Annotated in this window: 49 protein-coding genes and 1 pseudogene (1 of these 50 running past the window's edge); 23 read left to right on the top strand and 27 right to left on the bottom strand. The window is 65.8% G+C overall.

The annotated features are described in order from the left end of the window. The 3 genes from dxs to TVC13_RS00240 all read right to left on the bottom strand — a co-directional run. Nucleotides 1-470, bottom strand: partial view of a 1-deoxy-D-xylulose-5-phosphate synthase gene (dxs, locus tag TVC13_RS00250; protein WP_422399245.1) — the 5' end (the start) only. 1,504 nt of this gene lie to the left of the window's left edge; only the first 470 of its 1,974 coding nucleotides appear in the window; it begins with the start codon at nucleotides 468-470; the stop codon falls past the left edge of the window. 160 nt (nucleotides 471-630) lie between these two features. Further along, nucleotides 631-3,456 carry an aconitate hydratase gene (locus TVC13_RS00245; protein ID WP_422399244.1) on the bottom strand — a complete coding sequence of 942 codons (2,826 nt, stop codon included), beginning with the start codon at nucleotides 3,454-3,456 and terminating at the stop codon, nucleotides 631-633. A gap of 288 nt (nucleotides 3,457-3,744) precedes the next feature. Beyond that, nucleotides 3,745-5,097 (bottom strand): class I SAM-dependent RNA methyltransferase, encoded by a 1,353-nt coding sequence (locus tag TVC13_RS00240; RefSeq protein ID WP_422399243.1) that lies wholly within the window; start codon nucleotides 5,095-5,097, stop codon nucleotides 3,745-3,747. Nucleotides 5,098-5,238: 141 nt separating this feature from the next. Between TVC13_RS00240 and TVC13_RS00235 the strand changes: the two genes are divergently transcribed. Next, the gene (locus TVC13_RS00235) at nucleotides 5,239-5,913 is read left to right on the top strand and encodes a potassium channel family protein (RefSeq protein WP_422399242.1); all 675 of its coding nucleotides are present in this window, start codon (nucleotides 5,239-5,241) and stop codon (nucleotides 5,911-5,913) included. Further along, on the top strand, nucleotides 5,910-6,572 hold the full coding sequence (locus TVC13_RS00230) for a potassium channel family protein (RefSeq protein WP_422399241.1): 663 nt from the start codon (nucleotides 5,910-5,912) through the stop codon (nucleotides 6,570-6,572). Before TVC13_RS00235 ends, TVC13_RS00230 begins: the two co-directional genes overlap by 4 nt. On the opposite strand, the gene TVC13_RS00225 is transcribed toward TVC13_RS00230, so the two are convergent. The 4 genes from TVC13_RS00225 to dut are packed head-to-tail and all read right to left on the bottom strand — an operon-like array spanning nucleotide 6,569 to nucleotide 8,868. After that, on the bottom strand, nucleotides 6,569-7,273 hold the full coding sequence (locus TVC13_RS00225) for a DUF3159 domain-containing protein (RefSeq protein WP_422399240.1): 705 nt from the start codon (nucleotides 7,271-7,273) through the stop codon (nucleotides 6,569-6,571). The two genes, TVC13_RS00230 and TVC13_RS00225, sit on opposite strands and share 4 nt — an antisense overlap. Beyond that, on the bottom strand, nucleotides 7,270-7,626 hold the full coding sequence (locus tag TVC13_RS00220) for a hypothetical protein (protein WP_422399239.1): 357 nt from the start codon (nucleotides 7,624-7,626) through the stop codon (nucleotides 7,270-7,272). The genes TVC13_RS00225 and TVC13_RS00220 overlap by 4 nt, the downstream gene beginning before the upstream one ends. After that, nucleotides 7,619-8,326: a DUF3710 domain-containing protein gene (locus TVC13_RS00215; RefSeq protein WP_422399238.1), complete on the bottom strand. Its 708-nt coding sequence runs from the start codon at nucleotides 8,324-8,326 to the stop codon at nucleotides 7,619-7,621. Before TVC13_RS00215 ends, TVC13_RS00220 begins: the two co-directional genes overlap by 8 nt. Nucleotides 8,327-8,382: 56 nt before the next feature. Beyond that, a complete protein-coding gene (gene dut, locus TVC13_RS00210; protein WP_422399385.1) occupies nucleotides 8,383-8,868 on the bottom strand; it encodes a dUTP diphosphatase in 486 nt (161 codons plus the stop codon). A gap of 166 nt (nucleotides 8,869-9,034) precedes the next feature. Between dut and TVC13_RS00205 the strand changes: the two genes are divergently transcribed. Next, nucleotides 9,035-9,508 (top strand): DUF3093 domain-containing protein, encoded by a 474-nt coding sequence (locus TVC13_RS00205; RefSeq protein ID WP_422399237.1) that lies wholly within the window; start codon nucleotides 9,035-9,037, stop codon nucleotides 9,506-9,508. Between the two features lie 25 nt (nucleotides 9,509-9,533). Here the strand turns inward: TVC13_RS00205 and TVC13_RS00200 are convergent, their stop codons facing one another. Next, on the bottom strand, nucleotides 9,534-9,833 hold the full coding sequence (locus TVC13_RS00200) for a DUF4193 domain-containing protein (RefSeq protein WP_325789892.1): 300 nt from the start codon (nucleotides 9,831-9,833) through the stop codon (nucleotides 9,534-9,536). Nucleotides 9,834-10,155: 322 nt separating this feature from the next. On the opposite strand from TVC13_RS00200, the gene sepH reads away from it, so the two are divergent. Further along, nucleotides 10,156-11,370, top strand: coding sequence for a septation protein SepH (sepH, locus tag TVC13_RS00195; protein WP_422399236.1), 1,215 nt, complete (start codon nucleotides 10,156-10,158; stop codon nucleotides 11,368-11,370). A 51-nt stretch (nucleotides 11,371-11,421) separates the two neighbouring features. On the opposite strand, the gene TVC13_RS00190 is transcribed toward sepH, so the two are convergent. The 4 genes from TVC13_RS00190 to TVC13_RS00175 all read right to left on the bottom strand — a co-directional run bounded on the left by TVC13_RS00190 (nucleotide 11,422) and on the right by TVC13_RS00175 (nucleotide 16,813). Beyond that, nucleotides 11,422-12,138, bottom strand: a complete 717-nt coding sequence (locus tag TVC13_RS00190; RefSeq protein WP_422399235.1) for a thymidine kinase — start codon at nucleotides 12,136-12,138, stop codon at nucleotides 11,422-11,424. A 3-nt stretch (nucleotides 12,139-12,141) separates the two neighbouring features. Further along, entirely contained in the window at nucleotides 12,142-13,320 is a 1,179-nt protein-coding gene (locus TVC13_RS00185) for an alkaline phosphatase family protein (RefSeq protein ID WP_422399234.1), read from the bottom strand. Nucleotides 13,321-13,325: 5 nt separating this feature from the next. Beyond that, the gene (locus TVC13_RS00180; protein ID WP_422399233.1) at nucleotides 13,326-13,997 is read right to left on the bottom strand and encodes a DUF5998 family protein; all 672 of its coding nucleotides are present in this window, start codon (nucleotides 13,995-13,997) and stop codon (nucleotides 13,326-13,328) included. Nucleotides 13,998-14,083: 86 nt separating this feature from the next. Then, the gene (locus TVC13_RS00175; RefSeq protein WP_422399232.1) at nucleotides 14,084-16,813 is read right to left on the bottom strand and encodes a GNAT family N-acetyltransferase; all 2,730 of its coding nucleotides are present in this window, start codon (nucleotides 16,811-16,813) and stop codon (nucleotides 14,084-14,086) included. Between the two features lie 97 nt (nucleotides 16,814-16,910). On the opposite strand from TVC13_RS00175, the gene TVC13_RS00170 reads away from it, so the two are divergent. Continuing rightward, nucleotides 16,911-19,403 carry a DNA gyrase/topoisomerase IV subunit A gene (locus TVC13_RS00170; RefSeq protein ID WP_422399231.1) on the top strand — a complete coding sequence of 831 codons (2,493 nt, stop codon included), beginning with the start codon at nucleotides 16,911-16,913 and terminating at the stop codon, nucleotides 19,401-19,403. A 100-nt stretch (nucleotides 19,404-19,503) separates the two neighbouring features. Here TVC13_RS00170 and TVC13_RS00165 read toward each other — a convergent pair whose 3' ends face one another. Genes TVC13_RS00165 through TVC13_RS00155 form a run of 3 tightly spaced genes read right to left on the bottom strand, consistent with a single transcriptional unit; the run spans nucleotide 19,504 to nucleotide 22,355 of the window. Further along, entirely contained in the window at nucleotides 19,504-21,741 is a 2,238-nt protein-coding gene (locus TVC13_RS00165; RefSeq protein WP_422399230.1) for a heavy metal translocating P-type ATPase, read from the bottom strand. A 10-nt stretch (nucleotides 21,742-21,751) separates the two neighbouring features. After that, nucleotides 21,752-21,964, bottom strand: a complete 213-nt coding sequence (locus TVC13_RS00160) for a heavy-metal-associated domain-containing protein (protein WP_422399229.1) — start codon at nucleotides 21,962-21,964, stop codon at nucleotides 21,752-21,754. A 58-nt stretch (nucleotides 21,965-22,022) separates the two neighbouring features. After that, nucleotides 22,023-22,355, bottom strand: coding sequence for a metal-sensitive transcriptional regulator (locus TVC13_RS00155; protein WP_422399228.1), 333 nt, complete (start codon nucleotides 22,353-22,355; stop codon nucleotides 22,023-22,025). A 133-nt stretch (nucleotides 22,356-22,488) separates the two neighbouring features. Here TVC13_RS00155 and TVC13_RS00150 point away from each other — a divergent pair, with 133 nt between their 5' ends. Further along, complete coding sequence (locus TVC13_RS00150) at nucleotides 22,489-23,157, top strand: metal-dependent transcriptional regulator (protein ID WP_422399227.1); 669 nt, start codon at nucleotides 22,489-22,491, stop codon at nucleotides 23,155-23,157. Here TVC13_RS00150 and TVC13_RS00145 read toward each other — a convergent pair. From TVC13_RS00145 to TVC13_RS00130, 4 genes are read right to left on the bottom strand one after another with little or no spacing between them, the layout of a single operon-like run. Continuing rightward, complete coding sequence (locus TVC13_RS00145) at nucleotides 23,154-24,158, bottom strand: GNAT family N-acetyltransferase (protein WP_422399226.1); 1,005 nt, start codon at nucleotides 24,156-24,158, stop codon at nucleotides 23,154-23,156. The two genes, TVC13_RS00150 and TVC13_RS00145, sit on opposite strands and share 4 nt — an antisense overlap. A 5-nt stretch (nucleotides 24,159-24,163) precedes the next feature. Beyond that, nucleotides 24,164-27,517 carry a thiol reductant ABC exporter subunit CydD gene (gene cydD / locus TVC13_RS00140; protein ID WP_422399225.1) on the bottom strand — a complete coding sequence of 1,118 codons (3,354 nt, stop codon included), beginning with the start codon at nucleotides 27,515-27,517 and terminating at the stop codon, nucleotides 24,164-24,166. Further along, nucleotides 27,514-28,530, bottom strand: coding sequence for a cytochrome d ubiquinol oxidase subunit II (gene cydB / locus TVC13_RS00135; RefSeq protein WP_422399224.1), 1,017 nt, complete (start codon nucleotides 28,528-28,530; stop codon nucleotides 27,514-27,516). Before cydB ends, cydD begins: the two co-directional genes overlap by 4 nt. A gap of 15 nt (nucleotides 28,531-28,545) precedes the next feature. Next, complete coding sequence (locus tag TVC13_RS00130; RefSeq protein WP_422399223.1) at nucleotides 28,546-30,177, bottom strand: cytochrome ubiquinol oxidase subunit I; 1,632 nt, start codon at nucleotides 30,175-30,177, stop codon at nucleotides 28,546-28,548. 222 nt (nucleotides 30,178-30,399) lie between these two features. On the opposite strand from TVC13_RS00130, the gene TVC13_RS00125 reads away from it, so the two are divergent. Further along, the gene (locus TVC13_RS00125) at nucleotides 30,400-30,771 is read left to right on the top strand and encodes a BlaI/MecI/CopY family transcriptional regulator (protein ID WP_422399222.1); all 372 of its coding nucleotides are present in this window, start codon (nucleotides 30,400-30,402) and stop codon (nucleotides 30,769-30,771) included. Between the two features lie 20 nt (nucleotides 30,772-30,791). Next, nucleotides 30,792-31,772, top strand: coding sequence for a M56 family metallopeptidase (locus TVC13_RS00120; protein WP_422399221.1), 981 nt, complete (start codon nucleotides 30,792-30,794; stop codon nucleotides 31,770-31,772). Nucleotides 31,773-31,816: 44 nt separating this feature from the next. Here TVC13_RS00120 and TVC13_RS00115 read toward each other — a convergent pair whose 3' ends face one another. Next, on the bottom strand, nucleotides 31,817-33,943 hold the full coding sequence (locus TVC13_RS00115; protein WP_422399220.1) for a DNA gyrase/topoisomerase IV subunit B: 2,127 nt from the start codon (nucleotides 33,941-33,943) through the stop codon (nucleotides 31,817-31,819). A gap of 302 nt (nucleotides 33,944-34,245) precedes the next feature. On the opposite strand from TVC13_RS00115, the gene TVC13_RS00110 reads away from it, so the two are divergent. Further along, nucleotides 34,246-34,467: a DUF7455 domain-containing protein gene (locus TVC13_RS00110; protein ID WP_422399219.1), complete on the top strand. Its 222-nt coding sequence runs from the start codon at nucleotides 34,246-34,248 to the stop codon at nucleotides 34,465-34,467. Between the two features lie 164 nt (nucleotides 34,468-34,631). Here the strand turns inward: TVC13_RS00110 and TVC13_RS00105 are convergent, their stop codons facing one another. From TVC13_RS00105 to TVC13_RS00090, 4 genes are all read right to left on the bottom strand, one after another. After that, entirely contained in the window at nucleotides 34,632-35,888 is a 1,257-nt protein-coding gene (locus tag TVC13_RS00105) for an RNA polymerase sigma factor (protein WP_422399218.1), read from the bottom strand. Nucleotides 35,889-36,170: 282 nt separating this feature from the next. Continuing rightward, on the bottom strand, nucleotides 36,171-37,604 hold the full coding sequence (locus tag TVC13_RS00100) for a DUF4192 domain-containing protein (protein WP_422399217.1): 1,434 nt from the start codon (nucleotides 37,602-37,604) through the stop codon (nucleotides 36,171-36,173). 117 nt (nucleotides 37,605-37,721) lie between these two features. Next, nucleotides 37,722-39,059: an MFS transporter gene (locus tag TVC13_RS00095; RefSeq protein WP_422399216.1), complete on the bottom strand. Its 1,338-nt coding sequence runs from the start codon at nucleotides 39,057-39,059 to the stop codon at nucleotides 37,722-37,724. A gap of 42 nt (nucleotides 39,060-39,101) precedes the next feature. Continuing rightward, the gene (locus TVC13_RS00090) at nucleotides 39,102-40,172 is read right to left on the bottom strand and encodes a proteasome assembly chaperone family protein (RefSeq protein WP_422399215.1); all 1,071 of its coding nucleotides are present in this window, start codon (nucleotides 40,170-40,172) and stop codon (nucleotides 39,102-39,104) included. A 210-nt stretch (nucleotides 40,173-40,382) separates the two neighbouring features. On the opposite strand from TVC13_RS00090, the gene TVC13_RS00085 reads away from it, so the two are divergent. The 14 genes and pseudogenes from TVC13_RS00085 to TVC13_RS00020 all read left to right on the top strand — a co-directional run bounded on the left by TVC13_RS00085 (nucleotide 40,383) and on the right by TVC13_RS00020 (nucleotide 54,700). Then, nucleotides 40,383-41,909: a leucyl aminopeptidase gene (locus TVC13_RS00085; protein WP_422399214.1), complete on the top strand. Its 1,527-nt coding sequence runs from the start codon at nucleotides 40,383-40,385 to the stop codon at nucleotides 41,907-41,909. Nucleotides 41,910-42,103: 194 nt separating this feature from the next. Continuing rightward, entirely contained in the window at nucleotides 42,104-43,486 is a 1,383-nt protein-coding gene (gene lpdA, locus TVC13_RS00080) for a dihydrolipoyl dehydrogenase (protein WP_422399213.1), read from the top strand. A gap of 118 nt (nucleotides 43,487-43,604) precedes the next feature. Continuing rightward, nucleotides 43,605-45,347, top strand: coding sequence for a 2-oxoglutarate dehydrogenase, E2 component, dihydrolipoamide succinyltransferase (sucB, locus tag TVC13_RS00075; RefSeq protein ID WP_422399212.1), 1,743 nt, complete (start codon nucleotides 43,605-43,607; stop codon nucleotides 45,345-45,347). 152 nt (nucleotides 45,348-45,499) lie between these two features. Beyond that, on the top strand, nucleotides 45,500-45,847 hold the full coding sequence (locus tag TVC13_RS00070; RefSeq protein WP_422399211.1) for a hypothetical protein: 348 nt from the start codon (nucleotides 45,500-45,502) through the stop codon (nucleotides 45,845-45,847). Nucleotides 45,848-46,058: 211 nt separating this feature from the next. Further along, entirely contained in the window at nucleotides 46,059-46,487 is a 429-nt protein-coding gene (locus TVC13_RS00065; RefSeq protein WP_422399210.1) for an OsmC family protein, read from the top strand. A 172-nt stretch (nucleotides 46,488-46,659) separates the two neighbouring features. After that, entirely contained in the window at nucleotides 46,660-46,965 is a 306-nt protein-coding gene (locus TVC13_RS00060) for an urease subunit gamma (RefSeq protein WP_227897094.1), read from the top strand. 94 nt (nucleotides 46,966-47,059) lie between these two features. Continuing rightward, nucleotides 47,060-47,872, top strand: coding sequence for a hypothetical protein (locus tag TVC13_RS00055; RefSeq protein WP_422399209.1), 813 nt, complete (start codon nucleotides 47,060-47,062; stop codon nucleotides 47,870-47,872). A gap of 56 nt (nucleotides 47,873-47,928) precedes the next feature. Further along, nucleotides 47,929-48,237, top strand: a pseudogene (locus TVC13_RS00050) (urease subunit beta); the annotation flags it as partial. A 137-nt stretch (nucleotides 48,238-48,374) separates the two neighbouring features. Next, nucleotides 48,375-50,099, top strand: coding sequence for an urease subunit alpha (gene ureC / locus TVC13_RS00045; RefSeq protein WP_422399208.1), 1,725 nt, complete (start codon nucleotides 48,375-48,377; stop codon nucleotides 50,097-50,099). A gap of 9 nt (nucleotides 50,100-50,108) precedes the next feature. After that, a complete protein-coding gene (locus TVC13_RS00040; RefSeq protein WP_422399207.1) occupies nucleotides 50,109-50,798 on the top strand; it encodes an urease accessory protein UreF in 690 nt (229 codons plus the stop codon). An 83-nt stretch (nucleotides 50,799-50,881) separates the two neighbouring features. Continuing rightward, a complete protein-coding gene (ureG, locus tag TVC13_RS00035; RefSeq protein WP_422399206.1) occupies nucleotides 50,882-51,517 on the top strand; it encodes an urease accessory protein UreG in 636 nt (211 codons plus the stop codon). A 41-nt stretch (nucleotides 51,518-51,558) separates the two neighbouring features. Then, complete coding sequence (locus TVC13_RS00030; protein WP_422399205.1) at nucleotides 51,559-52,575, top strand: urease accessory protein UreD; 1,017 nt, start codon at nucleotides 51,559-51,561, stop codon at nucleotides 52,573-52,575. Between the two features lie 14 nt (nucleotides 52,576-52,589). After that, nucleotides 52,590-53,774: a HoxN/HupN/NixA family nickel/cobalt transporter gene (locus TVC13_RS00025; protein ID WP_422399204.1), complete on the top strand. Its 1,185-nt coding sequence runs from the start codon at nucleotides 52,590-52,592 to the stop codon at nucleotides 53,772-53,774. After that, nucleotides 53,771-54,700 (top strand): urea transporter, encoded by a 930-nt coding sequence (locus TVC13_RS00020; protein ID WP_422399203.1) that lies wholly within the window; start codon nucleotides 53,771-53,773, stop codon nucleotides 54,698-54,700. The genes TVC13_RS00025 and TVC13_RS00020 overlap by 4 nt, the downstream gene beginning before the upstream one ends. Before the next feature lie 10 nt (nucleotides 54,701-54,710). On the opposite strand, the gene crcB is transcribed toward TVC13_RS00020, so the two are convergent. From crcB to TVC13_RS00005, 3 genes are all read right to left on the bottom strand, one after another. Beyond that, nucleotides 54,711-55,088, bottom strand: a complete 378-nt coding sequence (gene crcB / locus TVC13_RS00015) for a fluoride efflux transporter CrcB (protein ID WP_422399202.1) — start codon at nucleotides 55,086-55,088, stop codon at nucleotides 54,711-54,713. Continuing rightward, nucleotides 55,085-55,540: a fluoride efflux transporter FluC gene (locus TVC13_RS00010; protein ID WP_422399201.1), complete on the bottom strand. Its 456-nt coding sequence runs from the start codon at nucleotides 55,538-55,540 to the stop codon at nucleotides 55,085-55,087. The genes crcB and TVC13_RS00010 overlap by 4 nt, the downstream gene beginning before the upstream one ends. A 182-nt stretch (nucleotides 55,541-55,722) precedes the next feature. Further along, complete coding sequence (locus tag TVC13_RS00005; protein WP_422399200.1) at nucleotides 55,723-57,639, bottom strand: S41 family peptidase; 1,917 nt, start codon at nucleotides 57,637-57,639, stop codon at nucleotides 55,723-55,725. Nucleotides 57,640-57,671: the final 32 nt, after the last annotated feature.

The raw sequence follows: 57,671 nt of genomic DNA, 5'->3' as shown, positions 1-57,671 counted from the left end.
AGGGCTTCCCAGGCCATCCCGCCGGTGAGGGCGCCGTCGCCCACCATCACAACCGTGTAGCGGTCGCCTTCGCCGTTGAGCTGCCGGGCACGGGAGATACCGTCGGCCCAGGACAGGGAGGAGGAAGCGTGCGAACTTTCAACGATGTCGTGGACGGATTCGGCCCGTGCCGGGTATCCGGAGAGCCCGCCCTGCTGGCGGAGGGTGGAGAAATCCTGGCGGCCGGTAAGGATTTTGTGCACGTAGGACTGGTGGCCCGTATCGAAGACGATGCTGTCCCGTGGGGAGTCGAAGACCCGGTGGATGCCCATAGTGAGTTCAACGACGCCCAGGTTTGGTCCCAGATGCCCGCCGGTCTGGGCCACATTCGTGATGAGGAAGGAACGGATTTCCTCGGCCAGGGCTGAGAGCTGGGAGCTGCTCAGCTTGCTGAGGTCCCGCGGATCACGGATGGTTTCCAGAAGTCCCAAGAGGGCGCCTCCCTTGCGTTATAGGCAACGGGCAAACGCACCGTCACAGCTTTTAACTCTAACGCCTGCCCCGTGCCCCGGGTTTCCCCAGAAGCGCAAAAAGCCCCGTTTACTTCCATACGGAAGGAAACCGGGCGCTGTGCTTAGGGGCTGTGCAGGCCTACTTTGCCGAAATCTGGCGAAGCACGTACTGCAGGATGCCGCCGTTGCGGTAGTAATCAGCCTCACCCGGGGTATCGATGCGCAGGACCGCATCGAAGGTGATGGCTTCACCGTTCTCCGGCACCGCGGTGACCTTGACGGTCTTCGGGGTGTTGCCGTTGTTCAGTTCAGTGACGCCTTCAACCGAGAAGGTCTCCGTGCCGGTCAGGCCCAGGGACTCGGCGTTGACGCCGGCCGGGTACTGCAGCGGAAGCACGCCCATGCCAATGAGGTTGGAGCGGTGGATGCGCTCGTAGCTCTCGGCGATGACGGCCTTGACGCCCAGCAGTGCCGTTCCCTTGGCTGCCCAGTCACGCGAAGATCCGGAGCCGTATTCCTTGCCGGCCAGGACGACCAGCGGGGTGCCGGCAGCCTGGTAGTTCACCGATGCGTCGTACACGGTGTTCTGCGGGCCTTCGGGCTGCGTGAAGTCGCGGGTGAAACCGCCTTCAACGCCGTCCAGCAGCTGGTTCTTGATGCGGATGTTCGCGAACGTACCGCGGATCATCACCTCGTGGTTGCCTCGGCGGGAACCGTAGGAGTTGAAGTCCTTGCGGGCTACACCGTGCTCGAGGAGGTACTTGCCTGCCGGAGTGTCCGACTTGAAGGAACCGGCCGGGGAGATGTGGTCGGTGGTGACCGAATCGCCCAGCTTGAGCAGTACACGGGCACCTTCGATGTCCGTGACGGGCTCCGGCTGTGCCTTCATGCCCTCGAAGTACGGGGGCTTCCGGACGTACGTGGACTCCGAATCCCATTCGAAGGTTGCGCCTTCGGGAGTGGGCAGGGACTTCCAGCGGTCGTCACCTTCGAAGATGGTGGCGTAGGAATCCGTGAACATTTCCTGGCTGATGGACGCGTCGATGATCTCCTGGACCTCGGACGGGTTCGGCCAGATGTCCTTCAGGAAGATGTCGTTGCCTTCAGCGTCCTGGCCCAGCGGGTCGTTCTCGAAGTCGAAGTCCATGGAACCGGCCAGGGCGTAGGCGACTACCAGCGGCGGGGAAGCCAGGTAGTTCATCTTCACGTCCGGGTTGATGCGGCCTTCGAAGTTGCGGTTACCGGAGAGCACTGCGGTGACAGCAAGGTCGGCTTCGTTGATCGCGGTGGAGATCTCGTCTTCCAGCGGACCGGAGTTGCCGATGCAGGTGGCGCAGCCGTAACCGACAACGAAGAAGCCGAGCTTCTCCAGGTACGGGATCAGGCCGGACTTCTCGTAGTAGTCGGTGACTACCTTGGAGCCCGGTGCAATCGAGGTCTTGACCCACGGCTGGGCGACGAGGCCCTTTTCGACGGCGTTGCGTGCCAGTACGGCCGCTGCCATCATGACCGACGGGTTGGACGTGTTGGTGCAGGAGGTGATCGAGGCGATCGTCACGGCACCGTGGTCCAGCTCGAAGCTGCGGCCGTCGGCCATGGTGACCGGAACCTTGTTCACCGAGCGCTCGGCGGGAGCATCGGATTCCTTGACCAGGTCGTGTTCCTTGTCCTGGATCTTGGTGCTGCCCTCGGCGAAGGACGGAGCGTCAGAGGCGGGGAAGGTCTCTTCCAGTGCTTCGTCGACGGTGCCGTTCTCAGCCTCAACGGTCTCGTGCACGTAGTTCTTCAGGTCGGCACGGAACTGCTGCTTGGCGTTGGTGAGCTCCACGCGGTCCTGCGGACGCTTCGGTCCGGCGATCGAGGGAACCACGGTGGACAGATCCAGCTCGAGGTACTCGGAGTACTTGACCTCGTTGGAGGGATCGTGCCAGAGGCCCTGTTCCTTGGCGTAGGCCTCCACGAGGGCTACGTTCTCCTCGGAGCGGCCGGTGAGGCGCAGGTAGTCCAGGGTCACGTCGTCGATCGGGAAGATCGCGGCGGTGGAACCGAACTCGGGGCTCATGTTGCCGATCGTGGCGCGGTTGGCCAGCGGCACGGAGGCAACGCCCTCGCCGTAGAACTCCACGAACTTGCCGACGACGCCGTGCTTGCGCAGCATCTCGGTGATGGTCAGGACGACGTCGGTGGCGGTGGCGCCGGCCGGGATCTCACCGGTGAGCTTGAAGCCGACAACGCGCGGGATCAGCATGGAGACGGGCTGGCCGAGCATTGCTGCTTCGGCTTCGATGCCGCCAACGCCCCAGCCGAGCACGCCCAGGCCGTTGACCATGGTGGTGTGGGAGTCGGTGCCGACGCAGGTGTCCGGGTAGGCACGCAGTACGCCGTCAACTTCGCGGGTCATGACGGTGCGGGCCAGGTACTCAATGTTGACCTGGTGGACGATGCCCATTCCCGGGGGAACGACCTTGAAGTCGTCGAACGCGGTCTGGCCCCAGCGCAGGAACTGGTACCGCTCGCCGTTGCGCTGGTATTCGATCTCCATGTTGCGCTCGAGTGCGCCGGCGTTGCCGAACGCATCGATCTGCACGGAGTGGTCAATGACCATTTCGGCCGGTGCAAGCGGGTTGACGCGCTTGGGGTCGCCGCCCAGGTCGGCCACTGCTTCACGCATGGTCGCCAGGTCAACGATGCAGGGAACACCGGTGAAGTCCTGCATGATCACGCGGGCAGGCGTGAACTGGATTTCAGTGCTGGGCTCTGCGTCTGCGTCCCATTTGGCCAGGGCACGGACGTGGTCCGCGGTGATGTTGGCACCATCTTCGGTGCGCAGCAGGTTCTCCAGCAGGACCTTGAGGCTGAACGGAAGGCTCTTGGCGCCCTCGACGGAATTCAGCCGGAAAATTTCATATTCGTTTCCGTTGACGTCAAGGACGCCTTTGGATCCGAAGCTGTCCACATTACTCATAACAGGACTCCTCTCGCCACCGTTTTATCTTTGTCCAGTGATCCGCCGCACGCTAGTTAGGATTTCCTAACCGGCACAGCTGTTGGGCCCGGCCGGGAAATGGTGGGTGATTTCCCGGGCTGGCTAGTCCCCCCTGCCGTGCAAACGTATGGCGGGAATCCCTTCGGCACGGAGCCGGACAACTGTTCCCATCCTAGCCGGATGCGCGTCCGCTGGACCGTTCACCGCGCCGGATACCGGAATATGGCTCGCCCCACACCGCACCGGAGGCTCCTTTTAAGCGGCGTCTTACGGGCGGCGCAGGACCGCGAAGGACTCCATGTGGTGGGTGTGCGGGTACAGGTCGAAGACGCGGAGGGTGTCCAGTTCCCAGCCGGCTTCCCGGAACCAGGCCAGGTCACGGGCGAACGACGCCGGATCGCAGGAAACATAGCCAACCGCGCGCGGGTTGGCGGCGTTGAGCTGGTCCACTACCACCCTGCCGGCCCCGGTGCGCGGCGGGTCCAGGAGAACGGCGTCGAGGCGGCCTTCATGGGTGCGCAGCACCCGGTCCACGCGGCCCTGGATTACTTCGACCTGGGGAGCGGCGAACAGGTTCTTCCGGGCATCCCTGCTGGTGCCGGGAGAACCTTCAACTGAGAGGACGTGCCCGGCAGCCCCGGCGGCGTCCGCCAGCGGCGCCGTGAAGAGGCCGGCACCGGCGAACAGGTCGGCGACGCGTTCACCCTCACGGATATCCAGTCCCTGGAGCACGGCGTTCACCAGCACCTGGGGGGCACTGCGGTGGATCTGCCAGAAGCCCGCACCGGTGACACGGTACTCGTGTCCGGCTGCGTGTTCGCGCACCCAGGTGCGGCCCCGCAGCCGGGTCAGTTCGTGGCTCTCCGGGTTCCAGGCGGCCACGGAGACGGTTTCACCGGCACCGGCGTCCGCTGCGGCGCCAACTTCGGACGCGATCCGGGCCAGGGTCCGGGGATGGGTTCCGGCGGAGGGAATGACCAGGACGAGCGGCGGACCGCCGGCAGCGGGGGCGGCCACCTCCACGCGGTCAGCGCCCGTGAAGTCCACGTCCCACAGCTTGAGGGCATTGATGGCGGCGGAAGCCAGCGGCATTTCCTGGACGGGGATGAGGTCCTCGGAACGATGCGGGTGCATGGCCAGGCGGCCGCCAGGTGCCACGGAGAAGCTGGCCCGGGTCCGCCAGCCCAGGCCGTCGGGGCTCTCATTCTCCGGAGCTTCCACAGTGATTTCGCGGTCCACGCCGCCGAGCCGCGTTAGCTGCTCGGCGAAGATCCCCGCCTTGAGCCGGCGCTGTTCAGGCAGGTCGATGTGCCCGAATTCGGCACCGCCCACAGGCAGGCGACCGCGTGCTCCGGCTTTGAGCGCATCTGCCGGTGCCCAGAAGTGCGGCACGCGGGCCGGTGAAGCCTCCAGGACCTCAACGACGTCGGCACGCCAGAACTTCGCCTTCTCACCCGCATCGGTGAGCCTGGCACGGACACGCTCCCCGGGCAGGCCGTGGCGGACAAACACCACACGCCCCTCGTGCCGGGCAACAAAGTGCCCGCCGTGGGCGGCCGGACCGATGGTCAGTTCAAGATCGCGGGGAGGATTCGCGCCGGGCAGGGTTTCGGGGGTCATAGTGCGTTCGAACTTCCGTGTTGGTGCTAAAACACCATCACACCACGATTTCAGCTGCACACCCGACTATGCTTTCCTTTGGCCCGGAGCGGGTTACGGCAGCGGCGGGGATTCCCGCGCAGAAACATGAGGTAGGACACGGTGGCGCATTACGTGATCATGGGGTGCGGCAGGGTCGGCGCCATGCTGGCGCACACCCTGGACAATGCCGGGCACTCGGTGGCTGTCATCGACCAGGATCCCCGTGCCTTCCGGCGGCTGCGTCCGGCGTTCAGCGGCACCCGGGTCACCGGCGTCGGCTTTGACCGCACCACCCTGGAACAGGCCGGGATCGAAGAGGCCTATGCCTTCGCTGCGGTGTCCAGCGGGGACAATTCAAACATCCTCTCCACCCGGGTTGCCCGGGAAACCTTCCACGTTCCGCACGTGGTCGCGCGGATCTACGATCCGGGACGCGCCGAGATCTACCAGCGTCTGGGCATTCCCACGGTGGCTGCCGTGCGCTGGAGCGCGGACCAGGTGCTGCGGCGGATCCTGCCGGAACAGAGCATCAACGGTGACTTCCGCGAATCCTCCGGGCGGCTCATCCTGGGTGAACTCTCCCTGGAGCCGTCCTGGCTGGGGCGGCCGCTGCACGAGGTGGAGTCCGCCGCCGGGGTGCGGATCGCGTACATCACCCGCTTCGGCGAAGGGGTGCTCCCCCGCCCCGATACCAGCTACCAGCAGGGCGACGTCCTGCACGCCATGATGCACGTTGAACGAACCGCTGAGATCAGCCGCGTGCTCTCGGCTCCGCCCGCGAAGGAGAACCCGTGAAGGTTGTGATTGCCGGGGCCGGCAGCGTTGGATCCTCGATCGCGAAGGAACTGCTCTCCCACGGCCACGAGGTGCTCCTGATCGATGAGAAACCGGGCACCGAGGACCGCAGCGAACTCGACGGCGCTTCCTGGCTGATCGGCGACGCCTGCGAACTCTCCACACTCAAGGACGCGAAGCTGGACCTGGCTGACGTGGTGGTCTCCGCCACCGGAGATGACAAGGTGAACCTCGTCGTCTCGCTGCTGGCCAAGACCGAGTTCGGCGTGGCCAGGACCGTGGGACGCGTCAACAATCCCAAGAACGACTGGATGTTCGACGATTCCTGGGGCGTGGACGTTGCCGTCAACACACCGCGGCTGATGACCGCACTTGTTGAGGAGGCCGTCGAGGTAGGTGACCTGGTGCGCCTGCTGACCCTGCAGACCGGTGTCTCCTCGATGGTGGAGTTCACCGTGCCGGGCGCTTCGCCGATGGTCGGTGCCCGGGTGGGCTCCGTACCGTGGCCGCAGGACTCAACACTGGTGGCAATCCTGCGCGATGACGCTCCGATCACGCCCAGCGCCGACGATGTGATTGAAGGCGGCGACGAACTCTTCTTCGTCACCACCATCGCCGCGGAAGATGACCTGCGGGACCTGCTGGCCCCGAAGGACTAGGGTTCGCGGACTGCAGCCGGCCGGGAAATGACCCAGGCCAGCCAAAGGCCCAGCGCGTATAGCGGCACGCCCATCGCGAGCCGCATGGTGCCCAGCGCAGCCACGTTGTCCGCAAGGTAGAGCGGCAGCTGCACGGCAAGGCGCAGCGCGAAAACGGAGATGATGATCCAGGTGGCCAGGGTGTAGGCCCTCAGCCGCTTGGGCTCGTTCCGCCAGGACACGTTCTCTCCGCGGATAAAGCCGAACAGCAGTCCGGCCACTGGCCACTTGACCGCCACGGAAACGATGAACGCCAGAATGTACGCGCCATTGAGGTAGAAACCGGGCAGGAAGAACGTGGTTCCGCTTCCGCTTCGCAGGGCAAACACTGCACAGATGGCGACGCCGATGACGCCGGTCAGCGACTGCACCAGCGGCCGCTTCTGCACAAGGTTGGCGACGGCGAACGCGCCTGCGGCAACCACGGCGGCACCCAGCGAGAGATACAGGCCGGATGTAACGGTGTAGAGCAGCGTGAACAGCAGGCCGGGAAGAATCGCCTCCGCCAGTCCGCGGACACCGCCTACGGACTTCAGGACATCGATCTGACCGTCGTCGCCGCGTTCGACGCCGGAGCGCGCGGCATATTGTCCGGCCAGCTCGCTCATCGAAGGCTGGCCGTCGGGGCGGCCGTTTCCTTCAGATTCTGGGCTGGTGCTCATATTCTGCCTTCCGGACGTCCAATGATTTCGTAACGCGGGTTGAAGATGGTGAGCTGGCCGCCGACGGTGCTGACCATGCCCTCGAACGCTACCTGGGTTCCGGCCACGATGCCGGGAATTCGGCGCTGGCCGATCCAGATGAGGCGGACCCGCCGGCGGGCATGTGCTGCTGCGGGGTCTCGGTAAGCGCCCTGCAGGTCGGCGAGGATCGCCGTGAAGCGGGGCGCGGCATCGGCAGGCACAAGAGTCACGGACTCAACGTAGCCGCTGCTGTGCGCCCGCCCCCGCACGGGGAGGTCCGCAATGCGCAGCCGGGCGGAAGCACCGGCCACCGGCGGCATCCGCTTAGCCAATGGTGGTGATTTCCGGTCCGCGCTTCGGCGGCTCCGGCTTGGCTGCTTCTTCGCCGCGCTTGGGCAGCGGGGACGCGTCGCGGGGCAGGGTCAGCTGCAGCAGGTCGCGGGGCGGAAGCGGAGCGTCGCCGCGGACCACCACCACATTGCGGAAGACCTCTTCCAGCGGAGCCGCTGCTTCCGGGTTCATGGCTGCGGGACCGCCGAAGACCCCGCGCAGGAACCAGCGCGGCCCGTCAACGCCCACAAACCGGGCCACACGGTAGCCCTTCGATCCGTCCTGGGCCTGGGCCGGGACACGGGCCAGAAGCTCAGTGCCCAGCCGTCCCTCAAGCTCGTCAGCAGTGCCGCCCTGGGAGGACACGGACTTCACGATCTGCCCGCGGATCTCATCCCAAAGTGTCTCCGACTTCGGCGCCGCAAAAGCCTGCAGCTGGAGGCTGGAGCCGTCCATATCCAGCGTCACGGCAACGACGCGCTTGGTCTTCTCCTCCACTTCAAGGCGGAGCGCGAGCCCCTGAGTGGCTGCGATGCGAAGCGCACCGAGGTCAACGTAGCCCTCCTCGGAGGGACGGTCGGCGACGTCGAACGGGCCGGTCTGGGGGCCGGTGCCGGTTTCTGCAGCCTCAGTGTCAGTCTCCTGCTCCTGGGGCACGTACCCGGTTTCCGCCCGGTCTTTCCTGCGGCGTCCAAATGCCATCGCCTGGTCCTCGTTTCTTTCTGTGGTCCGGGCCGTTGAACCCGGGATATAGCGGCCTAGGCCGTTGCTGTGCCGAATCCGCCGGTGGAGCCAAACCCGCCGGCCCCGCGGACCGAATCGGAGAGCTCAGCTACGGGCTCGAACTCCGCGGTCTCGACGCGCTGGATCACCATTTGCGCAATCCGGTCTCCGCGCTTGAGCCGAATGGGTTCCGCGGCGTCCGTGTTTAACAGTGTGACTGAAATTTCACCGCGGTAACCCGCGTCTACGGTACCGGGGGCATTGACGATGGTGAGCCCGTGCTTTGTGGCGAGTCCGGAGCGCGGATGGATCAAGGCAACGTAGCCAAACGGCAGGGCAATTGCCACGCCGGTGGGCACGAGTGCCCGCTCCCCGGGCGCCAGTTCGACGTCGACGCGGGCCCGCAGGTCGGCGCCGGCATCCCCTGGGTGGGCGTAAGACGGCGCTTCGAGGCCGTCGTCGAGCATTTTCAGCTGGACTTTCACACTGGGTCCTGCTTGCTGCACAGCTGTCTCCGGGATCTTTGTGGAACTGTTTCTTCAATGGCTTATGGCCACTGCGGCCAGAGACCAGCAGTGCCTTGATTACTTTAGCGCGTGCGGCATACGCTTCCCTGTCCCGCCGCGCGGGCTCCGGCCGGCCCGCCGGAGAGATGAAATGGTGCCGGAAAGATGGGAAGCTGGGGGTATGTCAACACCCGCTGCACACAGCCCTGCCCAGACCGTTCTTTACTCCGAGAGGCTGCTCCCGGCGTTTTGGATCTGGCTTGTGGTTGCGGGAGTCGCGGGGACATTTGTCCTGGCGTTCATTCCCATCAGCCTTCTGGTCGGATTCCTGGTGGCCGCGGTGGCGGCCGTGGTCCTGACTGTGCTGCTGCTGATGTCCACTCCGGTTATCCGGGTGACCGAACAGACCGTGCAGGTGGGCCGCGCCCAGATCGAACGCAAGTGGATCGGCGAAGTCGAGGCGTACCGCGGCGAAGACGCAACGCAGCAGCGCGGGCCGGCCATGAACGCGACGGCGTACCTGTGCATACGCGGCTGGATTGATCCGGTCGTCAAGCTGGAAATCACTGATCCCGCCGACCGGACCCCTTACTGGCTCACGTCCACCCGCCACCCTGAGAAGCTGGCAGCTGCCCTGCAGTCCGCGGGCAAGTAAGAGCCCCGGACCGGCAGCGTCCTGCTTAGCCTTCGCAGTCGATGCAGTAGTAGAGCCCGTCCTTCTCCTTGGCGATCTGGGACCTGTGGCGTACCAGGAAGCAGGAGGCGCAGGTGAATTCGTCCTGCTGGGCGGGAAGCACCCGGACCATCAGTTCTTCGCCGGAGAGGTCTGCTCCCGGCAGCTCGAAGCTGTCCGCTGCTTCGGCTTCGTCCTCATCCACGACGGCGGACTGGGTGTTGGTCCGCCGGGTCTTCAGTTCTTCAATTGATTCTTCACTGGCGTCCTCGTCGGCCTTGCGCGGCGCGTCGTAGTCTGTCGCCATAATTTTCATCCCACCATCGGTGTCGGTACTGCACGGGTAAGTCCGGGCACGTGCTGCGCTCCCCGGACGCCTGGTCCGGAACCGCAGCGCGGCTCGGAGTAATCAACGCAGCGGACCCTGCATTTGTGCCCGCAGAAGAGAGATTTTTGTCCGCCCGGAACGAAATAGCTACGCCTGCACCGCAGGGATCGGGTTCCGGGGATAAGAAACATGCCGGCCGGGGGCCGTGGATCCGCGCCACACCGGGCTAAACGGTAGGAATTTGGGTGCCCGGATGGCATTGTTTCAAGAAGGAGTTGCTATCGATAGCGAGGATTTTTTCATGCAGGATCTACGGCTCGTGGGTGTCCATGAGGGCGGCGAACATCTGCTGCTGAGCGGACGGGGCGGCGAAACGTTCCGCCTCCGCATCGATGAAGCCCTGCGCGTTGCTGCCTCCCGCCCTGCGCGGCGCGGCAGCTCGTCTGCCGAACCTGAGGCCGGGCCGACCATGACTCCGCGGGATATCCAGGCCCGGATCCGTGCCGGTGCCAGCGCCGAGGAAGTCGCTGAACTCTCCGGACACGACATCGCCCACATCCGCAGGTATGAAGGCCCCGTACTGGCCGAACGCGAATACATCGCCCGCCAGGCACAATCCGTTGAGGTTGCCGCGCCCATGAGCGCAGCACAGGACAGCCACCGTTCGGCCTTCGGCGACTCGCCGGTGAACCTGGGCGAGATGGTGGCCCACCGCCTGCGCGCCTTCGGCGTCGATCCGGAAACCGTTGTGTGGGATTCCTGGCGGCGTCCCGAAGGTTCCTGGGATGTAGTTGCCCGCTTCAGCCTCGGCGAAAACTCCCGCGTTTCCGTGGGCGAAGAACCACCGGCCCGCTGGACCTACAACCCGCTGCGCCGGCAGGTCACCAACGCCAACCGCTGGGCGCAGCTGCTCAGCGAACTTGCTCCGGTGGACTCCCCGGTTCCGGCCCGCCGCCTCTCGGCGGTTGCCGACCGCGTCTTCGACTTTGAAACCGACACCGCTCCGGAAGAGCCCTTGACGGTCACCGACGAGGAAACCGATGAGCTCCTGAACGTACTCCGTTCCCGGCGCGGCCAGCGTCTGGGCACCGACGAAGAGGGCGACGATGCCCTGGCAGCCCTGCTGGCCAAGGGAAGCATCCCCGCCGCGCACCCGCGGGAGGGCCAGGCTGAACTTGAAGACGATTCCGCCGTCCGTCCGCGGACCGGCCGGCTGAGCCTGGCTCCGGTGGTGCCCGGTGAGCCGGAGCCGGGTTCGGACGCCGTGGAGCCCGAACCGGCCGCTGATCCGCTGCGCCTGGACGAGGGCGTCAGCACCTCAACAACGGAAATCAGTATTCTGGCCCGGCCGCTTCGCGGTTCGCGTGCGCCGGAAACCGGCAAGCCAGCTGCGGAGCCGGGCGAACCGGCTGAAACTCCTGAGCCCAGGGAATCGGCGACTGAGCGCCGTATCAAGCCAAAGCGGTCCTCCGTGCCGAGCTGGGACGAGATCGTCTTTGGAACCAAGGGCGACTAGCACCCATGGCGGGCCCGCAGCGATGCGGGCCGCCGCCCGGCTAAGCCGTCCCTAGCCGCGAGGCACGTCGACGGCGCAGATGTCCGGGTCCTCGCCCGTTCCGGCGAACCGTGCAGCCTGCTGGGCACCCATCCGGCGCATGTAGTGGCGCCGGCAGAGCGTTTCATAACCGACCACCGGCGGCGCGCCGGCTTCTTCGGGTTCGAACAGGGCCTCCGGGCCCGGATCCGCCGACCGCTTGTCGACGTCGCCCACAACCACCTGGTCACCGGTCACGACCATTACCCCGTCCACCGTGCGCGCGTTGTGGGTGGCCCGGCGGCCGCACCAGCACAGAGCACGCACCTGAAGCACTTCGATGCGGTCCGCAAGTTCAATCAGCCGCTGGGAACCGGGGAAGAGCCTGGTCCGGAAGTCCGTGGCGATCCCGAAAGCGAACACGTCGATTTCCATCTCATCCACAATCCGGGCCAGCTGCTCGATCTGCACCTCGCTGTAGAACTGCGCTTCGTCGCAGATCAGGTAGTCCACCCGGTCCCCCATGCCCCGGGTACGGATCACCTCGTCCCAGAAGTCGGTGTTGTCCCGCACTTCCACCGCCCTGGTCTTCAGCCCGAGACGGCTGGAGATCATCGCATTGCCGGCGCGGTCGTTGCGGCTGAACAGAATTCCTCCACGCCCGCGGGCGCTGTGGTTGTAATCCATCTGCAGTGCCAGGGTGGACTTGCCGCAGTCCATGGTCCCCGAGAAGAAAACAAGCTCAGCCATAACCTACTTCCGCCCGCCCTTTGCCGGACGTGCCAGCGTCAGGAGCGGGACTTCACGCTCAGCACGGGTCAGCGAGCCGTGCTGGCCCACCATCTGCAGGGCCGACGGACTGGCCCGCCGGCTGTCAAAGAGGGCGATCGGTTCACGGGCAGCGATGAGCAGGTCGCCGATGCGGGGCAGGACCTCCTCCCGGACGGGTCCGAACAGCCCAGCCGAGAGCGCCTGCTCCCGGGTCAGAATCCAGGTTTTGGATCCCAGGGCCTGCTGCCAGGCCGCGGCAAGCCGTTCAAGCGTCCCCGCCGGAGCATCCGGCTCCAGGTAGAGCTGCACCATGCGCGGGTCACCGGCGGTGTGGCGGACACCTTCCACCAGCGCCGGACTGGCGGAGTAGTCGATCCGGTCGGCCGGAGCAGTATCCACCATGCCGTGGTCCGCGGTGAGCAGGACCAGGGTGTCCGGCGGGAGTTTCGCGGTAAACCGCTGCAGGGCAGAGTCCAGTTCCTCCAGGGCTCCGCCCCACTCCGGAGATTGTGCTCCGTAGCGGTGCCCGGTCTTGTCCAGCTCGTTGAAGTAGAAGTACATCAGCATGCGCTTCTCGGAAGCGAGGGTCTCCGCGGCGGCCTGGACGCGGGCATGAATCCCCGTACCGGAGACGTGTGTTCCGCCGCGCAGGGCGGCCCTGGTCATCGCTGAGTCAGCGAACCTGGGAAGACTGACCGTGGTGACGGGAATGTGCTCGGCGGCCTGTTCCAGCACGGTGGGGAAAGGCTGCCAGCGGCGAGGGTCCACGCCGGGATCCCAGTTGCCCAGCATGTTCACAACTTTGTCCTGCGCCGGGTCGAGGACGTCGTAGCCCACCATGCCGTGCTGTCCCGGCGGCAGGCCGGTGCCCAGCGAAGCCAGGGATGCCGCCGTCGTGGTGGGGAAGGCCGCGGTCAGGGTACGCCCGCTGTCCTGCAGGGACCTCAGGTAGGGTGCGTGTCCGGAGCGCTGCTTGAGCAGGCTGCGTCCCAGGCCGTCCACCATGACCACGCAGACCCGGCGGGCCGCGGGCAGCCCAAGGGTATTTGCGAAGCCGGGAATCCGGAGGGCCGCGGCGGCACTGGTGAGCACTTCGGCTACGGAACTGCGGCCGTAACCCGGTGCCTGGGGCAGGGGGTCGGAGGCGTGTACTGCTTCCATGCCCCTTACCGCTGGTGGTGGCCGCGGTTGAACCGGCCGCCGATACCGGGCATACGCTGCCGGTCGAGGGCGGGGTCCATGGCCCGGACATTCATGGTGTCCGTATTGACCTTGCGCAGCGCCCGGGCGAAGGCCTTGGCGTTCTGGACGGCCTGGATGCCGTCTGCCTCTGCGGAGACCCGCAGGACGATGTCTTCCTGGGCAATGGTGCCGGTGTAGCCGTGGTCGGCTTCGCACTGCGGATCCGCGCAGCCGGCCGGGCCCATGTCCAGGCGCTGGCCGCCGGACCAGGCAATGGCCAGGGTAAGTTCGCGGGCCTGGTCAGAAGGCTTGTAGTTCTGCGGCTGGGAATACATGTAACCCAGCACCACGGAGCGGATCTGGGTGACAGGCACGGACTCGGTGGAGACCTGCGCCATCATCTGCTCACCGGCTTCATCCAGCTGCTGGTCGTCAACGTGGGTGATCACCAGCATGTCCTCGGTCAGCACCAGGACGGTGATGTGCCGGTGCACTTCAGTCCGGTCAAAGTGCGTTTCCAGGTGGATCAGGTGGGAAAGCGGTTCACGCCCGTCCAGGGCGTCATGAACAACGTCTGCCAGCAGCGTGGGGTAGAAGCCTGCGCGCTCCATGGAGGCGTCGAGGCTGCGGCGTTCAGCGGAAAGTAGCGGCGACATAAAACCAGTTTCCCCCAGATCCGCCCCGAGCACCTAAAAAGGCGCGCTGAGTGTGCATAAGTGAGGCAGCCCGGAGGCGCTGAGTGCTAGTCGCGCAGGGCGCGGCGGGCGCTGTCGGTGCGCTGCTGCGGGTTGCCCAGCCGGACGTCCGCGCTCAGGACGGTAACGCCCTGGACCGAGACCAGCACCGGGTTGATTTCCAGCAGCGCGATTTCCGGATGCTCGTCCTTCAGCAGCGCCACCCGGGCAATCAGGTCCTCAAGGGCGGCGACGTCCACTTTGGGCAGGCCCTGGTAGCCGAACAGCCTGCGCGAAGTACGCGGTGCCCTCACCAGGTCCGCAATATCGACGCTGGTCAGCGGGGGAATGCCGTGTGCCCAGTCATCGAGCAGGTTCACTGCGTCACCGGCGATGCCAAAGGACAGCACCGGCCCCAGCAGCGGATCCTCAATGGCCCGCAGCACGCAGCCCTGGCCGGAGGGCGCCATGGACTGCACCTCGAGTTCAAAGCGGCCGTAGGGTTCGAGCGCGGTCCGCATCTCGGAAATGTTGCTGCGCAGGGACTGCTCGGAGGAAATGTTCAGCCGCACTCCGCCCAGGTCCAGACGGTGCCGCAGATGTTCGTCCATTGTCTTGAGCACCACGGGCCAGCCCAGCTCATTGGCCGCCTGTACAGCCTCATCCTCGGTGCGGAAGGGCAGGGAGGGAAGAACGCTGATCCCGTAGAAGCCGAGCAGACGGGCCGTTTCGGCAGGTCCCAGCCGGAGCAGTTCGGTATTGGCCACCCGGGCCATCTGTTCGTCGATGTAGGCCTGGGCACCTTCGGTGTCCACGCCGGCGGGTTCGGTGAAGTGGCCGTGTTCCCGGCCGGCCCATTCGGTGTACCGGACCAGGGCGGCCAGCGCGGTGACGGCTGCGCCCGGGCTCGCGAAGCAGGGCAGCCCGGCTGGAAGTTCCGTGCCGGCGGTGCTTTCCCCGCCGTCCGCCTCCGCCGGCGGAGCCGGCTCCCGGCTCGCCAGCACCCCCTCGCTGAGCTGGCTTGGATCCATGATGCCGGTAAAGACAGCCACCACGGGCTTCCCGGCTTCAAGGGCGCAGTCGAGCAGCGTCTCGGCGATCGCGTCGTTGTTCACTCCCGGGGCCGGAAGCAGGGTTACCACGGCGGAGTGCACTGCCTCGTCGGCAAGTGCCTTCGCCACCGCCTCGCGCAAGGCCGGCAGGGCCACGCTCTGGCCGCGGTCCAGGTCAAGGTCAGTGCGCAGGTGCACCGCGTCCAGGTCCAGCGGAACAGCTGCGTCCGCCAGGACCCGCCCCAGGGCAGCAGAGTTGCTCAGGACCGCCAGTCCCCTGCCGCGCGGCAGCGGCTGGCTGCAGGCGATCTGGGCAACGTCCATCAGCGCCTCATTGGTGGGCACCCGGATGACGCCGGACTGGCGCAGCATGGCGTCGAGGGCTCCCTGCGGCGCCTGGGTAAGGCGGACGGAGTGCCCCGGCGGGAGCTGCAGGCCGGTGACGTCTGACTTGGCCACGATCACGGGCTTGCCGGTGGCCAGGCGGCGGGCAATACGGGAGAACTTACGCGGGTTGCCCACTGACTCCAGGTACAGGCCCACCACCTTGGTGTCGGCGTCGTCCTCCCAGTACTGCATAACGTCGTTGCCTGAGACGTCCGCACGGTTGCCGGCGGAAATGGTGGAGGACAGCCCCAGCCGGCGGCGCTGTGCAGCGGCGTAGAGCAGGACGCCGATCGCGGCGGACTGGCTGAACAGGCCCAGTCCCCCGCGGCGCGGCAGGGCTGGAGCCATTGAGGCGTTGAGGGATACTTCGGGGCGCGTGTTGATCAGGCCCAGGGACGCCGGTCCCAGCACGCGCATGCCGTTGGCCCGGGCGTAGCGCACCAGGCGGCGCTGGCGCACCAGCCCTGCCTCGCCGTCGTCGAACCCTGCACTGACCACCAGCAGGTGCTTCACGCCGGCCGCGGCGCATTCCTCGGCTACACACTGCACCTGGTCGTACGGGACGGCGATGACGGCCAGGGAGACCGGTTCCGGAATCTCGGAGATCTTGCCGTAGGACACCATCCCCGCCAGTTCGAAAGCCTCCGGGTTCACGGCGTAGACGCTGCCGGTGAAGCCGCCCTCGACGATGTGTTCCATCAGCTGGTAGCCGATGCTGCCCCACTCCCGGCTCGCACCGATCACGGCAATGGACGACGGCGCCAGCAGGTCGGCGACGCTGCGCGCCTCGGCTCGGTGCTCACGGGATTCCATCACGGCGCGGGACTTCTCCGTGGGGTCAATGTCGAAGTCCAGGGCAATCACGCCGTCGTCGAACGCCCTGCGCACCTCATAGCCGGCGTCGGCAAACACGCTGAGCATCTTCCGGTTCTCCGGCAGCACTTCGGCGCTGAAGCGGCGGATCCCGTTCTCCCGCGCGGCGGCGGCCAGGTGCTCAAGCAGAATAGAGCCGATCCCCCGGCCCTGGTGCTCGTCGGAAATGTTGAAGGCAACCTCGGCCTCCGTTGGGTCATCCAGGCGGTCGTAGCGGCCGATGCCCACGATCTCAGAGCCGAGTGTGATAACAAACGCAACCCGGTCATGGTAGTCCACGTTGGTAAAACGCTTCAGCTCGCGGCCGCTCAGTTTAGCCTTGTAAGTGAAGAAACGCAGATAGATGGAGCTTTGGGACTGCCGCATGTGGAATGCCTGCAACGCCTCGGCATCGGCCGGGGAAACCGGCCGCAGATGGCCGGTCCGACCGTCCCGCAAAACGACATCAGCTTCCCAATATTCGGGGTATTGTCCCTGCTCCGCCATAGACTCAGACTAGTGGGCATTTTTTAGAACCCGCCACCGAACCGCCACAAGGCACGGAAACCAACCCTCACCACAACCTCAAGGACGCAAGAACTACATGGCCCGGCGCTCCGCCTCCGCACCCCCTCCCGGCGAACCCATCGCTGAGAACATCATCGACATTGACGTCACCACCGAGATGGAGGGGTCCTTCCTCGAGTACGCCTACTCGGTGATCTACTCGCGTGCCCTCCCGGACGCACGGGACGGTCTCAAGCCGGTGCAGCGCCGCATCCTCTACATGATGGCGGAGATGGGACTTCGCCCGGACCGCGGGCACGTCAAGAGTGCACGCGTCGTGGGTGAAGTCATGGGCAAGCTGCACCCGCACGGGGACTCTGCCATTTACGACGCCATGGTGCGCATGGCCCAGGACTGGGCGCTGCGCCTGCCGCTGATCGACGGCCACGGCAACTTCGGCTCGCTCGACGACGGCCCCGCGGCATCGCGCTACACCGAAGCACGGCTGGCCGCGGCGGCACTGACCCTGACGGACCACCTCGACGAAGACGTCGTGGACTTTATTCCGAACTACGACAACCAGCTCATGCAGCCCGAAGTGCTGCCGGCCGCGTTCCCCAACTTACTGGTCAACGGCGCCTCCGGCATCGCCGTCGGTATGGCCACCAACATGGCCCCGCACAACCTCGGCGAGGTTATCGCGGCAACCCAGCACCTGATCCGGCATCCCGAGGCGTCCCTGGATGACCTGATGCGCTTTGTTCCGGGACCGGACCTGCCCTCCGGCGGACGGATTGTGGGCCTGGACGGGATCCGTGACGCATACGCCACCGGGCGCGGCTCCTTCAAGACCCGCGCCAAGGTGGAGGTGGAGCAGCTCACCGCCCGCCGGACCGGGCTGGTGGTCACCGAACTGCCGTACATGGTGGGTCCGGAAAAGGTGATCGAGAAGATCAAGGACGCGGTCACCTCAAAGAAACTCCAGGGCATTTCCGACGTCGTTGACCTCACGGACCGGCAGCACGGGCTCAGGCTGGTCATTGAACTGAAAAACGGGTTCAATCCCAAGGCCGTGCTGGCACAGCTCTACCGCTACACCCCGATGGAAGATTCCTTCGGCATCAACAACGTGTCCCTGGTTGACGGCCAGCCGCGCACCCTCGGCCTGGTGGAGCTGCTGCAGGTCTATGCCTCCCACCGGCTGGGAGTTGTCCGCCGCCGCACCGCCTACCGTCTGGGCCGCAAGAAGGACCGCCTGCATCTGGTGGAGGGCCTGCTGGTCGCGATCGTCGATATCGACGAGGTTATCCAGGTCATCCGCACCTCAGAGGAGACGGCGGAGGCGCGTACCCGTCTGATGTCCATCTACGACCTCACCGAGATCCAGGCCAACCACATCCTGGAGCTGCGCCTGCGCCAGCTCACCAAGTACTCGCGGCTGGAACTCGAAAAGGAACAGGAAGAACTGCGCGCTGCCATCGAGGAGCTGCAGGCCATCCTGGATTCCGAGGAACGCCTGCGCGAGCTCGTGTGCGACGAACTCGGCGAAATCGCCGCCAAGTACGCCACCCCGCGCCGGACCGTGCTGCTGGAGTCCGAGGCCGTGGCGCCGCTGGCCTCCGAAGCCGTTGCGGTAAAGGCGGGCAAGGGGGCCAAGGCCGTGCTTCCGCTGCAGATTCCCGATGACCCCTGCTGGGTGATCCTCTCGGCCTCCGGCCAGCTGGCACGCACCTCCAACCAGGAGCCCCTGATCGAAGGCGGACAGCGGACCCGTCACGACGTTTTCCGCAGCGTCGTGGCCACCACCGCACGCGGGGAAATCGGAGCAGTCACATCCTCCGGCCGGATGATCCGCGTCCAGGTGATGGACATGCCGGCGCTTCCTCCGACCAACGGCCTGCCGAACCTTGCCGGCGGCGTACCGGCCAAGGACTTTATGACCCTGGCCAAGGGCGAGAAGCTGGTCGGTATGGTCCCGCTGAATGCCGTCCTGGCGCTCGGCACCCGCAACGGCGTCGTGAAGCGCGTCAATCCGGACTACCCGCTGAACCGGGACGACTGGGAAGCGATCACGCTCAAGCCGCGCGATGAAGTTATTGGTGCCGCCGTGGCCGCGAACGACGACGACGAACTGGTCTTTGCGACCAGGGGCGCCCAGCTGCTTCGTTTCCCTGCCTCCGCAGTCCGCCCGCAGGGCCGGACCGCCGGCGGTGTAGCCGGCATGAAACTCGGCGAAGGTGATGAAGTAATCTTCTTCGGCGTGGTCGCCGCCGGCGATCCGGACGCCGTCGTCGTCACCGTCGCCTCCGGCACGGAGACGATTCCGGGAACCCCCGGCGGTTCCGTGAAGGTGACCGATTTCGCCGAGTATCCGGCCAAGGGACGCGCCACTGCCGGCGTGCGGGCGCACCGTTTCCTGAAGGGCGAGGACGCCCTGGTGGCTGCGTGGGCCGGGCACGGCCCGGCCAAGGCCGCAGCAGCGAACGGCGTGGCCCGGGCGCTGCCCACTGAGCACGGCCGCCGGGACGGATCCGGGGTTCCCTTGGCCAGCCCGGTGGAACACATCGGTCCCAGCCTGACTGCTCCCTAGAACCACCGCCAAAACCGCCCCGGGGCCGGGGGGGGGTTTGCCGGGGCCGGCCCCGGGCCCGTTTTTCTATCCGCTGCTTCGGGCTGCCGTTTGCGGCCTCCTATTTACCGAAGCTGCGCAGCCGAAGCGAGTTCGCAACCACCAGCACGGAACTGGCGGCCATGGCCGCGCCGGCAATCATGGGGTTCAGCAGTCCAAAGGCGGCCACCGGGATCCCCACCGCATTGTAGAAGAACGCCCAGAACAGGTTGACCTTGATGGTCCGCAGCGTGCGGCGGGAGAGTTCGATCGCCGTCGCTACCTGTTCCAGCGAGCTGCCCATCACAGTAAGGTCTGCCGCGGCCATTGCCGCGTCCGTACCTGAGCCCATGGCGATGCCAAGATCCGCCTGCGCAAGTGCAGCGGCGTCGTTCACGCCGTCCCCGGCCATGGCCACCGTGGCGCCCTCCGCCTGGAACCGGCGCACCGCCTCGACTTTGCCTTCCGGGCGGACGTCGGCCAGTACGTCCTCGGGTGCTATCCCGACTTCCCGGGCAACAGCGGCGGCTACGACGGCGTTGTCGCCGGTCAGCAGGACCGGGCGCAGGCCGAGGGCAACCAGCCGGGCCACTGCCTCGCGGGAACCGTCCTTGATGGTGTCCTGCAGGCTGATGACCCCCGCGGCAACTCCGTCCACGGCCACGACGACGGCGGTGGCACCTGTTTCCTGTTCCCGCGAAAGCATGCCGGCGGCGGCCTCATCCAGCACAATCCCGTTGTCTTCCAGCCACCCGGGCCGGCCGGCAACCACGCTGCGGCCCTGGACCGTGCCGCGTACACCGCCACCGGGAGAGGACTGGAAACCGCTGACTGTTACCAGGCCCGGCCCGGCTTCGGCTGCTGCGGCGATGGCACGAGCAATCGGGTGCTCACCGGCATTCTCCAGGGATCCGGCCAGGCGCAGCAGGGCGGACTCATCCTCCACTCCTGATTCCGGGAGCAGCACTGTCCGGGCCACCGAGAGCTTCCCGGAAGTGACGGTTCCGGTCTTGTCCAGCAGGATCGTGTTGACCGTGCGGGTGTCCTCCAGGACCTGCGGGCCCTTGATCAGGATGCCCAGCTGGGCTCCGCGGCCGGTTCCGGTGAGCAGGCCCACCGGGGTTGCCAGCCCGAGTGCACAGGGGCAGGCAATGACCAGCACGGCCACGGCGGCGACAAACGCGCTCTGCAGGTCGCCGGCGATCAGCAGCCAGAGGATAAATGTGACGACGGCGACCGCCAGGACCACCGGCACGAACACGGCGCTGATCCGGTCCGCCAGCCGAGCGATCGGCGCCTTGCCTGACTGCGCAGCACTAACCAGCGCGCCCATCTGGGCCAGGGTGGTTTCGCTGCCCACCCGGGTAGCCCGAACCAGCAGCCGACCGGAAGTGTTCACCGTGGCACCGGTGACCGGATCGCCGCTGCGGACCTCCACCGGCAGGGATTCACCGGTGATCAGGGCGGCGTCGATCGCCGACTCGCCGTCGACCACGATTCCGTCAGTGGCAACCTTTTCTCCCGGGCGCACCACAAACACGTCACCGGGAACCAGCTCACCGGCCGGGATCAGCACTTCGCGCCCGTTCCGGAGCACCACGGCGTCCTTGGCACCCAGGCTAAGCAGGGATGTCAGGGCGTCTGCCGCACTGGTTTTGGCCCGGGCTTCAAGGTAACGGCCCAGGAGCAGGAAAGTGGTGACTACGGCGGCGACTTCGAAGTAGAGGTGCGCGCCTTCACTCATGCCCGGATCGGCTGTCAGTCCGGGATCAGCGATCAGCTCCCCCAGGGAAAACAGGTACGCCGCGCTTACCCCAATGGAAACCAGAGTGTCCATGGTGGAGGCCAGGTGGCGGGCATTGACCGCTGCGGCCCGGTGGAAGGGCCAGGCAGACCAGAGGACCACGGGCAGCGAAAGTGCGGCGACGGCCCAGCCCCAGTTGGGGAATGCGAACGCGGGCACCATGGAGATCAGCAGGACCGGAACGGTGAGGATGGCGGCCGTGATCAGGCGTGGCCGCAGCTGGACCGCGGTGCCGCCATGCGCCAGATGGTCCTCGTGATCAGGGTGGTGCGCGGGTACAGCCACCTTTGCCGAGTATCCGGCCGCTTCGACGGTTGCCACGAGCTGATCATCAGTGACTCCGGCCGGCACCCGTACCGTAGCCGAATTCAGCGGCAGGTTGACGCTTGCCTGCACGCCTTCAATCTTGCCGAGCTTCCGCTCCACGCGGTTGACGCAGGAAGCACAGGTCATGCCCTGAATATCCAGCGACACCTCGCGCTCTGCGTGCAGGTGCTGCTGTTCACGGGTTGTCATGAGACTCCTTTCAGCCCACCACGGTGTAGCCCGCTTCTGCGACGGCTTCGCCGAGCAGTTCGGGTGCAATGGGTTCCGTGGACGTGACTACTGCAGTGGATACGCCGTCGGCCACCAGGTCAACGCGGACGTCCTTGACGCCCTCGAGGGCGCTGAGTTCCTCGGTGACAGACGCGACACAGTGTCCGCAGGTCATGCCGGAAATGCTGAGCTGGGTTTCCATAGCTGTTCCTCCTCCGCGGGGCGGTGCCCCCGCTGGTTCTTTTTGGTATCCGGACCGGTCAGCGAAGCAGCCGGCCAATGGCGGCTGTTGCTTCCTGGACCTTCACGTCCACGATTGACGGATCCCCTGCTTCCTCGGCCTCCCGGGCAGCAGAGACAACGCAGTGGGAGATGTGATCCTGGACCAGTCCCAGGCTGAGCGCGTGCAGTGCCTTGGTGACGGCAGAGACCTGGGTCAGCACATCAATGCAGTACTTGTCCTCATCCACCATCCGGGCAATCCCCCGGACCTGCCCCTCTATACGCTTCAACCGCCGCAGGTACGCTTCCTTATCGCTGGAATAGCCGCGCTCTTCATCCACAGCGACGACCTCAACCGCGTTCGTGTCCACGATCCGACCTCCAGATAATGTCTAACAACACTCCGAAGGTATACCCCTGGAGGGTATGGGTCAAGTACCCCATGGGGGTATCGGCAGAACCGTTCAGGCCAGGTTGCGTGCACGCTGGCGTAAGGTGGGACGCGTGGGAAAGAAAGAACTGACCAGCGCTGCGGAGGACTACCTCAAAGTCATCTGGACGGCACAGGAGTGGACGGACGCACCGGTGACCGTCTCTGCACTCTCGGCCCACCTGGGGTTCTCGGCGTCATCGGTTTCCGAGGCGGTGAAGAAGCTGGCGGCGCAGGGATTCCTGACCCACGCGCGTTACGGGTCCGTTGCCCTTACCCCGACAGGCGAGCAGGCGGCAGTCAACATGGTGCGGCGCCACCGGCTGATTGAGACGTTCCTGGTGGAGTACCTCGGGTATGGCTGGGACGAAGTGCATGACGAGGCGGAGAACCTTGAACACGCTGTCTCCGACAAGATGGTCGAAGCTCTTGCAGTGCGCCTGGGCCACCCGGTCCGCGATCCGCACGGGGATCCCATTCCGGCGCGGGACGGCAGTCTCCCCGCACTCGACGCCGCGCGCCTGAGCCACAGCGAACCGGGCACCCGGCTGCGCATCGCGCGCGTTTCGGACAACAGCCCTGAACTGCTCCGCTATCTGGGCGGCATGGGCCTGGGCCTGGACACCGAGGTCAGTATCCTGGAACGCCAGACCTACGCCGGCACCCTCACCCTGGAACGCTCCGGCGGACGGGTGGAACTCGGACTCCCCGCAGCCGAGGCAATCTGGGTTGTGCAGGCCTAGCTCGGTTCCGTGTCCAGCGGCAGGTCGTACACAACCTGGCGGCTGACCGGCCGGTAGCCCAGCTGTTCATAAATCCGCAGCGCCCCGGACGGGTTCTCGGTATCCACGCCCAGGCCGGCGTTCTCCATGCCGGAGGCAGCGAACCGCCGCATCGCTTCTGCCAGCATCGCGGGGGCGATTCCCTTGCCGCGCCAGGGGCGCAGGACGCCGAGCAGCTCGGTGTAACCCTCCGAATAGCCGAAGATTGCCGGTGATTCCGGGTCGTAACTGGCCAGCTGGTAGGCGGCAATGTCCCCGGAGGACTTCTCGGTGACCACAAAGCTCCAGTCTGGCCGGAACTGCGGATGGCCCACGGTGAACCGCCAGTTCTCCCGGTCCCGGGGTTCGCTCCCCCAGTGATCCAGGAACGCCTCGTTGTGGGCAAGGCGCAGCCGCTCGGAAATATCCTCGGAGAACGTTCGGAACTCCATGCCATCCGGAAGCTCCGCGGCCGGCAGCACGCCGTCGAGCGGGCGGGTCATTTCGGTGAAGTACCGGACTACGCGCGCATCCGTCGATTCAAGCAGCGCCAGGTGGGACGGATTGTCTGACTCCGCATAGCTGCGCAGCACCGGGTCTTCGCCCTGCCGTTCCTGTACCCGGGCACGGGCGCGGGCGGCCTGCCATTGGTAGACCGCCGTGCCGATCCCCCGCCGGCGCCACGCCGGGTCCACCCCGCCGAACCCGATAGCGCGTACTGAGTCCGGGTTCAGGTTCACCAGGCCGAACGCCCGCGGCACACCGCCGGAATCCACGCCAAGCAGCGAATCCAGCTCAGGATCGTTGCCCGGGCGCTCCAAAGCGTGCTCAAGATCTGCACGGTCTTCGGCCCATCCGGGCTTGTCCACTTCCACCATCCGGCGGATCAGGGCATGCCAGTCATCCAGGTCTTCAGGCGTGATGGGACGCCACGCAAGCTGCGTCTGCGGTCCGGGCAGGTGCACAGTGTCTGTTGAGGCCATGGCTCCTAGCGTAGGGCAAGGCTGCTTTTGACCGCACCCAGCTCAAGGGTGCTGCTGCACCACGCGGCGTCGGCCGGATTATGGGTCACCACAACCACGGTCTTGCCGGCCAGACCGGAGGCGAGGTCCGCCATCAGCTGGCGCCCGGCCGCAGGGTCCAGGTGTGCCGTAGGCTCATCCAGCAGCACAATTCCCGCTTCCGTCAGCAGGGCACGTGCCACCGCGAGACGCTGGCGCTGCCCGCCGGAGAGCCGGTGGCCGCCGTTGCCGATCCGGGTGTCAATCCCGTCCTCGAGCTCTGCGATAAGTCCGCCGAGTCCCACGGCCTCCAGGGCAGCCAGCATTTCCGCCTCACCGGGGGCGTTGGCGCGGTCACGGGCGATCAGCAGGTTGCCGCGAAGCGAGGAGTCGAACAGATGCGCCTCCTGCGGGCACCAGGCCATGCCGCGTGCTTCCCGGCTGAACTCCGAGGCCGGGCGTCCGCCGATGCGGAACGTACCGGCCTGGGGCTGCAGGAACCCCAGCAGCACACCCAGCAGGGTGGACTTGCCGCTGCCGGACGGACCGGTGACGGCAAGCCAGTCCCCCGGCTCCAGGCTGAGATCGACGCCGTCGAGCACGTCGCGGGATCCGCCCGGGTAGCGGTAGCGGATGCCGGACAGTTCGATGCTGCCCGGGCGCGTAGCTGCCGCCGATGCAGCTGCAGGCTCGTCCGGCTGCGTGCCGGGATCGACCGAATCCGATCCGAGGTCCGGGAGCACCTTGTCCCCCAGCACCCGCCAGGCGGTGAACTGCTGGATAGAGCCGTTGACCGCCGCGAAGCACTCGAGCAGGGCCAGCTGCATCAGTACGATCACCGCGGCAACCGTGGCGGGAACACCCTGGGCCAGGCCCAGAATCCAGAGCGCTGATCCGGCGCAGGCCAGAGCGGTCAGCGCGTTGGCGAGCCCCTGCGCCCAGGCGGTGCGCCGCGCCGCTCCGGCTGCGGCGGCGTCCAGCAGCCGCTGCCGGGTCAGCACGGGAGTCGCGGATGTGTTGGCTTCCAGGTCGCGGGAAGCGGAGAGCAGCTTGGCCATGGACGCCATGGCCTTGGACTGCAGCGTCACGGTCCGGGCGCGGGCAGCGGCGTCGACCCAGAGCGCTACGGCCGGAGCGCCGATGAGACCCACCAGGCACAGTCCGATCTGGACCCAGATGGCCTCCGGAATCAGGATCCCGGTGGCAATGCAGGCAGCGACTGCCGTGACAAAGGCCGTCAGCGGCGCAAAAACCACGCGGGGCGCAATGTCGCGCAGTTCGTCGACATCGCCCACCAGGCGTTCCAGGGCTCCGCCGCCGCGGGCCAGCCGGCGCCAGCCTTCGGGTCGGTTCAGCAGACCGTTCCACAGCCGGATGCGGATTGAGTTGGTGGCGCGGAAGACGGCGTCGTGCAGGTGCAGGCGTTCACGGTAACGCAGCACAGCACGGCCGATGCCGAAGAACCGCACACCCACAATCGCGGTAAGCAGGTACAGGATCGGGGGCTGCTCGGAGGCGCGGACAATCAGCCAGCCGGAGAGCGCGCTGAGAGCGACGGCGAAGATGGTCGCGCCGGTGCCGTAGGCCAGTGCCTTCAGGAACTGGGGGCTCCAGGGGCGTAGGACCAGCAGGTTCTTCCACAGCGGCTGGTGCACATAACCGGCCTGCGCCGTGGAGCCGCTGAACTGGTTTTCCGCGGGAGCAGGTGCGTCGGCAGGCAGTGGGTCCAGCTCCGGTTCCGGACCGGGAACTTCGGCTCCTACCGGAATGCGCATACCGGCAATTGCCGCCGTCCGGCGGTCGTGGGCGACCAGCAGGACGGTGCAGCCGGGGCTCAGGCGGGCCAGGGCGGAACGGACCGCAGCGGCGCTGGACTCATCCAGGTGGGCGGTGGGCTCGTCCGCGAGCAGGACCCCGACGCCGGGAACGTTCCGGACGCGGGCGATGGCCCGTGCCACGGCTACGCGGCGCTGTTCGCCGGGGCTGAGGTCTGCAGTGTGTGCATCGAGCAGATGCAGGGAGCTGATCTCGGCCAGCGCCTGCTCGGCGGCGGTGCGCTGGGCGCCGGGGTCCGCGAGTCCGGAGTAAAGGCCGATTTCCGCGGCTACGGTTTCCTCTACCAGCACCGGGTGCTGCGGGATCCAGGCCACCCGGGTCCGGTCCACGCCGGAGGCTTCACCGCTGATCCGGACTCCGGCACCGTTGCGGCGCAGGCCTGCCAGCACCTCAAGGACGGTGGTCTTGCCGCAGCCGCTGGGTCCGCTAAGCGCGGCAATGGCTCCGGCGGGAACGGTGAAGGAGAGATCTTCGAGAACGGGGTCGGGACGTCCGTCGTACTGAACGGTCAGGCCGCGCACTCCCACACTGCCGTCGTCGTCCGTCTGTGCAGACTGTGCGAGCGGACGGGCAGCGGGTGCGTCGAGCACGGCATTGGTCCGCTTCAGGGCTTCCAGCCCGTCTTCGCTGGAGTGGTGGGCAGTACCCAGGTCACGCAGCGGCTGGTAGCACTCGGGGGCCAGGATCAGTGCCAGGAGGCCCATTTCCAGCGACATGTCCCCGTGCACCAGGCGCACACCAATGAAGACAGCCACCACCGCCACGGAGATCGTGGCGATCAGTTCAAGGGCCAGCGAGGACATAAAGGCCACGCGCAGGGTTTCCAGGGTGGTGACGCGGTAGCGGTCAGCGACGTCGCGCAGGGCACGGGTCTGGGCACGGGCACGGCCCAGGCCCACCAGGACCGGCAGGCCCTTGGCCAGTTCAAGCATGTTGTCCGAGAGCCGGTTGAGGGCCTCGATGGCCTTCGCCGTCTTGTCTCCGGTGTGCAGGCCGATCAGGATCATGAACACCGGCACCAGCGGAACGGTCAGGACAATCACGACGGCGCTGACCCAGTCGGCGGTGAGAATGCGGACGCCGACCAGCAGCGGCAGCACCGCACAGGTCACCAGCGCCGGCAGGTACTTGGCGTAGTAGTTGTCCAGGCCGTCCAGACCGCGGGTCAGCAGGACGCTGAGTGCGCCCGGCCCCATGCCGGGAACGCTGCCGCCGTCGGCCAGGACCCTGTGCGTGAGCTGGCCGCGCAGTTCGTCCTTGACCCCGGCGGCCGCGCGCTGCGCCACGGTTTCCTGGGCCCAGATGGCCAGGGACCGAAGCACCGCTCCGCTGATGCCTGTCGCTGCGACGTATCCCCAGTCCGGGCTGCCGGCGGCCAGACCGGCAATTCCTGCGGCAACACCGGTTGCCAGCAGCACCAAACCCAGGGCTTTGACCGCGGCCACGAGTCCCAGCAGATACAGCGCCCGGCGGCTGGTGGCGCTGACCGGAAGGACCGGCTTCACTGGACCTTCACCTTGTGCACGGCGGGGATGGACTCAGCCGTGACGCGCTTGCGGAAAACCCAGTAGGTCCAGCCCTGGTAGAGCAGCACGATGGGCAGGCCGAACACGGAAACCCAGGTCATGACCTTCAGCGTGTAGGGGCTGGAGGACGCGTTCTCGATGGTCAGGTTCCAGGCTGCGTCGAGCGAGGACGGAAGGACCACCGGGTACATGGCCGCGAAAATTGAAACGGCACCAAAGAGAAGGAACGCGCCCAGGAATGCGAAGGACAGCGCTTCCTTGCCCTTGAAGGCCATCAGCCAGGCAACCACCAGGGCAACCACGGCAACGGCCAGCGGGATCAGGGACATCAGCTCGCCGCTGGTGAACTGCACACCAATGGCCCAGGCAGCCAGCGGGAGCACACCCACAGGCAGCCAGCGCACGACGGCGCGGCGGGCCCGGGCGCGAATCTCGCCGTCGGTCTTCAGCATCAGGAAGGCGCAGGCGTGGACCAAGGCAAAGCCGACGACCGCCAGGCCGCCCAGGACTGCCCACGGGGTGAGCCAGGCGAAGGCTCCGCCCACCCGGTCGCCGTTCTCGTTCAGCGGCAGTCCGGTGGAGGTCAGGGCGAGAGCCGCACCTACACCGAAGGCGCTGATGAAGGAGCCCAGTGCCATGGCCCAGTCCCAGCGGTTGCGCCAGCGGTCGGAGTCCCGCTTGCCGCGGTATTCGATTGAAACAGCGCGGAAGATCAGGCCAAGCAGCACCAGCGTCAGCGGCAGGTAGAGCGCGGAGAACAGCGCCGCGTACCAGAACGGGAAGGCTGCGAAGGTCATGGCGCCTGCGGTGATGAGCCAGACTTCGTTGCCGTCCCAGACAGGACCGATGGTGTTGAGCAGTACGCGCCGCTCCTTTTCATTACGGGCGAAGAGCTTCATGAGCATGCCCACGCCCAGGTCGAACCCTTCCAGGAACAGGTATCCAACCCACAGGAAGGCAATAACAATGAACCAGAATGTTGGAAGCGTCATGTTCTTCCCTTCCTGCTAGTAGGCGAAATCCAGGACGTCGTCGGACTTGCGTCCGCCGGGCTTGCCGCCACCATCGGTGCCGTCGGTGCCGTCCGGCCCGTCAGTGCCGCCGGAGCCGTCACCGTCGTGTCCGTTCCCGGGAAGCAGCTCGGGCATGGCGGACGGAACGCCGCCGCGGACATATTTGGCCAGCAGCGCAACTTCAACCACCAGCAGCGCAAGGTAGATCACCGTGAAGGAGATGACGGAGAAGAGCAGTTCCGCCTTGCTTACCCCCGGGGACACTGCCGCTGCCGTGAACATAAAGACGTTGTCTATGCCGGTGAAGCTCGGGTTGGGCACCACAACGAAGGGCTGACGGCCCATTTCGGTGAAAATCCAGCCGGCACTGTTGGCGCCGAACGGGGCGAGGATGCCGAACACAGCCAGGCGCATAAGGCCCTTGGACTGCGGCACGGTGCCCTTGCGGGTAACCCACAGCGCCACCGCGGCAGCCAGTGCCGCAACACCGCCGAAACCGATCATGATGCGGAAGCCCCAGTAGGTCACGGACATAACCGGCAGGTAGTCGATCTCCTGTCCGGCCTGCTCGCCGTACATCGGGTCATCAGGCAGGTGGGTTCCGTAGTTCTCCTGGTACTCCGGGATCAGGGTGTTCACACCGTCAACCGGGGTGTTGAAGTCGCCGTTGGCCAGGAAGGACAGGACGCCGGGAACCTCGATCAGCGTCTTGACGTCCTCGCAGTTCTGGGCGCCGACGTCGCCCACGGACAGAACGGAGAAGGCCGTTCCGTTGTGGCAGGCAGCTTCCGCGGCAGCCATCTTCATCGGCTGCTGCTCGAACATCAGCTTGCCCTGCAGGTCACCGGTAATCGCGGTGCCGGCGAACGCCACAACCGCAACGGCAGCACCGATACGGAGCGCCTTGAGCCAGACCGCGTGGTCGGTTTTGTCCCGGCCGATCGCGGCGTCTTCGCCCACGATGACGCGGCCGTTCTCATCCACCGTGTCGATGCCGTCGCGGCGCCGCTTCCACAGGTGGTACCAGGAAATACCCAGCAGAAAGCCGCCGGCAACGGCGAAGGCACCGGTGATCGTGTGGGGGAAGGCCACCAGCAGGGTGTTGTTAGTGAGCACGGCCCAGATATCCGTCATGACAGCGCGGCCGTCCACAAGCTCAACGCCCACGGGATGCTGCATCCAGGAGTTCGCGGCGAGGATGAAGTAGGCCGAGAGCGCCGAGGCTCCGGTCGCCAGCCAGATGGTGGCCAGGTGGAGTTTCTTGGGGAGCCGGTTCCAGCCGAAGATCCAGAGGCCCAGGAACACGGACTCAGTAAAGAAGGCGAGCAGCGATTCAAGTGCCAGCGGGGCGCCGAAGACGTCGCCGACAAACCGGCTGTACTCGCTCCAGGCCATCCCAAACTGGAATTCCTGGACCAGGCCGGTAGCCACGCCCATGATGAAGTTGATCAGGAACAGCTTGCCCCAGAACTTGGTCAGGCGCAGGTACTCTTCCTTGCCCGTGCGGACCCAGGCGGTCTGCAGGGCGGCCACAACCAGGCCCAGTCCGATGGTCAGCGGAACCATCAGGAAGTGATACACCGTCGTTATGCCGAATTGCCAGCGGGCAATGTCCAATGCTTCCACGTGCAGGTCCTTAGTTATGTCATGTTCTACAAGCGGTAGAAATCCTTCTTCTACGAATCGTAGAACACCTTGCTGACATCTTTCTACGTGATGTAGAGAACATCCGTAAAAGTCGGTATTGTTAAGCTCCTCGACGTGCCCCGCCAGGGCGTACGCGGCAAGGATAACCAGCCCGGGGCGACCTCCCGGGCCAGGGACCGGAGACAAAGGAAGATGCGGACTATGGCGACTCTTGGAGAGCTCGAGCGTGCGATGATGGACCTCCTGTGGGAGTCCTCCGAGGCGTTAACCGCCAATGAACTCCGCGAACGCCTGGCGAAGAATGACGCCGGCCGTGCCGAGGCCAGGGGCCTGGCCGTCACCACCGTCCTCACCGTGCTTTCCCGCCTGGAGAAGAAGGCCCTCGTGGCCCGCGAACGCGACATCCGCCCCCACCGCTACCGTGCCGTGACCACACGCGCCGAACACACGGCCGAGCTGATGCATGAGGTCCTTGGTTCGGCGAATGACCGCGAGGCCGTCCTGGCCCGCTTCGTCGGTTCCGTCTCGGCAACCGAAGCGCAAACCCTGCGCAGGCTGCTCGACGGCGCCTAGACCGCCGGTCCGCGCCCCGCATGTTCTGGGCCTCGTATTTCCTCGCTGCTCTTGCAGTAATCCTCGCCTGGCCGGTTCCGGTTGTGCTGTCGCGTGCCAAGTGGCCGGCGCGCTCCCCCTTCACCGCGATGGTGCTGTGGCAGTCAATCGCCCTGGCCGGCGGACTGTCCATGATCGGAGCCATGCTGACCTGGGGCCTGGAGCCGATTGGCGACAGCCTGGCCCAGGGGCTCAGTGCGCTTTGGGACATCCTCCTCCAGCGCCGCTCCGTCGAAGCACTGGGCCTGGTCCATGTCTTTGCCATTAGCGCGGCCGTGCTGCTCAGCGTGCACCTGGTCTTCACCCTGCTGCTGACTTACTACCGCATCGTCTCCGGCAGGCGCCGCCACCGCGACATGCTGAACCTCCTCAGTTCCCCCTCGCTGAATACACCGGCAACCCTTGTTATCCCCCACCCCTCCCCCGTGGCCTACTGCCTTCCGGGCGGGGCGCACTCGGTCACCGTCCTCTCGGACGGACTGATGGACATCCTCTCCGAGGAAGAGCTTTCGGGTGTGCTCACCCATGAGAAGGCACACCTGAGCCAGCACCACCATCTGCTGCTCTGGGCCTTCGCGGCCTGGCGGGCGGCCCTCCCGTGGCTGCCCACCTCGCAGCTGGCCCAGCGGTCGGTGAACGAACTGATCGAGATGCTTGCCGATGACGAGGCACTCAAGAAGGTGGGCCGGCCAACGCTGATCCGCGCCGTCGCCATCGTTGGCTCCGCCTCAGCTGCGGGAGCCGGTGCTGATACCGTCGCCAGCCTGCCGGGCTCCTCGGGCCCTGCGGTCGCCGGCGGCAGCGTGGACGACGAAACCGGCATGGCAGCACGGCTCAGCCGGCTGCTCACACCCCAGCCTCCGCTGCCCCGCTGGGTGAACATCCTCATCCAGGCCGCGGCGGTACTCCTGCTTGCTGTTCCCACCGTGCTGCTGTTTGCCCCTGGACTGATTCACGGCTGACCTGCCCGGTACAGTCCAGGCAGACCGTCCGGGCGGAAGCGCGGCTAGGCGTCGATGCGGTCGCGGTCCAGCATGGCGGCACCGGCGATGATGAACTCCTTGCGCGGCGCGACGTCGCTGCCCATCAGCAGCTCAAAGGTGGCCTCGTCGACATGGCGCTCAGCTTCCTCGGCTTCGCTGAGCCGGATCCGGCGCAGGGTGCGGTGGCGGGGGTCCATGGTGGTTTCAGCCAGCTGGTCGGCGTCCATCTCGCCCAGGCCCTTGTAGCGCTGGATCGGTTCCTTGTAGCGCTTGCCTTCCTTCTCCAGCTTGGCAAGGAGCTGATGCAGCTCCTTCTCGCTGTACGTATAGACCATCTCGTTGGCCTTGGAACCGTGGTTGATGACTTCCACCCGGTGCAGCGGCGGCACGGCCGCGTAGACGCGGCCGGCCTCGACCAGCGGGCGCATGTAGCGGAAGAACAGCGTCAGGAGCAGGGTACGGATGTGGGCGCCGTCGACGTCGGCGTCGGTCATGAAGATCACCTTGCCGTAACGTGCCGCCTCCAGCTGGAAGCTCCGGCCAGAACCGGCACCCACCACCTGGATCAGGGCCGCGCACTCGGCATTGGAGAGCATGTCCGAGACGGAGGCTTTCTGCACGTTGAGGATCTTGCCCCGGATGGGCAGCAGGGCCTGGAAATCGGAGGAACGTGCCAGCTTGGCTGTTCCCAGGGCGGAGTCACCCTCCACAATGAACAGTTCCGAGCGCTCATTGTCGTCGATGCGGCAGTCCGCCAGCTTCACGGGCATGGACGAGGTTTCCAGGGCATTCTTGCGCCGCTGGGTTTCCTTGTGGACACGGGCGGAGATACGGGACTTCATCTCCGAAACCACTTTTTCAAGCAGCAGGGCGGTCTGTGCCTTGTCACCGCGTGCCGGGGAGTTCAGCCTGGCCGTGATTTCCTTTTCGACGACCTTGGACACAATGGACCGGACCGCGGACGTACCCAGGATCTCCTTGGTCTGGCCTTCAAACTGCGGCTCGGCCAGCCGGACGGTAAGCACGGCAGTGAGCCCGGCGAAGACGTCGTCCTTCTCGATCTTGTCATTGCCGGCCTTCAGCTTGCGGGCGTTGGCTTCAATGACCTTGCGGAAGGTTTTCAGCAGCGCCTGCTCGAAGCCCGCCTGGTGCGTGCCGCCCTTGGGGGTGGCAATGATGTTCACAAAGCTGCGGATGCTGGTTTCATAGCCAATCCCCCAGCGCAGGGCGATGTCGACTTCGCATTCGCGCTCGACCTCCGTGATCTTGCTGTGCCCGCGTTCATCCAGGACGGGAACGGATTCCTTGAACTTGCCGGCGCCGTGCAGCCGCCAGATATCCGTGACGGCCGCGTCTGCGGCGAGGAATTCAACGAACTCAGAGATGCCGCCGTCGTGATGGAAAACTTCCTCCACCGGGCCGTCTTCGCCCGGGGTCCCGGGCAGGCGGCGTTCGTCCCGGAGGGTGATCCGCAGTCCGGGCACCAGGAAGGAAGTCTGGCGGGCGCGGGCTTCGAGTTCGGCATACGAGAATTTGGCGTCCGGAGTGAATATCTGCCGGTCGGCCCAGTAGCGGATGCGCGTGCCCGTCACCCCGCGCTTGGCTTTGCCAACCACTTCGAGCTTGCTGCTTTCCAGGAACGGAGTGAACTTTGCATCAGGAGACGGCTTGGAGCCCGTGTCGGCAAAAACACCGGGCTCGCCGCGACGGAAGGTCATCTGGTAGGTCTTCCCGGCCCTGTCCACCTGGACGTCCAGGCGGGAGGAGAGCGCGTTGACCACGGATGCGCCGACGCCGTGCAGGCCGCCGGAGGCAGCGTAGGAACCGCCGCCGAACTTGCCGCCCGCGTGGAGCTTAGTGAAGACAACCTCCACGCCGGAGAGGCCGGTCTTGGGTTCGATGTCCACGGGGATGCCGCGGCCGTCGTCGTGGATTTCAACGGAGTTGTCCGCGTGCAGGATGATCCGGATGCTCTGCCCGTAGCCGGCCAGCGCCTCGTCAACGGAGTTATCGATGATTTCCCAGAGGCAGTGCATCAGGCCGCGGGAATCGGTGGACCCGATGTACATGCCGGGACGCTTCCGGACAGCCTCAAGGCCCTCGAGGACGGAAAGGTGCCGGGCGTTGTACTCAGTATCCAGGGGGACCACGTTTGCTGAACTCCTACGGCCGGTTGGGCGGCCATGTTTTGCGTCGGGAAGCCTTGCGGCTGGGCAGCCGGCGGAAACCGGCCTTCTATAAGGTTAATGCCCCGCGGTGACAGTGCGCGGCAGCGACTCAGCTGCTCGCCCCTGCAGGCTCGTCTCCGCGGCGATACTGTGAACGCCGCCGCCCCGGCACCTTCCTGTGCTGCTACTCATTGGTACGCGCAGAGCGAAAGACGCACTGAAATGGAAAGGACTGCCCGGCAAAGGTGGTTATATGAAGTATCAACACCCTTAAGGAGGCACTCATGACAGCAGCAGTTGCTACACGTCAACTAAACACGCTGGACCGCTGTGACCGCTGCGGCGCTCAGGCTTACGTGCGCGCGGTACTGGAATCCTCCGGTGGGGAACTGCTCTTCTGCGCTCATCACGCCCGGGCAGTGGAGGCCAACCTTCGGCCCCTGACCTCTGAGTGGCAGGACGAAAGTGCTCGCCTGCACCAGAAGGCCGCTGCAACGGAAGACTGATTCCGTACAGCAGTCCAAGACTTGGCGAGGGCCTCTCCGGCATGGAGGGGCCCTCGTTCTGTCTTCGGTTACGGTGACCCAAAAACCAGCCGGGTCAAACCAAAAAGCAGTGCCCCCGCGTTTACCACGGGGGCACTGCTTTAACTGCTTGGGGAATCGGAGTCCTAGTCCAGGTAATCCCGCAGGACCTGGGACCGGGACGGGTGGCGCAGCTTGGACATCGTCTTGGACTCGATCTGGCGGATCCGTTCACGGGTCACGCCGTAAACCTTGCCGATTTCGTCCAGGGTCTTGGGCTGGCCGTCGGTGAGGCCGAAACGCATGGCCACGACGCCGGCTTCACGCTCGGAGAGCGTGTCCAGGACGGAGTGCAGCTGTTCCTGCAGCAGGGTGAAGCTCACGGCGTCTGCCGGGACAACCGCTTCGGAGTCCTCGATAAGGTCGCCGAACTCGGAGTCGCCGTCTTCACCAAGCGGGGTGTGCAGGGAGATGGGCTCGCGGCCGTACTTCTGGACCTCGACGACCTTCTCGGGCGTCATGTCCAGTTCAAGTGCCAGCTCTTCAGGAGCGGGCTCGCGTCCCAGGTCCTGGAGCATCTGGCGCTGGACACGGGCCAGCTTGTTGATGACTTCAACCATGTGCACCGGGATGCGGATGGTGCGGGCCTGGTCAGCCATGGCGCGGGTAATCGCCTGGCGGATCCACCAGGTGGCGTAGGTCGAGAACTTGAAGCCCTTGGTGTAGTCGAATTTCTCGACCGCACGGATCAGGCCCAGGTTGCCTTCCTGGATGAGGTCAAGGAAGAGCATGCCGCGGCCGGTGTAGCGCTTGGCCAGCGACACAACGAGCCTCAGGTTAGCTTCCAGCAGGTGGTTCTTGGCGCGCTTGCCGTCGTGGATGATCTGCTGAAGGTCCCGCTTGAGCTTGGGATCCATGTCCGGATCAGCGGCGATCTTCTCTTCGGCGTAGAGGCCTGCCTCGATGCGCAGTGCCAGGTCCACTTCCTGCTCAGCGTTCAGCAGGGCGACCTTGCCGATCTGCTTCAGGTAGTCCTTGACCGGGTCAGCTGTTGCGCCGGCGGAAACAACCTGCTGGGCAGGTGCGTCGTCGTCGTCAGCGTCCGAGTAAACGAATCCGGAACCGGTGGGGGCTGCCTCGGGAGCATCCGCTTCGACTACTTCGACGTCCACGTCCGTGGGCTCGGCGTCGGCGTCATCAGCATGGATGTCGGCGTCCTCAGCGGGCTCGGCTGCCTTCTTGGCGGTGGTCTTAGCCGCGGAGGCCTTTGCCGTGGTCTTCCGGGTGGAAGGCTTGCGGGCAGTTTTGGCGGCCGTTTTGGTGCCTGCGGCAGCAGCCGCCTCAGCAACCTCGGCAGTCACAGTGTCAGTCTCTTTGACAGCAGTTGTCTTTCTCGCGGACACAGAAAACCTTTCAATACGGCGGGCTGCGGCGCCACCATGGGGGCAACACCACTATGACCCTGTCAAGTCCGTGCCATAACCAGTGGTCTGTACGCGGCGGCTTTCCTAAGAAAACACACCGCGTCCTGCTCCTATTCCCCTCAAGGGAGTGTGGAACGAACACTAGGTACACGAACCCAACCGGGTCTCGGTTCCCATTGTCGCATGCTTTCGGGCACGGCCACCACCGGACACGGCGGTTCGCGCTGCCTGGTCCCGCCGTCCGGCCCCGCCTGCCTGGGGTCACACCGCACCTTCACCCCGCCAGGCAGTTGACGGTGACTGCGCCCACTGCGGAAGTTCACCCCGGCGCAGCAACTCCCTCAGCAAAGCCGCCAGGCGATAGCCGGGAACTTCGCGCAGTGCTCCCGAGAGGCAGATTTCGGCTCTGGAGCTTCGTCCCCGCGCCCACTCGATCCATCCCAGCAGAGTCAGCAGTGCAGCGGCTGGCTCTCCTGCGGCCCGCTGCACCAGGGCGGTGAAGGCCTCATACGCCCGGTCCATGCGTTCCCAGTCCGGTGCGGTGCGGCTCCGGCCGATCAGGATGGCCCGAAAGAGCCGTCCAGCGTCAGCCGGTGCGGAGAGTTCACCGGGTGCGCCCGGTTCACCGGATCCTGCAGGGTTACCGGATCCAGCAGGGTCACCGGGTTCAATGGAGTGCGCCGGATCCGGCAGCAGCCACTGCCGCGCTCCTTCCACCGCAGCTGCCAGACCGGTGGCCGCGAGAACCAGGATGGTGTCCCTCACGGGCTTAGATTCCAGACTGGCCAGCAGCAGAGCGTCCTCCTGGATCCCGTCGGGCGCCCGAGCGGGCTCTTCCCCGCCGGCCGCCGCCAGGCCAGCCCGGTCCCCTGCTTTGCTGTCTCCGGCCGAGAGCTGCCCGGGAAGGACGGTGGAGCGGATCCGTTGTTCCCACGCGGCCAGCACGCCGTCGAAAACCTCCGAACTGCCCCATCTCCCTCCCATGCTGCGCCGGACTTCATCCACCTGCGCGTCCAGCGCATCGGTCCGGAACCGGCCCGCGGCCCGCAGCGACTCAGGCAGCGACGCCGCGTAAGCACTGCCGCGGTAAACCAGTTCCGCGTTGAGCCTGCTTTCAGCGATGTTGCCGATCGGATACCCGGGCCAGGGACAGCAGGCGCTGTCCCCGCAGAAGTAGTCGCGCCAGGTGCGGGTTCCTGCCAGCCAGGCATCCCGGAGCCGGAGGCCGTTGTCCTCCAAGCCGTCGGCCAGGAGTTCCATCAGGGCACTGTAAGGCGGAGGGGAACCTTCCTCCCAGGGCAGATCTGTGTACATCACGGCGAGCACGCCGTCAGCGGTCTCGTCGCCGGAGAGCAGGGAGGTAATCCGGGAGGTGTAGTCCGTGAGCAGCCCCAGGTTGTTCGGTTCCGGGATCTCGCCGGAACAGTGGGGCCCGGGAAGGTCCAGCCGGAGCGTGGCCCCGAGCCGGGACCCGCGCAGAGCCAGCAGCACCAGCGACTCACGGGGCTGGAAACCCAGACAGTGGGGCACAAACGCGAGGATGTCCTGCGGGGTGCCAACCCTCAGCACGTCGGTGCTGTCAGGGTCGGCAGAACCTCGCCCGGAGGCACCGCCGGTTGAGCTGCCTGCTGGAAATGGTCGGAGTGGTGCGGGGCGGCCGCCGGCCGGATGTCCCGCTTTCTGGGGTTCGCTCATGCCGCAAGACTGCCCGTCTCTGTCCGGTCCCCGCCCCGGCAGGAATCTCCCTGCGGACAACGCTTCCAGTGGACGTGCGCTCGCCCCGGGTGTGGAGGGACAGAGAGTGGACCTAGGTCAGCTTTCGGCTTCCTCCGTGCCGCGGCGCTCCTCACGGCGGCGGCGGCGGTCCCGGGCCAGTGCTTCGCGCAGCGGCGGCAGGTGGAGGCCGTCATCGGCCATTGCAGTGCGTAGCTTCCGCCGGTTGCGCAGGATGCCCGCCACGCCGATGCCCATCACCAGAAACTGCACGGCCAGGGCGATGCGGAAGGCGGCCAGGTCATAGAGGTTGCCGCCGGAGAACCCGGTGTTGAGGAGAATGTCGAGCACCAGCCCCACAAGATACATGGACACCAGCGAAGCCACGAACCCGCCGATGTTCACGATTCCGGTGGCCGTGCCGAGCCGGGTGCTGGGGTTGTACGTCCTGGCGAAGTCGAAGCCGATCATGGATCCAGGCCCGCCCACCGCGAGCACCGCTACCAGGCCCAGCAGCACCCACAGCGGTGCCGGACCGGGCCACAGCATCACAATCAGCCAGGCGCCGGCCATCGCGCCGGCGATGAGCAGAACCATGGTGGAACGGCGCAGTGGATGCCGGCCGACCCATGACCCAAGCCACGGACCGCACAGGATGGCAACCACCACAAAAAAGGTCATCAGGAAGGATGCTTCCGCCGGGGAAACCTGCTCACCACTGACCAAGTATGGGTAACCCCACATCAGCACAAAGACGGTCCCGGGGAACTGGATGGTGAAGTGCGTCCACAGGCCCAGCCGGGTGCCGGGCTGCCGCCACGCTGCTGCCAGGGAGCCGCCGTCGTGCGCTTGGAGGGGAGCGCGTGCGGCACCGCCGGGCTGGTTGCGGATCAGGGCCAGCGCCAGCACAAAGGCGAGAACAGACAGTGAGGCGGCACCGATGAAGGCCGTGTTCCAGCCCAGTTCGTGCAGGACAAAAGCGAACGGGATGGCACTGGCAATCTGGCCCAGCTGTCCGATGATTCCGGTCCATTGCGTCAGGACCGGAATCCGCTGCGGCGGGAACCAGGCCGGCAGCAGGCGCAGGACGGAGATAAACGTCAGGGCGTCACCGGCTCCCACCAGGGAACGGCCAACTATTCCGGCGCCGACACTCTCCGCCATGGCCAGCTGGAACTGCCCTGCGAACATAAGGACGGCTCCGGCGGTAATCAGCAGGCGGGGACCAAACCGGTCCACGAGCATTCCCACCGGGATCTGCAGGCCGGCGTAAACCAGCAGCTGCACCACGGTGAAGACCGAGAGAACGGAGGCCGTGGCGGAGAACCGTTCCGTGGCCTCGACTCCGGCCACGCCGAAAGCGGTCCGCTGCGTGACTGCCACCAGGTAGGCGAAGACACCCGTGCCCCAGACGAGCCATGCTCCCCTGTGTTTCATGCGGCACCGCCTGCCCGGCCGCCGCCGGCGCTGGAAACAGGCTTAGGCGGTGCCCCCGGGTGTTCCCGGACGGTCATCCCTGCCGGGAAGGCGGTTGGGGCCGTTCGGTTCAACGCTGTCCTCATCCTTGTCTGCGGCAGGATCACCGCTGGAACCAGCGGCTTCCTGCTCGCCCTGCCCAATCAGCAGGGCTTCGGTCTCTTCTTCGGCCTGCGGGCTGGCCAGGTAGGCTTCGACGGCGGCGCCCAGCTCTTCGGCGTCGGGCAGCTCGTCGTTGTCCTTCACCAGCAGGGAACGCCGGACTGTGCTGCCGGTGTACTCGTCGTAGCGGCTTTCCAGGGTTGCCACGACACCGCGCACTTCAGCCGAGGCATCGACCTGCTGTGCGATCTGCTTTTCAACTTCGCGGCCGGCTTCACGCAGCCGGTCGGTCGGCAGCACCAGATTAGCCGCTGCACCGAGGTATTCCAGGGCCGCCACGGCGGCGGGAGGGAATTCGGCGTCGGCAAGGTAATGCGGAACGTGCACCACGTGGCCTACGACGTCGACCCCGGCTTCGGCGAGGCGCACCTCCAGCAGGTGCCCCACGGCCGCCTGGATCTGCGCCGTTGGCTTCCAGGAGCTGATGCCCTCGATCAGGTCCGGACGGTTGCCGTGTGCGGTCACCCCGATCGGCCGGGTGTGCGGCACCGGCATGGGGACGGAATGAACCCACGCGACCAGCGAGACATCGAGCATTTCCACCAGCCGCAGCACGGCGGCGGTGAAGCGTTCCCACTGGAAATCCGGCTCGAAGCCGGTCAGGAACAGGAAGGGTTCGCCCAGCCCGTCATAAAACCGGTGGAGTTCAATCCGCGGCGCCTCGTAGCCGGTGAAGTGGTCTTCCACGAATGTCAGCTGGGGACGGCGGGCACGGTAGTCAATGAGCTGGTCGGCATCGAAGGTGGCCACGAGGTCGTGTTCCAGGTTCTCGAAAAGTTCGTCGCGTACCTGGGACACCACATGGCCTGCCTCGCCGAAACCTGTAAATCCGGCCAGCAGGCGCAGTCCGCGCACTTCGGCGGAGGCGGCCAGTTCCGGATCCAGGTTGAACAGGGTCAGCGGATCAAGCATGTTGTACCTTCCTGCCACTAGTCCCGTTGGTTTGCGGGGGCGCTTTAAAAACAAGCGCATACTTGTCAATCCCTTACTCAAGGGTAAACGCCATACACACGCCGATTCATTCCGCAAGGCACCATCACCGGCGGCCGCCCCGGCCGCTGAGAGACTACGATCAAAAGAGCAAAGCACTAAAAACGCACAAATACGTGAGGATGAAGCTTCGTGAGCAAAGCCAGTGAGGCAGACCTGCAGGTAATTTCCCGGGACGCACGCAAGGTCCAGGCACAGGCCCTGGTAGTCGGCGTCGGGCAGAGCCCGGACGGCCCCGTCCTGGTGGACAGCCCGCTCTCGCAGAAGTCATCCTCCGCCGTCGCCGGTTCATTCGCGCTGCTGGGTGTTACCGGAGCCGCCGACCAGGTTGTACGGCTCCCCGGACTGCCCGAGCTGGACGCGGAGATGCTGGTCCTGGCCGGACTTGGTCCGGTAGCCGCCGGCGAACCGCTGAGCACCGAGGCGCTGCGCCGGGCCGCCGGTTCCGCAGTCCGGCAGCTGGCCGGCACCTCCACCGTGGCACTGGCGCTTCCCGCGGCGACCGTTGAAGACGCTGCTGCCGTAGCCGAAGGTGCCCTGCTGGGTGCCTACAGTTTCACCGAACACCGCAGCGCCCACTCCGCCAAGGTCCCCGCCCCGGTTTCCTCGATCACCTTGGTGACCTCCATGGCCGGAGAGGCAGACCTGCAGCCCGCGCTGGACCGGGCACGCATCGTTGCACGCGCCGTCAACGCAACGCGCACCCTGGTCAACCAGCCCCCGAGCCACCTCTACCCGGAAACCTTCGCCGCCGCAGCGCGCGAGGCCGCCCGGCCGCTGCCGGTTAAGGTCACGGTCTGGGACGAGAAGAAACTCGAACGCGAAGGCTTCGGGGGCATCCTCGGTGTGGGCAAGGGCTCGGCCCGTCCGCCCCGCCTGGTGAAGGTGGAGTACTCCCCCGCCCGTGCCAAGGCCAAGCTGGCCCTCGTGGGCAAGGGCATCACCTTCGACTCCGGCGGACTCTCCCTGAAGCCCGCCGCCGGCATGCAGGCCATGAAGTCCGACATGGGCGGCGCCGCCGTCGTGCTCAACGCTCTTTTGGCCGTCGCTGAACTGGGCCTTCCGCTCAAGGTGACCGCCTGGCTCTGCCTGGCCGAGAACATGCCCTCCGGCACCGCCCAGCGCCCCTCCGACGTCCTGACCACCTACGGCGGACGCACCGTCGAGGTCCTCAACACCGACGCCGAGGGCCGGCTGGTCATGGCCGACGGCCTGGCAATCGCCAGCGAGGAAAACCCGGACGTCATCATCGACGTCGCTACGCTGACCGGCGCGCAGATGGTCGCCCTGGGCAACCGCGTCTCCGCCGTCATGGGCGAGGACGGCGTCCGCGACGCCGTCAAGGCAGCCGCAGACCGTGCCGGGGAACTCTTCTGGCCGATGCCGCTGCCGGAAGAGCTGCGCGCCAGCCTGGATTCGTCCACTGCGGACCTGGCCAACATTGGTGAACGCTTCGGCGGCATGATGACCGCGGCTGTGTTCCTGCGCGAATTCGTGGGCGAAGTCGACGGCGTGAAGATCCCCTGGGCACATCTGGACATCGCCGGCCCGGCTTTCAACGAAGGCGCGCCCTACGGCTACACGCCCAAGGAGGGCACCGGCGTCGCTGTGCGCACCTTGGTTTCCTACGCCGAGGACGTGCTGGCCCGCGCGGTATAGCACCTTTCATTGTTTTGCGTGCAACCCAGAGGGGCATTTGTTGCGCGTGTTTCTGGTTACATTCGCCTTCCGGCTCACTTAACCGAGTGGATGCCGGGGAAACTGGGCGATAGTGTGAAACCTATTCACAACCGCCCAAATCACTAACCGACGCGCCATCAGTGCGTCAACAGATTACGCGAGGGAGCGTCCACGTGGCCGAAGAGGCAACTGCGCAAGAGTTCGACATCCTGATCCTCGGTGGAGGCAGCGGCGGGTACGCCGCAGCACTCCGCTCCGTGGAGCTGGGCTTTTCCGTTGGGCTGATCGAAAAGGGAAAGCTGGGCGGCACCTGCCTGCACAATGGCTGCATCCCCACAAAGGCCCTGCTGCACTCAGCCGAAATCGCTGAAAACGCCAAGACGGCAGAGAAGTACGGCATCAAGGCCACCTTCGATTCCGTGGACATGAACGCGGTCAACTCCTACAAGGACAACATCATTGCGGGCAAGTTCCGCGGCCTGCAGGGCCTGATCAAGTCCAAGGGCATCACGGTCATCGAGGGCGAAGGCCGCCTGACCAGTGAAAAGACCATTGAGGTCAACGGCCGGACGTACACCGGTTCCAACATCATCCTGGCCACCGGCTCCTACTCCCGGTCACTTCCGGGCCTGGAAATCGGCGGGCGCGTCATCACCTCCGACCAGGCACTGACCCTGGACTACGTTCCCAAGAGTGCAGTGATCCTGGGCGGCGGCGTGATCGGCGTCGAGTTCGCATCTGTCTGGAACTCCTTCGGTGTTGACGTCACCATCGTGGAAGGCCTGCCGTCGCTGGTCCCCAACGAAGACGCCGCCATCATCAAGAACCTGGAGCGCGCCTACAAGAAGCGCGGCATCAAGTTCAGCACGGGCATCTTCTTCGAGAAGGTGGAGCAGAATGACGACGGCGTCGTCGTCACCCTCGCTGACGGAAAGACCTTCGAAGCCGAACTGCTGCTCGTCGCCGTCGGCCGCGGACCGGTCACCGCCAACCTCGGCTACGAGGAAGCAGGCCTCACCCTGGACCGCGGCTTCGTGATCACCGATGAGCGCCTGCACACCGGCGTAGGCAACGTCTACGCCGTCGGCGACATCGTCCCCGGCCTGCAGCTGGCCCACCGCGGCTTCCAGCAGGGCATCTTCGTCGCCGAGGAAATCGCCGGCCTGAAGCCGGTCGTCGTCGAAGACGTCAACATCCCCAAGGTCACCTACTGCGAGCCGGAGATTGCTTCAGTCGGCCTGACCGAGGCCAAGGCCAAGGAAAAGCTGGGTGCCGAGAATGTCCAGGTACAGGAATACAACCTGGCCGGCAACGGCAAGACCTCCATCCTGGGCAGCTCCGGCCTGATTAAGATGGTGCGTGAGAAGGACGGCCCCATCATTGGTGTCCACATGATCGGCGGCCGCATCGGCGAGCAGATCGGCGAGGCCCAGCTGATCGTGAACTGGGAAGCCTACCCGGAAGACCTGGCCGGTCTCCTGCACGCCCACCCCACCCAGAACGAAGCCATCGGCGAAGCTGCCATGGCCCTCGCCGGCAAGCCCCTGCACGGCTAGAAGCGAAGAGTTTTCCCGGTGCATCCGGTGCCATGGGCACCGGGTGCACTAGGCTTCAAACCAACCAGCACCAGCGGCACGGCTGGTCAAAGAACTAACAAGGAGAAACGGGGACAATATGTCTGAAACCGTGAACTTACCCGCCCTTGGTGAAAGCGTCACCGAAGGCACCGTTACCCGCTGGCTGAAGCAGGTAGGCGATACCGTCGCCGTCGACGAGCCCCTGCTGGAGGTGTCCACCGACAAGGTCGACACCGAAATCCCGTCTCCGGTAGCAGGCGTCATCGAGGAAATCCTCGTGGCCGAGGACGAGACCGCCGAGGTCGGCGAAGCACTCGTGCGCATCGGCGACGGCTCCGGCTCCTCCTCTGACGACTCCGGTTCCGCTCCGGAGGCTGAAGAAGCTCCCGCAGCCGAGCCCGAGGCCAAGGAAGAAGCACCGGCTGGTGCTGCAGAGGAAGCACCGGACTCCGGCTCCGCCGATTCCGGTGACAGCACTGACGTGACACTGCCCGCCTTGGGCGAAAGCGTCACCGAAGGCACCGTCACCCGGTGGCTGAAGGCCGTTGGCGACGACGTCGCAGTGGATGAGCCCCTCCTGGAGGTCTCCACCGACAAGGTCGACACCGAGATCCCCTCCCCCGTGGCCGGCAAGCTGCTGGAGATCAAGGTCAACGAGGACGAGACCGCCGAGGTTGGGTCCGTCCTGGCCGTCATCGGATCCGGTTCCGCCGCTCCGGCCAAGGCCGAGCCGAAGGAAGCCGAGCCGGTTGCTGCCGCTCCGTCAACCGAGCGCGAAGAGCCGGTTGCCGAGCCCAAGGAGGAAGCTCCCAAGCAGGAAGCTCCGAAGGAGGAAGCTCCCAAGCAGGAGGCTCCCAAGGAAGAGGCTCCCAAGCAGGAAGCCGCGAAGGAAGAGTCCGGCTCCGGCACCTACGTCACCCCGCTGGTCCGCAAGCTTGCCAACGAGCACGGCGTGGACCTCTCCACCGTCAAGGGTTCCGGCGTAGCCGGCCGCATCCGCAAGCAGGATGTACTTGACGCCGCCGAAGCCGCCAAGGCTGAGGAACCGGCAGCCGCTGCGGCGCCGTCGTCCTCTGACAAGGCAGCTCCGGCCAAGATCAGCGAGGAAAGCGCCAAGCTGCGCGGCACCACGGTCAAGGCACCGCGGATCCGCCAGACGATCGCCCGCCGCATGAAGGAGTCCCTGGACACCTCGGCCCAGCTGACCCAGGTCCAGGAAGTCGACATGACGCGCATCGCCACGATGCGCCAGAAGGCCAAGGCCGGCTTCAAGGAACAGAACGGCGCCAACCTGACGTTCCTGCCGTTCATCGCCAAGGCAGTCGTGGAGGCGCTGAAGGCCCACCCGAAGCTGAACGCGTCCTACGACAGCGACTCGCAGGAGATCACCTACCACGACGCCGAACACCTGGCCATTGCCGTTGATACCGAGAAGGGCCTGCTGGTTCCGGTCATCAACGACGCCGGTGACCTGAACCTCGCCGGCCTGGCGAAGAAGATAGCCGACGTCGGTGCGCGCACCCGCAGCGGCAAGATCGGCCCGGACGAGCTCTCCGGCGGCACGTTCACGATCACGAACATTGGCAGCGTCGGAGCCCTCTTCGATACGCCGATCATCAACCAGCCCCAGGTAGGCATCCTGGGCACCGGTGCGATCGTGAAGCGCCCGGTTGTGCGGACGGATGAGGACGGCAATGACACCATTGCGATCCGGTCCATGATGTACCTGTCGCTGACGTACGATCACCGCCTGGTGGACGGCGCCGACGCAGGCCGCTTCCTGCAGACCCTGAAGGCACGGCTGGAAGAAGGCAGCTTCGAAGCCGATCTGGGCCTCTAAGCGCTAAGGCACGCAGACAGGCGGGGGGGGGCCCCGGGGGGCCCCCCCCCCCTTCCACGTTAAACGCGTCGCGGCCGTGAGTTTTCTACCCGTTGTAGAATAGTTACCGGAATAATTACGTACCCTGACACTCTGTCGGTAAGATCGAAACCATGGACTTCCTTCACAGCTTCCTCGTCTTCCTCCACATCCTCGGGGCCGGAATCATCGTCGGCATCTGGGTTGCCAAGATCAAGAACCCCACCGTGATGCCCGGCCAGTTCCACGCCGCGCTGCTGCAGCTGGTGACCGGCATCCTGCTGGTAGGCCTCAACGAGATGGGCGACGGCGACGTCAACCACATCAAGGTCGCCGTCAAGCTCACCATCGCACTCGTGATCGCAGTCATGGCCTTCATCGGCCAGCGCAAGTACAAGAAGGACCAGCCCGTCTCCGGTGGCCTGGCCAACGGCGTCGGCATCCTGACCGTAGTCAACGTGGCCCTGGCCACCATGTGGTAACCAACCCCTGAACAGCAGCACGCGGCCGAACTGCGGCCGGCCTGCACGGTCCCTCCCCTCCGTTTTGGAGGGGAGGGACTTTTTTGTGCCCGTGCCACGCTCCCTTGACCCGCGTGTACGTTCAGGGTCTGGCAGTTGGCTGCCGGGCCTGCAAGGATGGGCGCCAGCGCGTCCGGCAGTCCCGCCCGGCGCCCTCCTCGAAGGAGTTCCCATGGCCACTGTCCGCTCAGCACACACCATCTGGAACGGGGACCTGTTCCACGGCAAGGGTGAAGTCACGCTGGACTCATCCGATCTCGGCACTTTCGACGTCACCTGGAAGGCACGCGCAGAGGAGGCCGAGGGAAGGACCAGCCCCGAGGAACTGATTGCCGCCGCACATTCTGCCTGCTTCTCGATGGCTTTCAGCAACGCCCTGGCCGAGGCCGGCAAGACGGCAGAACGCATCGAAACATCCGCCGAAGTCACCTTCGTTCCGGGCACCGGAATTACCGGCAGCCATCTGCGGGTCAAGGCCGTGGTGCCGGACCTGAGCGCCGAAGAGTTCACGGACATCGCGGAGGCCGCGAAGACCGGATGCCCGGTTTCCCAGGCCCTGGCCGGTATCAGCATCACTATGGACGCCGCCCTGGAGGCCTAAGTACCGTCTTAACCGGCGCCTCCCGAGACAAAAAGGACCTCTCCCGCACGGGAGGGGTCCTTTGGGGTATTGCCGGGCAATAGGGGGCGCGTAACCTCGCTAACAAGCGAGCTTGGCAGGGGGCCAAGGGAGCGGTTTCGATACGATCGCAACTGCGTCTGAAGGTGAAGATATGAACCTCACGCCAAAGGAAATCGACAAACTTTACGTATACCAAGTGGCTGATCTGGCCCGAAAACGCCGGGACCGCGGGACCAAGCTCAACGTCAGCGAAGCCACCGCCCTGATCTGCGAGGCCATCCTGGAAGGTGCAAGGGACGGCCGAACGGTTGCCGAGGTGATGGAACTCGGAAAGACCATCGTCTCGGAAAGCCAGTGCATGGACGGAGTGCGTGAACGGCTGCCGCTGCTGCAGATCGAGGCAACCTTCGTCGACGGCAGCAAGCTGGTCTCCTGCCACGATCCCATCGGGGTATAAGTTGGCCCAGTCCACCGAGCCCGGTGCGGCGGTGGTGCTCGTCGGAGGACATGAAAGCGGCAACGGGGCGGATCTCTCTTTCGTGCCGGACTTAATGCCCGGCGCTTTCGTGACCCCGGCCGGCCGGCCATTGCACAATCTGCTCGCACAGCTGCTTGGCAGGACGTTGGAGGCCGGCTCCGGCATCCAGCCGGTAGTTGTGCTTCCGATGACTTTCGGCCGCAACCCCACCCTCATTGCTGATACGGCGAAGACACTTCGCTGGCTCAGTGCCGAGGCTGCCACCCGTAATGCTGCGGCACCGCTGGCCCTTGCGGATCCCTTTGGAACCGCCGACCACCTTACGGCCTGGCTGAGGACTGCGGCCATCGAAGTGCGCCGGAAGTCACCGGAAGCGGCAATGCTGATCACTTCCGACGCCGCGAACCCATTCGACGACGCCGACCTCTACCGCATCACTCATCTGGTGCGGACGCACGGAGCAGGCATCCCCGTGGAGACAGCGGCTGTAGCCAGCACGGGCGGGCTCCTGGAAGCGGTCCGGCGGCTTCGGCGGCTTGGCAGCACCCGCACAGTCGTTGTTCCGGCCGGGTTCCGGCGAGCCGGGACCATCCGCTCAGAGCCGGTGCCGTACGGGGCAGGCGAGTTCTCCGACGCCGAATTCTACGGCCCACTGCTGAGCGAGCGCGCGGTGCTGCGCGTCATTGGTGATCGGGTCCGGGACGCCCTGCACGGCCTCAGCCACGGCCGGACAGGCGTGGAAGCCGGGCTGCAGGCCGATCACAGCCACGGTTACGCACATTCGCATGCCTTCGAGGAATCCGGCGGCGGCCACTCCCATCCGCACAGTCACGGGATGGCTGCCGGCCATACGCACAGCCACCCCGCCCCGGCCGGCACGAACTGACCGGGTCCCATCAAATACACCTGCAGCTACCCTGCACCGCAAGGGAAGGACAGATCATGCTGGGCACCCCAACTTATGACCATAAGCAAGAGGACATTGAGATTAATGCAGACCGGCCAAGCGTCACCCTGCTCGTAAGCAACACCGGAGACCGGGCGGTACAGGTTGGCTCGCACTTCCACTTCTTTGAAACCAACAAGGCCCTCCTCTTCGAACGTGAACTCGCCTACGGAATGCACCTGGATCTTCCCGCAGGCACCGGCGTTCGGATTGAGGCTGGCGACACCCGGGAGGTAACCCTCACCGCCTACGCCGGAAGCCGGCGGGTGATCGGCTTCAACAATCTCGTGGACGGGGGACTCGACGCCACGGACACCAAAATCCGCGCCTTGGAACGGATGAGGGAACTCGGATTCCAGGACGGCAAGCCGACCGCCAAACCCACGGCGAGCAACCAGGGCAGCGCGGCTAGGACCGGCTCCGCAAAAGATGGGAAGAAGTGATGGCGAAGATCTCGCACAAGCAGTACACCGACCTCTTTGGTCCCACCACCGGCGACCGGGTCCGCCTGGCCGACACCAACCTCGTGATCGAGATCGAGAAGGATTTCAACGAGGGCCACTACGGCGACGAGGTAGTCTACGGCGGCGGCAAGACTGCCCGTGACGGGATGGCCGCGGACCCCCAGGCAACCTCGGCCGAGGGGGTCCTGGACCTGGTTATCACGAACGCCATCATCCTGGACCCCATCCTCGGAGTCGTTAAGGGCGACATTGGCATTCGCGACGGCAAGATCGCCGGGGTCGGCAAATCCGGGAACCCGCATACCCAGAGCGGAGTAGACCCGCGCCTGGTGGTTGGCCCCGGAACGGAACTGTTGGCCGGTGAGCACTTCATCGCCACTGCCGGCGGCATTGACTCCCACGTGCATTACATCTCCCCCGAGCAGGCTCTGGCAGCGCTCTCCAACGGCATCACCACCCTTTTTGGCGGCGGCACCGGGCCCACCGACGGCACGAACGGCGTTACCACCACCCCCGGCGTCTGGAACATCGCCACCATGCTCCAGTCCGTCGAGGCGATGCCGGTAAACATGGGCATACTCGGAAAGGGAAACGGATCGCTGCCGGAGGCACTGATTGAGCAGATCGAAGGCGGTGCTGCAGGACTCAAAGTCCATGAGGACTTCGGTGCGACACCTGCGGCACTGAGCATGGCGCTGTCCGTAGCTGACGACTACGACGTCCAGATTTCAGTGCATACTGACAGCCTCAACGAGTCGGGATACGTCGAGAACACCCTGGACGCCATCGACGGCCGGACAATTCACACTTTCCACACCGAGGGTGCCGGCGGCGGGCACGCACCGGACATCATCAAGGTGGCCGGCTACCCCAACGTCCTCCCGTCGTCCACGAACCCGACGCTACCCTACACCGCCAACTCGATCGACGAGCTGCTGGACATGGTGATGGTCTGCCATCACCTCTCCCATGACATTCCGGAGGATGTAGCCTTCGCCGACTCCCGGGTGCGGGCCGAGACGATTTCAGCCGAGACGGTCTTCCATGACGAGGGGATCATCTCGATGGTGTCCTCCGATTCCCAGGCGATGGGGCGGATTGGCGAGTCCTTTATGCGCACCTTCCAGATTGCGCACCACTGCAAGGACCAGCGGGGCAAGCTGCCGGAAGACAGTGCGGACAACGACAACTTCCGGGTGCTGCGGTTCCTGGCCAAGATCACCATCAACCCGGCGATCACCCAGGGCGTCTCCGACTACATCGGTTCGCTGGAAGCGGGAAAGATGGCGGATATCGTGCTCTGGCCCATTCAGTCGTTCGCGGCCAAGCCCAGGCTGATCGTCAAAGGCGGGCTGATCAACTGGGCACTCATGGGCGACCCGAACGCTTCCCTGCCTACCCCTCAGCCGGTGTTCTACCGGCCTATGTTCGGAGCACAGGGCAAGGCGCTGCAGAGTACCCGGGCAACCTTTATGTCCAAGGCAGCAATGAATAAGGGCGTGCCGGAACGGCTTGGACTCGAGAGCCAGATCCTTCCGGTGCACCGCTGCCGGGGCATTGGAAAGGAGCACATGGTCCGCAACAACGCGACGCCGGATATCACCGTGGATCCGGAGACCTATGACGTGACCTACAACGGCACGCTGGCCAAGATACCCCCGGCACAGACCCTTCCCCTGACCCAGCTGTTCTTTCTGGCCTAGGGGCACCGCATGTCGGATGTCGGACAGTTGCTTACCAGCCTGCAGTTCGCCGACTCGGCCTTTCCCAGCGGCTTCTACACGATGTCGCACGGGCTGGAGGGTTACAGCCAGGCCCGGCTCGTTTCACGCGGTGACGTCCAGCCGCTGCTGGCCGATCTGCTCCTGCACTCTGTCGGGCCCGGGGACGCAACGGCCCTCGCCGCGGCACACCGTGCGGCGGCCGACGGCGACGTCGAGCTTGTACAGGAGGTCGACCAGCGCCTCTTCGCTTCCAAACTGAACACGGAAATGCGCACGGCCTCTGTGCGCAGCGGCCACCAGCTGATCGATCTGGGCGCGGAGCTGATTGCGCAGCCGCTGCTCGCTGAGTACGGCGGCCGGGTGCGCAGGCGGTCCACGCCCGGCTGCCAGCCGGTCGCCACGGCAGTGATTTATGCGGCTAACGGCGTCCAGACCCGGCATGCCGTGGCCTCGGACCTGTTCGCCTTCTCCGCAAGTTTCGTCGGCGCCGCGCTCCGGCTGCGGCTGACGGACCACCGGCATGCGCAAGCCGTGCTGCTGGAAACAGCCGGAGTGATCGAGCAGGCGACCGAGGCCGCGCTTGAACGCGACCTCGCTGACCTGGGCGGCTGCGCACCAATGGCAGACGTCATGTCCGCCCGGCATGAGAAAGCCGAGGCACGGCTCTTCGCCAGCTGAGGCTCCCCGGATGAACAGGACTGGACGGCACCGGCAGGTGCGCAGATACGAAAGATGCGGAACACACCGGAAATGAGGAAGTTATGAGCGAGAACGTGTTGAGGATCGGAATCGGAGGGCCTGTCGGCAGCGGCAAGACTGCGCTGACGGAAGCCCTCGTTCCCCGGCTCATCGCGGCCGGCCGGACCCCGGGCGTAATCACGAACGACATTTACACCCAGGAGGACGCCCACCACGTCCGCAGGGAGCTGGACGGCGTGCTCGACCCGGAGCGCGTGATCGGCGTCGAAACCGGATCCTGCCCGCATACAGCGGTTCGGGACGACCCGACCATGAACCTGGCAGTCGGAGCGGAAATGCTGGAACGGTTTCCCGAGATCGATACGCTCATCTATGAGTCCGGCGGGGACAACCTGACGCTGACGTTCTCTCCAGCCCTGGCCGACGTTTTTGTGTTTGTGCTGGACACCGCGGAGGGCGAGAAAATGCCGCGCAAGCGCGGACCCGGCATCACGGACAGCGACATCCTGGTGATCAACAAGATCGACATCGCCCAGTACGTACGCACCGATCTGGACGTCATGGAGGCCGATGCGCACCGGGTACGTGAGGACAGGCCCGTGGTGCTGACGAACTCACTAACCGGGCAGGGAGTTGATGAACTGCACCGGCAGATCATGACTCAGTGGAACGGCGCCCGAACCGAGCTCATCGGATGACGGTCAAGGCAACGGAACCACAAACCGCTCCGCTCCCCCATTTGAGCGCCGTCCCCGGGCCACAGGTCCCCCAGACCGGAGGGCGGCCGCCGAGCACGGGGGGCTACCGGCTGGAGCCGGCGTACTACGAACCGGCGCGGGTGCCGGAGGAGGTCCTGCGCCATGCGGGGACTCCCGTGGGCCTGCCGGTTGGCAGCCCGGGCAAGGTGGGCGTCCTGCAGCTCGGTTTTGACCGCAACCGCGGCCGCACCGAACTGGTGCAGCATTACCAGAAGTCTCCGCTGCAGATCATGCACCCGCTGTACTTCAACCTGCTGCGTCCCGACATGCCCTACACCTACCTCATGTCATCCGGCGGAGGGATCCTTCAAGGCGACCGGCAGCGCACCGACCTGCGTTTCGGTCCCGGGACTTCAGCGCATGTGACCACCCAGGCCCACACACGCATCTACCGCATGGACGCCGGTTATGCCACTGCGGTCGTGAACCTCGCGGCCGAAGAGGGTGCCTACGTTGAATACCTGCCCGATCCGGTTGTGCCCTTCACCGCCTCGCGTTTCTACCAGCAGACTTCCGCGGTGCTGGACGAGTCCGCGACGCTGCTGCTGGGCGAGACCGTCTACGCCGGCCGGCTCGCCCGCGGGGAACGGCATGCCTATGACGTCTATGCCTCGGACCTCGAGGTGCGGCGTCCGGACGGCCGGCTTGTCGCCCTGGACCGGGTGCGGCTCTGCCCCAAGGGGGAACCCGGAGAAGGCGGGTCCGGGAACGGAGTGAACGGCCTCGGCGTGCTCGCGGGCCACGATGTACTCGCGATGCTTTACGTCTTCACGCCCCTCGCTGCCCCGGCCCAACTGGCAGATACGCTGGCCCGCGCGATCCACGGGAGCGGTGGCGACCTGATCTTCGGTGTGAGCGCACTCCCCGGTGACACCGGTGTATGGATGCGCCTGGTGGGCAACGACCCGGTGGCCGTGGCAGCCGCGAACACGGCAGCTGCCGCCGCCGTGCATCAACTGCTGACCGGGAAGCAGGCGCCCCTCGTTCGGAAAACCTAGGAAGGGGTCTGACCGTGCGGAAACAAACGAACGCGCAGGACGAAGCAGTGAGGCCGCAGCGCTCCTACCGGGCGCAGGTTGTGCTGGCCTTCATTCCGGTCGTCCTGCTGCACATCGCCGGATTCGGGCTCTTCTTTTTCATGGTGGAACCGCTGCACCTGCAGCTCGGTTCCTCAGTCTTTGGCGTCGGAATTGCCGTGGTGGCGTACGTGCTCGGTGTTCGGCATGCCTTCGACGCCGACCACATCGCCGCGATTGACAACACCACGCGCAAGCTCGTGGACCTGCGCAGGCCCGCTGCCGGCGTTGGCCTGTTCTTCTCCCTTGGGCACTCCACCATCGTGTTCCTCATGGCAGCGCTCCTGGCCCTGGGGGTGAGCTGGGCCGTGGGCCTCAGCGATGACGGCAATGAGGTGCGCAACGGCCTGGGCGTTTTTGGAACGGTTGTCTCCGGTGTCTTCCTGCTGCTGATCGGGCTGATCAACGCCGTGGCGTTTATGGGGATCCTGAAGGTGTGGCGGGCCTCGCGCAACGGCGAAATGGACGAGGTCGAGCTCGAGCGGCATCTGCAGGGGCGCGGCTTCATCACCCGAATCCTGCGGCCGCTGATGCGCACGATTGACCGTCCGGGAAAGATGTACGCTGTCGGTTTCCTGTTCGGGCTGGGATTCGACACAGCAAGCGAAATCGCACTGCTCGTGCTGGCCGGGACAGGGGCCGCGACGGGACTCCCGTGGTACGCCATCCTCTGCCTGCCGCTCATCTTCGCCGCCGGCATGAGCCTGTTCGACACTCTCGATTCGTCGGTGATGGTGCGGGCCTATGGCTGGGCCAGTGTCAACGCCGTCCGCAAGGTCTACTACAACCTCACCATCACCGGGCTCTCGGTCATGATTGCGGTCATGATCGGCGGCATCGAACTGGTCGGGCTGCTGAATGAGAAGCTCGGGCTGCGCGACCCGCTCACCGTCTGGATAGCCGGTATCGACTTGGAGAACGTGGGCTACATCATCGTGGGCCTGCTGGTGCTGGTCTGGATCATCTCCACTGCCTATTGGCGATTCGGCCGGGTCGAAGAGAAGTGGGCCCTGCCCAACGGCGGCGGCAGCCCCGGCACTGCGGCACCGGAGGGCCCGGCTCCCGGGCAGCGCTCCGAAACACACCGGCCGCCGGATAACGCGGCCGGGGAGGAGCCATGAGCAGCGCCGCGGCCAGCACACCGAGCCCGGCCATTTCAGGAACAGGCTGGCTGAAGGGCTGGTGCGAGGGGCTCTCGCAGATCTTCTTCCAGAGCAACATTTACACGGCCCTGCTGATTCTGGCTGCATTCGCCGTAGCTGACTGGCGCATGGCAGTGCTCGTGCTGATAGGCGCTGCGGGAAACGTTGTGGGCGGGCGGCTGCTCAGGGCCGACTCCTCCTCAGTGACGTCGGGCATGCAGGGCTTCTGCGGCGCCCTGGTTGGTGCCGGGACCTTCTCGGCCATAGGGGCCCAGTGGGCCGCCTACCCAATCGCGCTCGTCGGCGGTCTGCTCTGCGCTCCGGTGACATGGCTGGTGGTCGCCCTGTTCACCAAGACGCCGCTGAGGATCTACGCGCTGCCATCCACCACTGCACCGTTCTGCATCGTGGCAACCGGGATTCTGCTCAGCACTCAGGCGCTGCACGTCAGCGCGGCGCCGTCGGCCACCATCGACTCGCCGGCGATCGCCTTCGCACGCTCGCTGCTGACTAACGTGTCCGAGGTTGTCCTCATCAACAACGAGTGGTCCGGGGCCCTCATCCTGCTCGGGCTGTTCGTGGCCGGCTGGAAGGTGGGGCTGGCCGGCCTGCTCGGCAGCGTGGTGGGAAGCTTTTGCGCGCTGGCAATGGGAGAGCCGCTCACGGAGACGGCAAATGGCCTGGCTGGTTACTCCGGTGTGCTCACCGCCATTGCACTGGCCGTCGTATTCCTGCGCAGCAGCCCGGTGTCCTGGGTGCTTGCCGTCATTGGAACCGTGGTGACTGCGGTCGTCACGGTGCTAATGCACCGGATTGACGCCCCCACCTACACCTGGCCCTACATCCTCACTACCTGGGTGTTCCTGGTGATCGCCTACTACATTCCGGCGGCCAAGCGTCCGTAGCGGGGCAGTCTTAGAGCGCCGCACCTATCCAGAGGCCGGTCACCGCCGCAGCTACGGAGAGCACGAGCATGACGATACCGCTGATGAATGACGCGCCGTAGCGGCCCTTTTTCATCAGCTGCACCGTCTCATAGCTCGCCGTGCTGAAGGTCGTGTACCCGCCGAGGAATCCGGTGCCGATAACGATGCTGACGTCGGTTGGAAGGAAATGCTCAAGGGTGAGTCCGGTAAGGAATCCGAGTACGAGGGAGCCCGAGACGTTGATGATCGTCGTCGCCCACGCGAACCGCGTTTTGGAGTGGGCGCGGATGAATCCGTCCAGCATGAACCGCACAGTGGCGCCGAGGCCGCCGGCCAGGGCCAGCAGCAGGAAAATACCGGGGCTCATGTAGCGTCCTCCTGCTCATCCTTGCGCGGGGTCGAGGCGCGGTTGTTGACGGCGGTTGCAATGGCGATGCCCGCCCAGGTGGCGCAGGCGCCGACGATTACCGTTGCGAGTGCGTAGATCACCGCGGATCCGGGCAGCCCGTCACGGAAGAGTACCGCCGTGTCGGTGGCCAGCGAACTGTAGGTGGTGAAGCCGCCGCAGAAGCCGGTGCCGAGCAGCAGCTTGAGGTTCGCGCCGGTCGGGCGCGCCTTGTCGAGGCGCGTGACGGCTTCATAGAGGTAGCCGAGCAGGAAGGCGCCGACCACGTTGATGATCGGGATCGCGATCGGAACCTCGCCGAGGTTCGGGATGACGAGTGAAAGGCCCTCCCGGCTGGCGGCCCCAAAGGCGCCGCCGACGAAGACAAGCGCGATCGCTGCCCCGCGCAGGTATGACGGGCGGCCGCCGTTCATGGCCGCGTCCGCTCCTCAGCGCTGCCCACGCGTGGCGGACTTGAGTAAGTGCCCATTCCTGAACGGTACTCCGGCGCGTTGCCGCCCTTCAATCATGAAGTGCCCGGCGGCGTCGCAGACCAGGCAGAACAAGCCGAAGGGGTCCCTTCCGTATGGAAGGGACCCCGTTCAAGCTACTCCGGCTAGCCCTTTTCGCGGGCAGTTTCCTGAGGCCTTGGCGGCAGCGCAGCGGGGCGCAGGCTGGGATAGCCTTCGCGGGCCGGCGGCACGTCGGTGGGGATCTCCGCCAGCATTTCCTTAAGGATGGCCACCCCCTGCTCCAGCTGGGGGTCCTCCCCTGCGGCGTAGGCGTGTGGCGGGTAGGGAACCTCGATGTCCGGTTCAACGCCGCGGTTCTCCACACCGAAGCCCACCCCCTGGGTGAACCAGAAGGCGTAGCGCGGCTGGGTCACCGAGGTGCCGTCGGCAAGGTCGAAGCGTCCGTCCACGCCGACAACACCGCCCCAAGTCCGGGTGCCGACCACGGGTCCAATCCCCCGCAGTTTGGCCACCTGGGTGACGATGTCCCCGTCCGAGCCGGCGAACTCATCGGTGAGGATCACGACGGGACCGCGGGGAGCCTGTTCAGGGTAGGTTCCGGCCTGGTCACCGCGCGGGAGCATCCACGCCGTAACCTTCCGGCCGATCAGTTCGGCCACGAGCTGGGACGTATGTCCGCCGCGGTTGTGCCGGACGTCGATGATCAGCCCGTTCTTCGCTGCCTCGCTGTCCAGGTCACGGTGCAGCTGCGCCCACCCGCTGGCCACCATGTCCGGGATGTGCAGGTAGCCGAACGCACCGTCGGAGGCAGCGCGCACCGCCCGCCGGTTCGCGTTGACCCAGTTCTGGTAGCGGAGCCGTTCTTCGCTCCGCAGGGGCACGACGGCGATGCGCCGCTGCGCTGGCACGCCTTCACCGCTGCTGCGGATAACGGTCAGTTCCACGACCCGTCCGCCGGCGCCCACCAGCAGGGCAGCCGGTCCCTTGTCAGCGGGAACGGGAAGCCCGTCCACTGCTGCGATGATGTCTCCGGGCCGCACGTCGGCACCGGGTCCGCTCAGCGGGGAGATTGCCTTGGGATCGGAGGACTCAGGGTCCAGGATGCGGACTACTTCCCAGCCGCCTGCTCCCGGACGGAGGTCTGCCCCCAGGAACCCCTGCGCCCCTCCCCCGGCTTCCACAGCTCCGGCGGCAGTGACGTAGGCATGGGAAGTGCCCAGCTCGCCGTGCAGCTCCCACAGCAGGTCCACCAGGTCATCATGCGAGCCCAGGTTCTGAACCAGCGGGCGGTAACGGGCATGCACTGCGTCCCAGTCCAGGCCACCCATGTCCGGAGTCCAGAAGAACTCCCGCTGCAGCCGCCAGGCTTCGTCAAAAGCCTGTCCCCAGACCTTCAGCGGCTCAAGCAGGACGCGGATCCGGTTCAGGTCCACGGTTACGTTCTCGGGTGAATCTTCATCGGCACGGACGCCGGCGGGCACGGCACGAACGCGGTGCTCGTGCTGCAGCACCACGGTGGAAGCATCCCCGGAGAGCTCGTAGTCGTCCAGCGCGGGCACCAGCACCGAGGTTTCCTTCCGGACCAGGTCGAAGCGCTCAAGGCGCTTGCCCGGGGAGCGGTCGGAAGAACTGGCCCGCCCGTCTCCGGTGACACCGTAGACATCTTCCGCCAGCCAGAGCAGGGCACCCTCTGCGGCGCGCAGCTTGGCGTAGCTGCCCTGGGGTACGGGGACTGCGATGATGCGCTCTGCCAGCCGGTCCAGGTCCACATCCGTACGGGGTTCCTGCGCAGGCTTGTCCTCGGGATCATCCGACTCAGCGCTTCCCGCCCCGGCAGGTTCCACCACGTGGGCGGAGGGACCGAACGGCGAGGATGTCTCCGCGGAAAGGGCTATCAGGAACGGCTTCGTCGACGTCGGGAAACCGAGATCGAATCCGTGCGTGTCATAGACCGGATCAAAACTGCGTTCGGAGAGGAACGCCAGGAACTTTCCGTCCGGGGTGAAGGAGGGACTGTGGTCGTGGAACCTGCCGACGGGGCCCCACCCGAACCCCCCCAACCCCCCCCCCGGTGGCCCGCCCCCCCGCCCGC

It is taken from the genome of Arthrobacter sp. 3Tela_A, assembly GCF_049311025.1.
In the GTDB taxonomy this organism is placed as follows: Bacteria; Actinomycetota; Actinomycetes; order Actinomycetales; family Micrococcaceae; genus Arthrobacter_B.
Note: the sequence above shows the minus strand (reverse complement) of the source record. Positions and strands in the feature narration are given on the sequence as shown.

Coding starts and splice junctions, on each gene's coding strand:
- TVC13_RS00245 (WP_422399244.1), bottom strand. CDS start 3,456: ATGAGTAATGTGGACAGCTTCGGATCCAAAGGCGTCCTTGACGTCAAC.
- TVC13_RS00240 (WP_422399243.1), bottom strand. CDS start 5,097: ATGACCCCCGAAACCCTGCCCGGCGCGAATCCTCCCCGCGATCTTGAA.
- TVC13_RS00225 (WP_422399240.1), bottom strand. CDS start 7,273: ATGAGCACCAGCCCAGAATCTGAAGGAAACGGCCGCCCCGACGGCCAG.
- TVC13_RS00215 (WP_422399238.1), bottom strand. CDS start 8,326: ATGGCATTTGGACGCCGCAGGAAAGACCGGGCGGAAACCGGGTACGTG.
- TVC13_RS00205 (WP_422399237.1), top strand. CDS start 9,035: ATGTCAACACCCGCTGCACACAGCCCTGCCCAGACCGTTCTTTACTCC.
- TVC13_RS00200 (WP_325789892.1), bottom strand. CDS start 9,833: ATGGCGACAGACTACGACGCGCCGCGCAAGGCCGACGAGGACGCCAGT.
- sepH (WP_422399236.1), top strand. CDS start 10,156: ATGCAGGATCTACGGCTCGTGGGTGTCCATGAGGGCGGCGAACATCTG.
- TVC13_RS00190 (WP_422399235.1), bottom strand. CDS start 12,138: ATGGCTGAGCTTGTTTTCTTCTCGGGGACCATGGACTGCGGCAAGTCC.
- TVC13_RS00185 (WP_422399234.1), bottom strand. CDS start 13,320: ATGGAAGCAGTACACGCCTCCGACCCCCTGCCCCAGGCACCGGGTTAC.
- TVC13_RS00180 (WP_422399233.1), bottom strand. CDS start 13,997: ATGTCGCCGCTACTTTCCGCTGAACGCCGCAGCCTCGACGCCTCCATG.
- TVC13_RS00175 (WP_422399232.1), bottom strand. CDS start 16,813: ATGGCGGAGCAGGGACAATACCCCGAATATTGGGAAGCTGATGTCGTT.
- TVC13_RS00170 (WP_422399231.1), top strand. CDS start 16,911: ATGGCCCGGCGCTCCGCCTCCGCACCCCCTCCCGGCGAACCCATCGCT.
- TVC13_RS00165 (WP_422399230.1), bottom strand. CDS start 21,741: ATGACAACCCGTGAACAGCAGCACCTGCACGCAGAGCGCGAGGTGTCG.
- TVC13_RS00160 (WP_422399229.1), bottom strand. CDS start 21,964: ATGGAAACCCAGCTCAGCATTTCCGGCATGACCTGCGGACACTGTGTC.
- TVC13_RS00145 (WP_422399226.1), bottom strand. CDS start 24,158: ATGGCCTCAACAGACACTGTGCACCTGCCCGGACCGCAGACGCAGCTT.
- cydB (WP_422399224.1), bottom strand. CDS start 28,530: ATGACGCTTCCAACATTCTGGTTCATTGTTATTGCCTTCCTGTGGGTT.
- TVC13_RS00125 (WP_422399222.1), top strand. CDS start 30,400: ATGGCGACTCTTGGAGAGCTCGAGCGTGCGATGATGGACCTCCTGTGG.
- TVC13_RS00120 (WP_422399221.1), top strand. CDS start 30,792: ATGTTCTGGGCCTCGTATTTCCTCGCTGCTCTTGCAGTAATCCTCGCC.
- TVC13_RS00110 (WP_422399219.1), top strand. CDS start 34,246: ATGACAGCAGCAGTTGCTACACGTCAACTAAACACGCTGGACCGCTGT.
- TVC13_RS00100 (WP_422399217.1), bottom strand. CDS start 37,604: ATGAGCGAACCCCAGAAAGCGGGACATCCGGCCGGCGGCCGCCCCGCA.
- TVC13_RS00095 (WP_422399216.1), bottom strand. CDS start 39,059: ATGAAACACAGGGGAGCATGGCTCGTCTGGGGCACGGGTGTCTTCGCC.
- TVC13_RS00090 (WP_422399215.1), bottom strand. CDS start 40,172: ATGCTTGATCCGCTGACCCTGTTCAACCTGGATCCGGAACTGGCCGCC.
- sucB (WP_422399212.1), top strand. CDS start 43,605: ATGTCTGAAACCGTGAACTTACCCGCCCTTGGTGAAAGCGTCACCGAA.
- TVC13_RS00070 (WP_422399211.1), top strand. CDS start 45,500: ATGGACTTCCTTCACAGCTTCCTCGTCTTCCTCCACATCCTCGGGGCC.
- TVC13_RS00065 (WP_422399210.1), top strand. CDS start 46,059: ATGGCCACTGTCCGCTCAGCACACACCATCTGGAACGGGGACCTGTTC.
- TVC13_RS00060 (WP_227897094.1), top strand. CDS start 46,660: ATGAACCTCACGCCAAAGGAAATCGACAAACTTTACGTATACCAAGTG.
- TVC13_RS00055 (WP_422399209.1), top strand. CDS start 47,060: ATGCCCGGCGCTTTCGTGACCCCGGCCGGCCGGCCATTGCACAATCTG.
- ureC (WP_422399208.1), top strand. CDS start 48,375: ATGGCGAAGATCTCGCACAAGCAGTACACCGACCTCTTTGGTCCCACC.
- TVC13_RS00040 (WP_422399207.1), top strand. CDS start 50,109: ATGTCGGATGTCGGACAGTTGCTTACCAGCCTGCAGTTCGCCGACTCG.
- ureG (WP_422399206.1), top strand. CDS start 50,882: ATGAGCGAGAACGTGTTGAGGATCGGAATCGGAGGGCCTGTCGGCAGC.
- TVC13_RS00020 (WP_422399203.1), top strand. CDS start 53,771: ATGAGCAGCGCCGCGGCCAGCACACCGAGCCCGGCCATTTCAGGAACA.
- crcB (WP_422399202.1), bottom strand. CDS start 55,088: ATGAGCCCCGGTATTTTCCTGCTGCTGGCCCTGGCCGGCGGCCTCGGC.
- TVC13_RS00010 (WP_422399201.1), bottom strand. CDS start 55,540: ATGAACGGCGGCCGCCCGTCATACCTGCGCGGGGCAGCGATCGCGCTT.